This is a genomic window from Pseudoalteromonas sp. SCSIO 43201 (assembly GCF_023716725.1).
Lineage (GTDB): Bacteria > Pseudomonadota > Gammaproteobacteria > Enterobacterales > Alteromonadaceae > Pseudoalteromonas > Pseudoalteromonas peptidolytica.
Map to the genome: position 1 here is coordinate 380001 of NZ_CP072683.1, position 57671 is coordinate 437671.

The window sequence follows — 57671 nt, forward strand, 5'->3', positions numbered from 1 at the left end:
AAGTACTATCCGGGAGACACACGGCGGGTGCTAACGTCCGTCGTGGAGAGGGAAACAACCCAGACCGTCAGCTAAGGTCCCAAAGTGTATGTTAAGTGGGAAACGATGTGGGAAGGCTAAAACAGCTAGGAGGTTGGCTTAGAAGCAGCCACCCTTTAAAGAAAGCGTAATAGCTCACTAGTCGAGTCGGCCTGCGCGGAAGATGTAACGGGGCTAAACATACCACCGAAGCTACGGCTGCGTACGTAAGTATGCGGGGTAGGGGAGCGTTCTGTAAGTGGCTGAAGGTGTGCCGGGAGGCATGCTGGACATATCAGAAGTGCGAATGCTGACATGAGTAACGATAATGCGGGTGAAAAACCCGCACGCCGGAAGACCAAGGGTTCCTATCCCATGTTAATCAGGGTAGGGTGAGTCGACCCCTAAGGCGAGGCTGAAGAGCGTAGTCGATGGGAAACGGGTTAATATTCCCGTACTTGGTATGAATGCGATGGGGGGACGGAGCAGGCTAGGCAAGCATGGCGTTGGTTGTCCATGTGAAAGGCTGTAGGCTGGCGACTTAGGAAAATCCGGGTTGCTAAGGCTGAGAGTCGAGACGAGCCACTACGGTGGTGAAGTTGTTGATGCCCTACTTCCAGGAAAAGCCTCTAAGCTTCAGTTCATACTGAATCGTACCCTAAACCGACACAGGTGGTCAGGTAGAGAATACTAAGGCGCTTGAGAGAACTCGGGTGAAGGAACTAGGCAAAATTGTACCGTAACTTCGGGAGAAGGTACGCTCTTACTTGTGAAGACTTCGCGTCGTAAGCAGGCGAGAGCCGCAGTGACCAGGTGGCTGGGACTGTTTATTAAAAACACAGCACTGTGCAAAATCGTAAGATGACGTATACGGTGTGACACCTGCCCGGTGCCGGAAGGTTAATTGATGGGGTTAGCTTAGGCGAAGCTCTTGATCGAAGCCCCGGTAAACGGCGGCCGTAACTATAACGGTCCTAAGGTAGCGAAATTCCTTGTCGGGTAAGTTCCGACCTGCACGAATGGTGTAACCATGGCCACGCTGTCTCCACCCGAGACTCAGTGAAATTGAAATCGCAGTGAAGATGCTGTGTACCCGCGGCTAGACGGAAAGACCCCGTGAACCTTTACTACAGCTTGGCACTGAACATTGACCCTACATGTGTAGGATAGGTGGGAGGCTTTGAAGCGCAGACGCTAGTTTGTGTGGAGCCGACCTTGAAATACCACCCTTGTAGTGTTGATGTTCTAACTTAGGCCCCTGAATCGGGGTTGAGGACAGTGCCTGGTGGGTAGTTTGACTGGGGCGGTCTCCTCCCAAAGAGTAACGGAGGAGCACGAAGGTTTGCTAAGTACGGTCGGACATCGTACGGTTAGTGTAATGGTAGAAGCAAGCTTAACTGCGAGACAGACACGTCGAGCAGGTACGAAAGTAGGTCATAGTGATCCGGTGGTTCTGAATGGAAGGGCCATCGCTCAACGGATAAAAGGTACTCCGGGGATAACAGGCTGATACCGCCCAAGAGTTCATATCGACGGCGGTGTTTGGCACCTCGATGTCGGCTCATCACATCCTGGGGCTGAAGTCGGTCCCAAGGGTATGGCTGTTCGCCATTTAAAGTGGTACGCGAGCTGGGTTTAGAACGTCGTGAGACAGTTCGGTCCCTATCTGCCGTGGGCGTTTGAGAATTGAGAGGGGCTGCTCCTAGTACGAGAGGACCGGAGTGGACGAACCGCTGGTGTTCGGGTTGTGATGCCAATTGCATTGCCCGGTAGCTACGTTCGGAATCGATAACCGCTGAAAGCATCTAAGCGGGAAGCGAGCCTCGAGATGAGTTCTCACTTTGACTTAGAGTCAACTGAAGGGCCGTTGAAGACTACAACGTTGATAGGCGAGATGTGGAAGTGCTGTGAGGCATTAAGCTAACTCGTACTAATTACCCGTGAGGCTTAACCATACAACGCCAAAGTGGTTTAGCGACAGAAGTTAATAGACTGAAGTAGACAAAGAATTTAATAGCTTTTTCCAGATTTATATTAATGAAGGATACTTCATTAATGAACAGAATTTCCTGGTGACTATAGCGTTTTGGAACCACCTGACCCCATGCCGAACTCAGAAGTGAAACAAAACAGCGTCGATGATAGTGTGGGCTTCCCATGTGAAAGTAGAACATCGCCAGGGCCTTATTAGAGAAACCCGTTGCAGCAATGCGACGGGTTTTTTGCATTTGTAGTAAAGTACTTCCATGTAGTATTTCCCCTTCGCGTATCCATGCGCTCACTTCCTCGAACTGGAAGCGTTACTTCGGTTTCTTGTCACCCAAACTCAGAAGTGAAACAAAACAGCCGAAGGCGAGCCCCGCGAAGGGTCGGCCCCGGTCAATGATAGTGTGGGCTTCCCATGTGAAAGTAGAACATCCTACTTCGTAGCGAGCCAGGGACTTATTAGAGAAACCCGTTGCAGCAATGCGACGGGTTTTTTGCTATGTGGGATTTGAAAAGAAAATCTCACAAGATAATCAACACCTCGAAAAGCAATCAACACATTACAAAGCAATCAACACCTCGCGAGGTAAACTCGCTCCCACCACAACATCAACATAGTGCTGAACTGGTAGGAGGCGGTTTACCCGCCGAGCTGTTAGGTCTATCAAACAAAAAGAATAAAACATCCTACTTTGTAACATCACGAGGTAAACTCGCTCCCACCACAATATCAATAAAGTGCTGCACTGGTAGGAGGCGGTTTACCCGCCGAGGGTTTGAGAAAACTCCTTACTCAGTTTTGACGTTGCTCTACTTAAAACTTCTCTCTTCGACTTATCTATCAGCTTATAATTTACTTTCCTTAAGGAAAGTAAATTTAACTCTTTCTCTTTATTGGATTTTTTACATACCTTACTAAGGCTGTAAACTTAATTTATAAGAATAAACAAACATTGCGATTTTTTCTCAGCTGTATATACTTACAGTAAATATAATACTGTATGGAATACCAGTTGATGCGACCTTTAACTAAACGACAAGAGCAAGTCTTTGAACTGATTAAAGTATTCATTAAGGATACTGGCATGCCCCCGACTAGAGCTGAAATCGCTGATGCGTTAGGCTTTAAAAGTGCAAATGCAGCAGAGGAGCACCTTAAAGCACTTGCCAAGAAGGGGGTTATAGAAATGGTTCCTGGAGCTAGTCGAGGTATTAGGTTGGTTGAGGATGAACCAGAACAGTTAGGGTTGCCAATCATCGGCAGGGTAGCTGCTGGAGAACCCATTCTTGCAGAACAACACGTTGAAAGTCATTTCAATGTAGATGCTAGCTTCTTTAAGCCTCATGCGGACTATTTACTTAGGGTTAGTGGTATGAGCATGAAGAACATTGGGATCATGGATGGGGATTTGCTTGCTGTGCATAAGACTCAGGTAGCTGATAATGGTCAAGTAATAGTGGCGCGTGTAGAGGAAGACGTGACAGTTAAGCGCCTAGAGAAAAAAGGCAAAAAGATTTTACTTCATGCAGAAAATGAAGAGTTTCAAGCTATTGAGGTTGATCTTGAACATCAGAACTTTTCTATTGAAGGGCTTGCAGTGGGTGTCATCAGAAACGCCGACTGGATGTAACTTAAGTTGAGCGTAGCACTAATTAAATGGTGTTACGCTCTAGATAAACGCCTTTTTTATTGCTTATCTAAAGTATTGCTAATATTGCCCTCGGCTGGGGTCAAATATAGCTACTCTTAGGTTAGTTTACTACTTTGATAATTCTACATAATACTTTGCCTTCTTACATTTATTAGTTCATAGCTATAAAAACACTTCTAACTGGCATCTTTTCCTAAAATCTTGCGTTTTGTAAATTTCTTGACTATTTGGTTAAGAGTCGTGCAGTAAGTCTATGTACCAATAGACAATATGACAGTCATCCGATAATAACAAAAGGGGCTAAGCGCTGCCTTGAAGGAGACGTCAAATGAAAATTTGTCGATTAGTTGTAGCATTTGTCACCGTGCTAATCGTCATGCCATCACTTGCGAATAGTGATTACAATATGAGGCAGGGCGTAACAGACATTAGCCATCAAGTATATGAGCTCCACATGACTATTTTCCTTATATGTTGTGTGATAGGAGTTATAGTGTTTGGAGTGATGTTCTGGGCATTACTCAAGCACCGTAAATCAACAGGGGCTGTCGCAGCTCAATTTCACGAAAGTACTAAAGTTGAAATTCTTTGGACCACAATCCCCTTTCTGATACTGATAGGAATGGCTATCCCAGCTACGAAAACGCTTATTGCGATGGAAGATACAAGCAAAGCTGATCTAACTATTAAGGTAACAGGTTCACAGTGGAAGTGGCATTACGAGTATATGGGACATGATGTTGAATTTTACTCTTTACTATCTACACCAAGAGATGAAATCAATGATCTGCAAGATAAAAATGACAATTATCTTTTGGAAGTTGATAACCATTTAGTGATCCCAACTGATAGGAAAGTTCGCTTTTTAATGACGTCAGATGACGTTATTCACTCATGGTGGGTACCTGATTTTGCTGTTAAGAAAGACGCTAATCCGGGCTTTATCAATGAAGCATGGACCAAAGTTAATGAGGAAGGAATCTACAGAGGGCAATGCGCAGAGCTCTGTGGAAAAGATCACGGATTTATGCCTGTGGTGGTAGAAGCTGTAAGCCCTGAAAACTTTGAGGTGTGGCTCGATGATGCTAAAGCCGCCAAAGCAAAAGCTGCAGCAGAATCACAGGCGGTGGCAGAGCAAATTTTATCGAAAGAAGAGTTAATGGAGGTCGGCGAACAAACCTACATGGCATATTGTGCTGCTTGTCACCAGCCAACTGGGCTTGGCTTACCTGGCGTCTTCCCCGCTATGAAGGGGAGTGAAGTTGTCATAGGTGATCTTAAACCACACATTGACATCCTTCTGCTTGGTCGTCCTGGTACTGCTATGCAAGCATTTGCAAAGCAATTAACGATTAAACAAATTGCAGGAGTCATCACTTATAAAAGGAATAGCTGGGGTAATGACACAGGAGAGGTGATCCAGCCGAGTCAAATTCAGCAAGAAATTGATGCCTTAGAGGAGGCCAAGTAATGAGTGCTATAGTAGAAGAACATTCAAATCATGGAACTCCTAAAGGCCTAAAACGCTGGCTTTTTACAACCAATCATAAAGATATCGGCACGCTTTACCTATTATTCTCACTGACCATGTTTTTGATTGGTGGTGCAATGGCGATGGTGATACGGGCTGAACTATTTCAGCCAGGATTACAGTTAGTCGATCCGCATTTTTTTAACCAAATGACGACCATTCACGGCTTGATCATGGTATTTGGTGCAGTGATGCCGGCATTTACGGGGCTTGCCAATTGGATGATCCCGATGATGATCGGAGCTCCAGACATGGCGCTTCCAAGAATGAATAACTGGAGCTTCTGGATCTTACCTTTTGCGTTTGCCATTTTGCTCATGTCTTTGTTTCTAGAAGGAGGGGGGCCTGCTTTTGGATGGACTTTTTACGCACCACTATCTACAACCTACAGTAATGATAATACGGCGTTTTTTGTATTTTCAGTTCATATAATGGGGATAAGCTCAATAATGGGCGCTATTAATGTCATCGTTACTATAGTGAACCTTCGAGCGCCAGGTATGACATGGATGAAGCTACCACTATTTGTATGGACTTGGCTTATAACTGCATTTTTACTAATTGCAGTTATGCCTGTTTTGGCTGGTGCTGTCACCATGGTGTTAACTGATAAGTTCTTCGGTACGAGCTTTTTTGATGCCGCAGGTGGTGGTGATCCTGTTATGTTTCAACACATATTCTGGTTCTTTGGTCACCCTGAAGTATATATTATGATACTACCCGCCTTTGGGATTATCTCCACGATAGTGCCTACCTTTTCTAGAAAGAAACTATTTGGCTATGCTTCAATGGTATACGCCACAGCCTCGATTGCTTTACTTTCTTTTGTTGTGTGGGCTCATCATATGTTCACGACAGGAATGCCGCTAGCAGGTGAGCTTTTCTTTATGTATGCGACAATGTTGATTTCTGTACCTACAGGGGTAAAAGTATTTAATTGGGTCGCGACTATGTGGCGAGGGGCAATCAGCTTTGAAGTACCCATGCTCTTTTCTATCGCTTTTATTGTGCTATTCACGATAGGTGGCTTTTCCGGACTTATGTTAGCGATTACGCCTGCTGATTTTCAATATCACGATACCTACTTTGTCGTTGCACACTTCCATTATGTGCTAGTAACAGGTGCCGTGTTCTCTATTATGGCTGCTGCTTATTATTGGCTGCCGAAATGGACTGGCAACATGTTTGATATCAAACTAGCAAAACTGCACTTTTGGCTATCTCTTGTGAGTGTCAATGTATTGTTTTTTCCCATGCACTTTGTTGGCTTGGCAGGAATGCCTCGACGAATACCTGATTATGCACTTCAGTTCGCTGATTTTAATGCCATTATCAGCATTGGTGGCTTTGCTTTTGGTTTATCACAACTATTATTCGTGGCTGTTGTGTATAAGTGTGCCAAAGGAGGTGAGCAGGTGCCCGGTAAAGTGTGGGATGGAGCTGAAGGCCTTGAGTGGGAAGTACCATCACCTGCGCCATATCATACATTTTCTACTCCACCGGAGGTCAAGTAATGCAACATGGACGCCTCCTTAGAAAGCTTCTACTGCTGACTCTGGGCATGTTTGCTTTTGCTTTTGCATTAGTCCCACTTTACGACGTATTTTGTGATGTAACAGGACTCAATGGAAAACCTTCGATGAAAGTGGCAGAGCAAAGCGAGGCTATTATTGATAGCCGTCAAGTTGAGGTAAGTTTCACAACACATAGCCAGGGTCATGCACCATTTAAGGTTGATGCAGCTCAACACTTTGTCAGTGTGCAACCCGGAAAATTAACAGACGTGAAGTTTATTGCAAAGAATATCAGTGACAGTGATCGGATTTTACAAGCAATTCCCTCTGTATCTCCGGGGAAAGCTGCCAAGTATTTACATAAAATGGCCTGTTTTTGCTTCGACCAACAACCAATGAAGGGTAAAGAAGAGGTTGAGTTTGTATTGAGGTTTTATGTAGATACAGAACTGCCTGATGATGTGGAAGAACTAACGCTTTCATACACGTTATTTGATATTACAGAGCGAGTAAGCCAGACACAAAATGTGCAGTTGGGCCAGTTAGTCGCTCTAAAGGAGTTCTAACATGAACCATGAACAAGAAAAATACTACGTTCCAGAGCAAAGCCCTTGGCCTATTGTTGGCGCTTTTGCGCTCTTTTTTATCGCAGTGGGCTGCGCGCTTACAATCATTCAACTTGACTCCCCGAACAATAGTGGCGCAATCCTGTTACTTGTAGGTATCGCTACGCTGATCTATATGATTTTTGGTTGGTTTAGAAACGTAATTCAAGAATCCCAAGCTGGATTGTATTCAGAGCAAATGGATCGCTCGTTTAAACAAGGGATGGGTTGGTTTATTTTTTCCGAAATAATGTTTTTTGGTGCTTTCTTTGGCGCGCTGTTTTATGCACGCATGATAGCTGTTCCTTGGTTAGGTGGAGCAAGTAATAATGTGAGCACAAACGAAGTGCTATGGCCTCAGTTTGAAGCCGCGTGGCCACTATTAACAACGCCTGATGGAACGGTAACACAAGCCATGGGGTGGCAGGGCTTACCATTGATCAACACCATCATACTGCTCGCCTCTTCAATAACGTTAAGTTTGGCACATGTTGCCCTAGAAAAAGATCAAAGGGCAAAAGTAAAAGCCTTTTTAGGGTTAACGGTACTGCTTGGTATTGGCTTTTTAACTCTACAGGTTGAAGAGTATATTCATGCCTATCAAGAACTTGGTTTAACTCTTCAATCTGGAGTTTATGGCAACACCTTCTTTTTACTAACTGGATTTCATGGAGTTCATGTCACGCTTGGGGCGATAATTTTATTTGTGATATGGGTGAGAGTTCTGAAAGGGCACTTTAGTGCGAAAAATCACTTTGCGTTTCAGGCTGGTGCTTGGTATTGGCACTTTGTTGATGTGGTGTGGCTGTGTTTGTTTGTATTTGTTTATGTGTTGTAGAAATAGGCGACGAATGTAATTTGATTAAATCAAACTGAGCAGCCAGACAAATAATAAGAATCACAGCTATAGAGGCATATACTCGATTTAATAGCTGCTTTGCCATTGACCCTTGTTGCCCTGATTTGAGCATGACGAACATCGCTTTAAATAAACTAAGAAAAATAAATAGCAGAAGTACTACGATAATAATTTTAATCATAAGGAGTGTCCGTGAATTTAGGTGCACTTTTTAAAGGTAGATCAAAAACGCCTATATTGGCAGCGTTAATCGTGATGTTGTTATGTGTAGCTCTTTCATATTGGCAATGGCAACGTGCAGCCAAAAAGCATGCAATAAACCAACATATAGAGAAGCGACAAGACCAAAACCTTGCAAATAGAAATAATCCTGAAAGTAAAGTTCCTATCGAGCAAATTGATGGTGAAGTGCAACTAACTGGGCGCTTTGTTGCTGGCGCGGTATGGTATCTTGATAACCAAGTAGTAAAAGGCCGAGTAGGTTTTGACGTTATATCTGTTTTAGAAGTGAGTAAGACTGGTGAATATGTTGTGGTAAATTTGGGTTTTGTCCCACAGCAAGCAAGTCGAATTCCAACACTTACTTCTCTTTCCGAAACAAAGGTAACTTTCCCTGCATACATTAAAACAAACGTGAGTAAAGGCTTTACGTTGGCTGACTCTGCAGCGGAAAGTCAGCAGGCTCATTCGATAATTCAGTATATTGATCTCGCCTACCTATCTAAAGCCTCTAACCGCACTCTATTGCCTATCATTGCATACATGACACATGACGTACTTGGTAGTACTGAGCCACATTACCAACCAGTTGTAATGTCACCACAGAAGCATGAGGCTTATGCTGTTCAGTGGCTGCTGATTGCGTTTTCGGCACTAGTGATCGGATGGAAACTTTCAAAAAAGGAGAGTGGATATGTCTAAGACAGCGATATGGTTTGTCAGTTTGTTCATTATGCCATTACTACTAGCATTCGTTGCACTAAAGTTGGGTTGGCTTCCCAGTAGCACAACTAACCATGGTGAATTTCTACGTCAAGAGGTGAGACAGCCTGCAGTCGTCCAAGATACAGAGTGGAGTATTGTGTATCAGCGTCCAAAGTCATGTAATGAGCAATGCTCTTTGTTGCTTAACAGTCTTCCTAATTTGTATTTGGCACTTGGCAAGCATCAGCAGAAGGTAACTATCGTGGTGTTGCAGAATCAAGGCGAACCTCTTATTGAGCACGCAACTTCATTGCCGCTACAAATCTCCCAACTGCAAGATAACTATATTTATTTGGTAGATAAGACTGGTCTATTTGTTCTTCAGTACGCGCCTATATTAGATCAAAGAAAAACGAGAAGTATACAAAAAGGCTTGCTAAGTGACCTCAAAAAACTATTGAACTACTCTCGCTCAAGCTAGGAGGTTATATATGAATAGAATCAAGCTGGTAATATTTACCTGTTTTGTTACGCTTGCGGTTGTCACTCTTGGTGCTTTCACACGCTTGAGTGACGCAGGTCTTGGCTGCCCTGATTGGCCTGGGTGCTATGGCTTTTTGACTGTGCCCAATGAAGCTCATGAGTTAATCGCTGCAAAAGATCAGTTTCCGCATTTAGAAGTCGAAGCCGACAAAGCTTGGATCGAGATGATCCATCGTTACTTTGCTAGCTTTTTGGGGGCCATTATTCTCCTCCTGGCATGCTTACAATTCTTTAAAAAGCCACAGGTTGAAGGCCCTAATAAACATTACTATTTACTTCTGCTGTTAGTGTTGTTTCAAGGAGCTTTAGGAATGTGGACTGTAACAATGAATTTACAGCCGATAATAGTAATGGGGCATTTACTAGGAGGGTTCAGTATTCTGGCGTTGCTTGTTTTGCTTGCTTTACGACTGAAGCACCGTGACATTATCGCTGATGTCCCAAAACGCCTTGCTCTGATGTGTTATGTAGCGCTTTATATTTTGGTTATTCAAATTGCGCTTGGAGGTTGGCTAGCTGCCAACTATGCTGCGCCTCACTGTACAGGCTTACCGCTTTGTGACAACTTACAATTGTTTTCTTGGCAAAGTCTATTTACCCTGCCTGAGCCTTCAGCCACCTACGAGTTTGGTGTGCTCCCTTTTGAATCAAGGGTGTCTATCCATTTTACTCATAGAGTGTGGGCAATTATAACCGTATTCAGTTTACTTATAGCATGCTGGCCTTTATTAAAGCAGGCACAAAATCAGGTGATCAGAAATTCAGCTTATCTGGTATTAGTGCTGATTACTCTGCAAGTGGCCGTCGGCGCCGCTATCGTTCATTTCCAATTTCCATTGCTACTCACCTTATTTCATAACTTTATGGCAGCCATGGTATTACTAGCTATGGTGAGACTATGCTTTTTTGTGAATTTAGCGCAAAAAGTAGGAGATAAATATGCACCAGTTAACTAATACTTTTGAATATCAAAGAATAACATCGTTGCTAAAGGCCTATTTTGGCATGTGCAAGTTTAAAGTAGTTTGCATGCTGGTGATCACCGCGTGGGTTGGTCTGGCTTTAGCGCCACAAAGCGATAAAACGCTATTGTCTCAAATCATGAGTCTATTGGGAATCGGCTTGCTGTCGAGCAGTGCCGCAGCAATAAATCATGTGGTTGACAGAGAAATAGATAAAAAGATGGTCAGAACGCGTGACCGACCGCTCGCAACAGAGTCAGTCTCTGTTTCTTCAGCCATAATGTTTGCCAGTACTTTGGCTTTATTCGGCTATGTACTACTCTCCATTTTTGCAAACCAGCTGTGTGCTTTGTTAACTCTCGCTGCGTTAGTTGGATATGCCGTTGTGTATACGCTACTTTTGAAGCGAGCAACCCCCCAAAATATTGTGATTGGAGGGTTAGCTGGTGCTATGCCACCGCTGCTTGGGTGGGTTAGCGAGACAGGACAGCTGGGTGCTGAACCATGGTTATTAGTGATGATAATTTTTGCATGGACTCCACCACACTTTTGGGCTTTAGCCATAGCGCGAAAACGTGACTATGAGAAAGCTGAAATACCCATGCTACCTGTGACACACGGTGATGAATTTACCAAGCTTTGTGTATTATTTTACACCATATTACTGACCGTAATTTGCCTATTGCCTTATTTGGTCGGAATGTCGGGGTGGATTTATTTACTGTGCTCTGGGGCAGTTAATGTGGCCTTTATATATAAGGCCGCAAAGCTTATTAAAACGAAGAGTTTAGAGTATGCTATGCGTGTATTTTATTTTTCAATTTGGCATTTGCTAATTGTTTTCGTAGCACTTTTTGTGGATAAAGCATTTATATGAAAAAAATTCTTTTGATCGTTGTAGTGGCGATATTATCTGGTTGTAGCCCTGCGCCTGATGTGTCTGAAAAAGTAGTTTGGTACCGAAAACCAAAAGAAGTGCAGTCGTTTCAACTTCAAGACCAGTATGGTGAAGTGTTATCCAATCAAGACTTTGCAGGCAAGTGGAATTTACTTTTTCTTGGGTATACCAGCTGTCCTGACGTTTGTCCGATGACATTATTGAAACTGACTCATGTGTATCAATCAATGAAAGATAAGAGTAAATTACAAGTATGGTTCGTATCTGTTGATCCTCACAGAGACTCAAAGGAGCGACGACAAGCGTATATTAGGCACTTTGATCCAACCTTCAAAGCGGTCTCTGCAGAGCATTCGATATTGTTTCCTTTTGTCAGAGATCTTGGCTTGATCTATGCGATAAATCAAGAACAGCAAGAAGAATACTATGTTGATCACAGTGCATCAGTCGCACTAATCAATCCAAAGGGACAGCTGGAGGCTATTTTTAAACCCTCTCATGAAGTTGGAACTGTGCCGACGATCGATGAAAAACAGTTATTAAAAGACCTTAATAGCATAATAAACTAGCTCCATATCGCGTAGCCTGTGCCCTACGCGATTTTATTTCCTACCTCTAACGCTTTCATTATTTGCGGATTTTTATTTAATCTTTGTGGCAATTTTACGATCACAGTCTAAGCTAATTTTATTACTCACTTTTACAGGGATAGTCTTCAGCTCATGTTGAAACTTCCACCAGAAATGGCAATTAATCATGTGGAAAGCTTGTACCATCAAATTTTCCAGGACTCTTTGGAAACATCTGACATTTCTATCGACATTAGCGAAGTGCAAAAAGCAGACACTGCTTCTATCCAGTTACTATGCGCTGTGCAAAAGCACCTACATTCAATGGAGCACAAAATTGTTTGGCATGGTGAAAGTGAAGCGCTCGCACAAGCCGTAAATGAGCTCGGATTAACGCACTATTTATTCCATGGTATTGAAAACTAAGAGGTGATTATGAAAAAGATTTTAGCTGTGGATGATTCTGCCTCTATGCGTCAAATGGTTGGCTTTACATTGAAAAAAGCTGGCTTTGATGTGATAGAAGCAAAAGATGGCAGTGAGGCTCTATCTATTGCAAAACAGCAGGGCTTTGATGCTGTGATCTCAGATGTGAATATGCCAGTTATGGATGGCATAACTCTGATCAAAGAACTTCGTAGCCTGCCTAATTATAAGTTTACTCCTTTGTTGATGTTAACTACTGAATCAGGACTGGATAAGAAAACAGAAGGTAAGGCAGCAGGTGCTACCGGATGGATAGTTAAACCTTTTAACCCTGAACAACTGCTAGCTGTACTAAAGAAAGTCATCAGGTAGACATAAAGGGGCGTCGACATGAGTATTGATTTAAGCCAATTCTTTGATGTCTTTTTTGAAGAGAGCTTTGAGGGGCTGGATGTGATGGAAGCGGAGCTTCTAAACTTACAGCCAGGGCAAGAAGATTCGGAGACCATCAATACCATATTTCGTGCAGCGCACAGTATCAAAGGTGGAAGTGGAACATTTGGCTTTACATCCGTATCTAACTTCACCCACGTTTTAGAGACCTTGCTTGATCAAATCCGTGATGGTAGACGTCAACTAGCAGCTGAACATGTAAATCTTTTACTTCAGTCCGTCGATTGCTTAAGAGCTCTATTGACAAGCTTGCAAGCTGAAGAAGAGCCTGACCTTTCTGTGGCGAATACGTTACGAGAGAAGTTTGAAGGGATTTTAGGCGCTCAACAGTCGCAAGATGCTCAGACCTCACCAAGCCGAGAGGTAGCTCCTGAATTACAAACCTATCAAATTGACTTCAAACCGCTTACACACCTTTTTAAAACTGGCAATGAGCCTTTGTATATGTTGAGTGAGCTGTCCGAACTCGGGGATTTGGAAACGCACGCCTTTTGCGATGCAATTCCAGATATTGAAAGGTTTAACCCTGAAGACTGCTACCTAAGTTGGCGTTTATATTTAAACACTAGCCACTCTGAGTCAGCTATTAGAGAGGTTTTCGAGTGGGTTGAGGATGACGCCGAGATAGTGATCACGTTGTGTGGCGGCCTATTTGAAAATGATAGTGCTCCAGAAGTGAATATAGCGTCCAAAACAGATACTGAATCGCAAGTAGCGCAAAAAGAAACTCAGAACAATACTGAAACAACTCAGAAACCGACCGCCATGGCTAAGCCTAAATCTGAGGTGAATAAGAAGTCAGGCGAATCTACATCAATCAGAGTAGGTATAGATAAAGTCGACTCACTGATAAATATGGTGGGTGAATTAGTAATAACGCAAGCAATGTTAACTCAACTCGGCGAACAAGAGCCCACAGAGCATACATTGGCTGCAATGCAAGAGGGGTTGGCGCAGCTGGCTCACAACACCCGAGACTTGCAAGAAAACGTAATGCGGATAAGGATGTTACCTATTAGTTTCGTCTTTAGTCGCTTTCCACGCTTGGTTAGAGATACATCACAGAAGCTGGATAAACAAGTAGCGCTCAAGCTACTTGGCGAACAAACAGAGTTAGATAAAACAGTGATGGAAAAAATCTCTGATCCTATGGTGCATCTTGTAAGAAACTCGTTAGATCATGGATTAGAAACACCCGAGGAAAGAATTAAAGCAGGAAAGGATCCCGTTGGGACTGTGACGTTAAATGCTTTTCACCAAGGCGGAAATATCGTCATTGAGATTATGGATGATGGCAGAGGTCTCAATACAGAAAAAATCAAGAGTAAAGCCTTGGCGAATGGGTTGGTACAGGCAACAGATGAGCTTACTGTTGAGGAAGTAAATGAGCTTATTTTTAAGCCGGGGTTCTCTACTGCGGATGAAGTAAGTGATATTTCGGGTCGTGGTGTCGGGATGGATGTTGTACGCCGAAATATTCAAGCGCTTAATGGTAGTGTAGAGGTTACTTCGGCTAAGGGAGTTGGCTCAACATTTACGATTCGTCTACCGCTTACACTCGCTATTTTGGATGGTCAGCTAGTCAAAGTTGCGCAACATACCTATATCATCCCCCTTATTTCCATTGTGGAATCACTGCAGATCGATATTAAAAAAGTGAGTAGAGTCGGAAATGGTTTAGAGGTTTTGCGATTGAGAGACGAGTACATTCCAATCATCAGACTCTATCAGTTATTTAACCATGAAGGAGCAATCGAAGAACTCGACAAAACTCTGCTTGTTGTGGTTGAAAGCGACAACCATAAGGTTGGGCTGCTGGTGGATGACTTACTGGCACAGCAGCAAGTGGTGATAAAAAGCCTAGAAGCGAATTATCAAAAGGTCAATGGCATATCTGGCGCTACTATTCTCGGAGACGGCAGAGTGTCTTTGATTATAGATATCAGTGGCTTAATAAAACTAAGCGGCCTTAAGCGACCCGGAAGTCAAGAGCTGTTGGTAGAGCAGGAGCTAGAAGAGGTGATGACATGATCACTGAACGTGCAGCAGTTAATGAGCAAATTATGCTGGCTAATAAGGAAGGTGATAAGCAGTTTTTGACCTTTATGATGGCAGGAGAAGAATATGGCATGGATATCTTGGCTGTCCAAGAAATTAGGGGATGGGAAGAGGTCACAGCAATTCCTAATTCACCAAGGTATGTAAACGGTGCAATTAATCTACGTGGAACCATAGTACCTATCATTGATTTGCGGATCCGCTTTGGCTTACCTCAGATCGAATATGGTGCTTTAACAGTCGTTATTGTCGTGTCTGTGCTCATCAAAGGGATGCAGAAAATTATGGGACTAGTGGTAGATGCAGTCTCGGACGTGTACAGCATCAATGAAGAAACTGCTAAAGATGTACCTGATTTTCAGGACTCGGAAAATAGTCAGTTCGTACAAGGACTTGTCAATGTTGGTGAAAAAATGGTTGTACTTTTAAATTTAAAAAAAATTTTAGATCTTGAAGTAAAACATGATGAGCAATCGGTTGTCGGGGGATAACATGCGCGATCACGCACTAGTGAGTCAAGTCAATAGCAGAGTATTAGTTGCCAGTGCCATAATAGTTGTGGGTTTGGCAGTCAGTATTCAGATGTTAAACGTGAGTATGTCTACTCAAACTTACGTCGCGATAGTAATTGCGGGCGTAAGCGTTGCATTAGCGGTTTTGCTACTGAAGCAAAGTGTAAACACGCTGCTAGCTAGGTTACAGAGCGTTGAAAGTATTATATCGGCAATCGAAAATAACGATGCAAGCTTACTAAATAACCACTTCAAGGCAGAGCATCCGACGCTGTTCAGAGCAGTAGCTACTTTCTTAAATAATGATATAGCGAATGATAAAGAGCATAACCACAGCCTGTTATTAGCACTAAAAGTTTGTCAAGCAAACATAATGTTGGCTGATGCGTCTCTTAATATCGTTTATTTAAATGATTCCCTTACGAGTATGTTGCGAAAGAATCAGGCCAAACTACAGCAAGAATTACCAGGTTTTAATGTAGATAACTTAATTGGCGCTAACATCGACTCATTTCACCGTAACCCCAGCCATCAAAGAGGTATATTAGCTAATCTCTCTAGGCCCTATGTTGCCCAGATTATAGTCGCAGGACTTACCTTCGACCTTATTGCAACGCCAGTATTTGATGAAGAAGGTAAGCGCTTAGCCACCTTAGTGGAGTGGAAAGACTTAACAAGAGAGCTTGAGGTTGAAAAGAGGCAAGCTGAGTTGGCGAGTCACAATGCGAGAATTTCTAGTGCACTTGATGTCTGCCAAGCCAACGTCATGCTTGCGGACGATAAATTAAACATTGTTTATGTCAACGATTCTGTAGTGAGGATGCTAAGAGATAATCAGCCTCAGCTTAGGAAGTCTCTTCCAAATTTCGATGTTGATAAACTTGTTGGGCAATGTATTGATGTATTTCACGAAAACCCGAGTCATCAGAGACACATACTCGATAAGTTAAACGATGTATATCGTGCTGATATTGAGATTGCAGGGTTCACATTTGGATTAATTGCAACCCCTGTTTTTGATGATGGCGGTAAGCGTATTGGTACGGTGGTTGAGTGGGAAGACAAGACTGATAGGTTAAATCGGGAAGCTCTGGAAAAAGCCGCTGCAGCGGAAAATTTAAGAGTACGAAGAGCGCTGGATAATGTGTCGACTAATACCATGATCGCAAACGAAAAGTTTGAGATCGTATACTTAAACCGCGCCGTTAAAGAAATGATGAGAGGCGCAGAGAGTGATTTAAAACGTGACTTGCCAAACTTTGACAGCAGGCAGCTTATGGGGGCTAATATTGATGTTTTCCATAAAAATCCAAGTCATCAGCGTAGTATGCTCTCTCGTCTTGAATCTGAGTACAAAACTGAGATAGCCGTTGGCGGACGTACCTTTAGTTTGGTGGCAAATCCCATTTTTGATAGTAATAACGAACGTGTAGGAACCGTAGTTGAATGGAACGACAGAACCAAGGAAGTCCAGATTGAAAAAGAAGTCGCAGGACTAGTGCAATCAGCTAACAGTGGTAACTTAAGTGTTCGTTTATCTGATGAGGGTAAAGAAGGATTTTATTTGCGATTAGCACAAGGACTTAATAGTTTAGTTGCGACTGTCGATGAAACAGTTACTGACATGGGAGAAATGCTGGATTCGTTGGCTACGGGTAATTTAACCCAGCGGATAGAGGGAGATTATCGTGGTGCTTATGAAAAGCTGAAAAAGGACGCCAATACCACGGCTGAAAAATTGACCGAGGTGTTAGGTCGGATCCGCACTTCAGCAAACCTAGTCGCAAGTGGCGCAGAAGAAATATCACAAGGCAATGCTGACTTGAGTCAGCGGACTGAAGAACAGGCATCTTCCTTAGAAGAAACGGCTTCTAGTATGGAAGAAATGACCAGTACAGTTAGGCAAAATGCGGATAATGCAAAAGTCGCGAACCAACTGGCAGAAGAAACGTGTGATAAGGCAACTAAAGGTGGAGAGGTGGTGACTCGCGCGGTAGAAAGTATGTCAGAAATAAACAGCTCGAGTAAAAAAATAGCGGACATCATAGGGGTTATAGATGAAATTGCTTTCCAAACAAACTTACTGGCCTTAAACGCGGCTGTGGAAGCCGCGCGAGCAGGTGAACAAGGACGTGGATTTGCTGTTGTAGCTGGAGAGGTGAGAAACTTAGCGCAGCGCTCCGCGGCGGCGGCAAAAGAAATTAAAGATTTAATACGAGATAGTGTCAGCAAAGTCGAAGATGGCACATTATTGGTGAATGAATCAGGCGAAACCCTAAAAGGGATTGTGGAGTCGGTAAAGCGTGTAACAAACATGATCTCGGATATTGCTGAAGCCTCTGTTGAGCAAAGCTCTGGGATAGAGCAAGTGAATAAAGCCGTTTCCCAAATGGATGAGATGACCCAACAAAATGCCGCACTAGTTGAAGAGGCGTCTGCTGCTGGTGAGTCTATGGCTGAGCAAGCGAACGATATGAGAAGGCTTCTGAACTTTTTTACGCTAGACGACCTAGCTAGTCACAGCCACGATGTGAGCTCGTCAAAACGTCATTATGATATTCAAGAGAAACAACCACCCAAGCACACCATGATACCGAGCAAAACATCATTGCAAAACACAAAAAACAACCAGTTTGCTGATGATTCTGAAGAGTGGGAAGAGTTTTAGCATAAGGTGTGTTTAGCTGGTACAAAACCAGCGTGATGAGTAAGATTGAGGGAATATTGCGATGCGGGAGTTTTTGCTTACAGATAAGGACTTCTCTGAGGTTTCGGCTCGAGTATATGATGCTTGTGGCATAGTGCTTGGGCCACATAAAAAAGAAATGGTGTATTCGCGGTTAGCAAGACGCATACGTGCTAATGGCTTGAGTTCATTTGCTGAATATCTATCATTTTTAGAAAAAAATGAAGACGCAGAATTTAGTCACTTTATTAATTCTATAACTACAAATTTAACCTCTTTTTTTAGAGAAAATCATCACTTCGAATTTCTGGCAAAGACGGTGGTGCCAGAAATTACTACTCGGCATAAGCAGGACAAAAGGGTGAGGATATGGTCTGCGGGGTGCTCAACGGGTGAAGAGCCATACAGTATTGCAATGACAGTTGCTAACGCATTTCCTAATGATTGGGATGTAAAGGTACTGGCAACAGATTTAGATTCAAATGTATTAAGTAAGGCGAGTATCGGAGAGTACACCGCAAATAATGTCACAGGTTTGGACGAAGATAAATTGAAAAAATGGTTTCTGCGTAGCGCAGATGGCGGTACATATAGAGTCAAACCAAAATTACAGTCTTTCATTCATTTCAAGCGCTTGAATTTGCTGGAACCATGGCCAATGAAAGGGCCGTTTGATGCCATATTCTGTCGTAATGTTCTGATTTATTTTGATAAAAAAACAAAAGACAAACTTTTCGAGCAGTACCATCGGATGCTAGTACCGAATGGATATTTGCTAATTGGACACTCTGAAACCATGGGTAAGGAGCACTTGCAGTTCAAAAACTTAGGTAAAACCATTTATCAAAAAGGCCAGTTGAATGAGAGAATTTAAACCTGTTTTAAGGGGCTTTGAACACGTTAAACGGTTTTGGGACTCAGGACGAGCGATGGTTGTTGCAAAAGTATTGCCTGGAGAGTTTTATGTATCTAAACAAGATGAGCTAATTTCAACCGTACTTGGCTCGTGTATTGCCGCATGTGTGTATGATGAGAAGTTAGGGATCGGGGGGATGAATCACTTTATGCTACCCGGTGCAAAGTCCCTACGAGAGGTTCATGCTGATGATCTTAATTGTCGCTATGGTAACTGGGCGATGGAATATTTAATAAACGAAGTTGTAAAAAACGGCGCATCTAGAGCGAACTTAAAAATTAAATTGTTTGGTGGCGGTAAGATAATTAGTTCAATGACGGACATCGGTGAGGGGAATATCCGATTTGCCCAAGCTTATGTTGAGGAAGAGTGTTTGAAGCTAATTTCCCAGGATGTAGGTGGTCCATGGCCAAGGAAAGTTATTTTTCATCCTCAAAGTGGTAAAGCACAGGTAAAAAAACTGCGCACCATGCACAATAACACGATTGAGCAACGTGAGGTACGTTACCTACACGACATTGAAGCTCAAGACAACAAAACAGACATCGAGCTGTTTTAAGGGTGAAATATGGTCAAAGTTCTCATTGTCGATGATTCACCGCTAATACGCGGCTTATTAAAAGAAATATTAAATCAGGGGAATGGTATTGAGGTTGTAGGCGTCGCGGAGGATCCGTATCAAGCACGAGAGTTGATTAAATCAACCGCACCGGATGTGCTGACGCTAGATATTGAGATGCCAAGAATGAATGGTATCAGTTTTTTAAAAAACTTGATGCGTTTGAGGCCTATGCCAGTGGTGATGATATCAACGCTGACACAAGAAGGGTCACCTGCAACTATTGAGGCATTAGAACTAGGTGCCGTTGATTTTGTTTCTAAGCCGACCAGTCATGTTATAGAGCAACTGCAATCATATTCAGATATTCTGCAGAAAAAAGTAAAAGTCGCAGCCAAAGCCAGAGTGCGAACATTTAAAGCGCCAAAGTCAGAAAGACAATTAGAGGTAGGAACCTCCTTCACCTTTGCACACAATGCTATTCTTGCTATCGGCGCTTCAACAGGAGGGACGGAAGCTATACGTGAAGTATTAATGCGTCTACCTACTCATGCCCCGCCTGTGGTCATTACTCAGCACATTCCACCCGTATTCAGTACATCTTTCGCACAAAGAATGGACCGAACGTGTGCAGTTTCAGTGAAAGAGGCAGAAGATGGCGATATGTTGAAGCCCGGGCACGTGTTTATTGCCCCTGGTGATAAACACCTCAAAGTCGAGAGAGTATCTTCTGGGTACGTTTGTCGACTGGATGACGGCGAACCTGTGAATAGACATAAACCGTCCGTAGAGGTGTTATTTAATTCATTAGTGCCAATAGGAAAGCATGTTTGTGCAGTGATGCTGACCGGAATGGGCAGTGATGGAGCAAAAGCAATGTTGGCACTTAAAAAGAACGGAGCGAAGACATTCGCCCAGGATGAATTGAGTTCTGTGGTATGGGGAATGCCAAGAGCGGCTTATGAGTTAGGTGCAGTGCAATCTTTGGTGCCACTGAGTAAGGTAGCAGAAACAATGCTTGATGTAGTAAAAAAGTAACGGCGGATGAGCCTCAATAGAGCTGGTGCCAGTAGAGGATGAGTGTAAGCGAGTTTATGGCGAAGCTCGCTCTAATGCTAACTTAACCCACTGCTATCTCTTTCTAACGAATACAGCTTTGAAAGCACTTATACCAATTTGAAGGAGTAAATCTGACGCTAACCGCGTTAAAAATTTCTTATTTAGAACAACTAAATAGCAAAATTTTTGCCTGGTTATCGACAAGACTTTCTCGCCTCAAAATAGACCACTTAATTAAGAAAATTGGTATTATTATCAAATACTCAGGCTAACTACTGCTGCTCTACAATAACCCAAGGTTGAGAAAACCAATGGTAACGCCCCGGCTCTTGAATAGACGGTGCTGTACAGTTGTATCTTGATCTCCCCTTAGGTAATTCAGCAGGAGTTTGGATCCGAACACTATCTTTTGACTCCCAAACAAGCGTGGCTTGACCAACACCTGAAACGTAACAGGCAAACTGAGTATTGTGAAAGTCCTTAGTTTTGAAATGTAGAGTGATTTGTGGTTTTGTATTACTAGTAACACTATCTGCGTAGTGCATATTTTGTAATTGAAACGCTTTGGTGTCTAATTTCGTTTTGAGGGTCTCAAGGTTGCTGTATATGCCTGAGGCAGGGAACCGAGGGAGGCGCGTAAAATCAGATGTGAGCCCCACCGCACCAGAATGTTGACCAATACCAATTAGCCCTAACTCGCTTACAAGTTCTTGCAATTTACGATTAAATTCGCCGTAAGGGTAAGCTAAGTAGGGATAATCATGACCGATTTCTTCTTTAATACGCTGTTGTGACCAAGTGATATCTTGCTTGACTCGTGCTCGCCATTCGGCAATGGATTCATCATCAAGCTTTTGATGAAGGTAATCATGCTTGGCACTATGATTCGCTATCGTTGCCCCTCGTTTGGCCAATTTACGCAGTTCATGCCAAGTCATTACATAACTTTTTTGTTCATCGATAAGTTGAGGATTGACAAAAATAGTGTACGGAAAACCAAACTGCTCTAAAAGTGGGGCTGCGGCAGTGATATTGTTTTCATAGCCATCATCAAAAGTGATGGCTATGGTTTTTGCCGGTAGTGTCTGTTCGGATTGCAGTGCATTCAATAGCTTCGGCAGTGGCATCACGTTATAGCCATTGTTTTTAATATAACTCAAGTGTGACTTGAAAGTTTCTTCACTGACACTGGTTACCGCAGGAAGTTTTTCACTGACGTGATGATACTGTAAGATGACAGCACCCCAACTATGTGCCGAGAACAGGGCTAAACCAAGAATAATATGTTGTATCAATTTATTAAGTGTTATAAAGCGCAACATCTGAGCCTCTTACTGCTTGCAGGTCCGATGATATTATCAAATATTACGGTGCCACTGTTAGGATTAGTCGATACAGCGGTAATTGGTCATCTAGATAGTGCTCATTTTTTGGCAGGGATTGCGCTTGGGTCTAGCTCCATCTCAGTACTATTTTGGTTGGCTAGCTTTTTGAGAATGAGCACAACGGGCGTAATTGCGCAGTCAAGCGGCGAGCAGGATAACGAAAAGCTCGTGGGTTCACTTTACACTAGTGTGCTAATAGCAATCTGTTTTGCGTTGAGTCTAATTTTATTATCACCATTTTTACTGCAAGTAATCGCATCACTGTCAAATGCGTCTAATGAGGTATTTACACAAGCAAAGCTGTACTTTCAAATTCGTGTATTTAGTGCGCCTGCTGCCATGTTAAACCTAGTGCTACTTGGTTTTATGCTAGGCATGCACTATGGACGCGGGCCATTTTATCTGGTGCTTTTCACTAATGTCGTGAATATTGTTCTGGATGTGTTATTTGTTATCGGTTTTGAGTGGGGGGTCGCGGGGGCTGCGTGGGCATCTTTGATTGCGGACTACGCAGCACTGGGGTTATCAATATTACTGACCATCAATGTTGCTAATAAACATGGGCTTGAGCTAAAGTTCAGCTTTGTAGAACGGGCACACTGGCTGAGTTTGCTGACATTGAATAGGGATATTTTTGTTCGTTCATTGATCTTACAGTTGTGCTTTAGCTTTATGACCTTTTATGGTGCTCGATTGGGAGAAGTTACACTTGCGGCAAATGCTGTATTGCTCAATTTTCTGATGTTAGTTAGTTTTGCAATGGATGGAATTGCCTATGCCTCAGAGGCTAAAGTGGGTACGGCTAAAGGCCGAGCGGATCCTGTTCAATTGCAGTTATGGGTTAAAATAAGCCTGTTTTGGGGAGCGTTATTCGCATTACTTTACAGTATGGTCTTCTATTTTTTTGGTGACTGGATTATTGGCTCTCTTACTACTATACCAGAGGTTATAGCGGCTGCGAGTATTTACTTACCTTGGCTGGTGGCTTTACCTTTAGTGGCAATGAGTTGCTTTTTATTTGATGGAATATTTGTAGGGCTGACTCGGGCAAAGGAAATGCGAAACAGCATGTTGATCTCAGCACTTTTTGGCTTCTTTTTACCTTTTTGGCTTACATATTCACTTGGAAACCATGCGCTATGGCTGGCAATGAGTTGTTTTATGGGGTTACGAGGGCTGACATTGGCATATAAATATTACCAGTTGTCTCGTCAGGGAGCATTATTAGCCTAGGCAAAGGGGTCTTGGTTTCTCAGTGTTTGACGGCGTTTTTCTCGTGCTTCTATGACCTGAGAAAACCGATTGGCGAAAATACCGATGTAACCGTAAAAGGCACTACACAGACCAATTGGCAATATGAATAAGCCAGCTATCTGAAAACGGTGGTCTTGATAGTATCCAAGCGCAATCAGAATTGCGGCAAGAATAACATCGCATAAACCAAAGAGAAAAAACTTGAGACTTCGCTTAGGGTTAGACCCTAAGCGATAAATGAGAGCTTTGCTCATTAATAGTAAGAGTGCTCGCCGCGCGCATGCTCCGTGATGTCACGCACACCATTAATTTCGTCAAACTTTGCAACCATCTCTTTTTCGATGCCTTCTTTTAACGTGACATCAATCATTGAGCAACCATTACAGCCGCCGCCAAACTGAAGTACAGCAATACCATCTTCAGTAATTTCGACTAGACTAACTTGGCCACCATGGTTTGCTAATTGTGGATTCACCTCAGTGACCAACATATGCTCCACACGTTCAGCAAGGCTTGCGTCTTCGCGTAGTCGTTTTGCTTTTGCATTTGGTGCTTTGAGAGTTAGCTGGCTACCCATTTTATCGGTAACGAAGTCGATGTCGGCTTCGTCTAGAAATGGTGCACTTTCTTCATCAACAATAGCTTCAAATCCATTGAATGGTAGACGGATATCGCTGGATTCAACAGCGTCTGCTGGGCAATATGACACGCCACACTCAGCCTGAGACGTGCCTGGATTAACCACGAAAACTCGAATGTTGGTGCCTTCAGCTTGATCAGCTAATAGCTTTGCGAAATGGCTTTGTGCAGAATCTGAAATACGGATCATAATTCGCTCTATACTTGACTAAATTACTCGGTTAATACGTATCATACTCTCCTCATCGTATTGTCGCTAGTGTTCAGCGTAAAAATTTGGCAATCGACAGAGTGCTTGTTAGCTTGAAAAGTACACAGAACTAAAGGAAACCATCATGCGCTTAATAAGCTGTTTTATCTTGTTGCTGAGCTTCAGCTTGCAGGCAAAACCGGTTGCATATTATTTTGGTAACGACGTGGAGTTTGACTCAAGTATTACTACCCCAAAGCAGGCATTTGGTTATGAGGTGGGCCAGTGGCATTTACGCCATGATCAAATTGTCTACTACCTTCAGACACTCGCTAAAGAGAGTCCAAGGCTCAGCATTGAAACGATAGGCTACAGCCATCAAAAGCGACCACTATTATTATTAAAGGTAAGTTCGCCGAAAAACCAGCAGAACCTAGCCCGCATTCAACAAAATCACTTGGCCTCAATCGGTGATGACTCAAACCGTAGTGATAAACCTGTGGTGATGTGGATGGGATACAGTGTGCATGGCAATGAGTCGTCTGGCAGCAATGCGGCTGTTTTACTTGCTTATTATTTGGCCGCGGCGCAGGGGAAGTGGGTATCTCAACTATTGGATAATGCTATTATACTGCTAGACCCTGCTTTGAACCCTGATGGGCTTGCCCGTTTTGCAACGTGGGTTAACAGTAATAAAAGTAACTCTCCATCGACCGATCCTGCACATCGTGAACATTCGGAGGCTTGGCCTTCAAGTCGCACTAATCATTATTGGTTTGACTTAAACCGTGATTGGCTGCTGTTACAGCATCCGGAATCACGTGCGAGGATCAAAGCTTTTCATAATTGGAAGCCCAATATATTAACGGACTTTCATGAAATGGGCCCCAACAGTACCTATTTTTTTCAACCTGGGATCCCATCTAGAACGCATCCTATTACACCTGCGGAGAATACCCAGTTAACGAACTTGATTGGTAAATTTCATGCCAAAGCTTTAGATGCACAAGGTAAGCTATATTTCACTCAAGAAAGTTTTGATGACTTTTACTATGGTAAAGGATCAACTTATCCAGATGTGAATGGTGCAGTGGGAATTTTATTTGAACAGGCGAGCAGTCGAGGACACGCTCAAGAAACCCAATATGGTGTGCTCAGCTTTGCTGAAACGATTAAAAACCAAGTGACTACTAGTTTATCGACTTTTCAAGCTGGCATAACACATAGACGTACTTTACTGGAATATCAGCAACAATTTTACCAACAAGCAAAGGTGCTTGCGAGTAAAGATGATACTAAAGGGTATGTGGTTGCGCGTGGTCAAGATAGCTATCGCCTTGAAGCATTCATTCACTTATTAAAGCAGCACCAGATTGAGATAAAGTATTTATCAAAAGAAAAAGAAATTGACGACCAAGTATACCAACAAGGTGATTTATATATTCCACTGGAGCAGCCGCAATATCGATTGATCAAAGCATTGTTTAGCACGCAAACGCATTTCAATGACAACACATTTTATGATGTCTCTGGCTGGACAATGCCTTATGCTTACGATCTTGATTTTGTTGCATTGAAAAGTGAGTGGGGACTGAAGTTAAGTGATAACACGAATACTGAAAAACAAAAGCTTACACCAGTAGAAGATAGCTATGCGTATGCGATTAGTTGGCATCATTATTTGGCTCCACAGCTAGCTAATCGTTTGTTGCAAGGTGGGGTAAAAGTAGCAGCTGCTATGTCACCATTTTCGGCATCGACCACTTCTGGTAAACAACACTTTCAGCCTGGTACTTTGGTGATTGCTCGCGGAATTCAACAACATGATGATTGGTATGAGCAATTAAAAACGATCACAAGTGAATTAGGACTGCCGGTATATAGTGTCACCACAGGGTTGACTGAAAGCGGTATAGATTTAGGTTCAAGACAAATGCTGCAACTGCAAAAGCCAGAAGTACTTATTTTTGCAGGTGCAGGTATTAGTCAATATGAAGTAGGTGAGCTTTGGTATCACCTAGATAGGCACCTGATGCTGGCTCCTTCTATCGTAGAAAAGCAGATGATAGATAAGCTTGAACTTACACGCTATAGCCATATTTTGTTAGCGGATGGCAAGTACAATGATTTAAGTGATAAAGTAAAAGCCAAAATACATAGTTGGGTAGCAAAAGGAGGAGTGATTTGGGGCCACAAGCGTGGTGCACAATGGCTTATAGAACAGCAGCTCCTTGATGCAGAGATGACTTCTAGCAAAGAAATGCGCAGACAATTTGATACTAAAAATCTGACTTTTGCAGACAAAGACCGATTGTCCGCGAGACAGCGTATTGCCGGTGCTATTTTTGATACTCGACTTGACCTTAGCCACCCACTCTCTTTTGGTTTTGAGAATAAAGAGTTGCCAGTGTTTAAGAATAGTACTTGGGTTATGTATCGCAAAGATAAACCTTTTATTGAGTCGCTAGCCTATACTAGTGCTCCGCTATTGTCGGGCTACGCCGATACTACTAATGTTGAACAAATAGCAAGCTCTTCAGCTCTTATTGCATCAAAAGCTGGTCGTGGAGTTGTGGTCGGTATGGCTGATAACCCTGTCTTCCGCGGTTTTTGGTATGGTTCAAGCAGGCTATTAAACAATGCGTTGTTCTTCGCTCAAGGCGTGCGATAGTCTGAGGCAATAAACATGAAATAAAGCGAAAATAATAAACCCATTACCAGCTAACCTTCAAACGGTGTGAGGCTAATACTCATCGCCCACACCGACTTGGCTCCTTGCTGTTTGCAGGCTTTAGCTGCCGCATCCATTGTTGCTCCTGTTGTGATCACATCCTCTAGCAACAGAATGTTTTTTCCCTCAACAGGGGTTACGGTTGAAAACGCACCACGTAAATTTACTTTACGGCGAGCTTTACTAAGAGTGGATTGCGCCTGAGTTTTTTTGTTTCTTATTAAAACTGTTGGTTGTAATGGTAACCCCTGCCATATTTGCTCCACCTGATTGTAGCCTCTTTGAATGAAGCGAAAGCGGTGTAAAGGTAAGCAACACGCTACATCTAGGCAGAGGGGGGATGCTTTTTGAAATCGCTGCCAGAGTGTATGCGCCAAGATTCTTAGCGCACACTGGTGTACTTTATTGTGGTGAAACTTAATCCCTTGAAGCCAGTGTGAAATGGGTGGCCGATACCAGCTTACCGCACTTAATCCATCACAGTGATCAAGGCTTACCAAACGTTTGATATTAGGATAACTTAAGAGATTTATCTCCTTATCATCAAAATCTAAGCATGTTGGTAAACAATATTTGCACACAGGATCCGGTGCGCGTTGTCCGCAACTGGTACAAATTTGTGTGATTGCGCTTGTAAAGCACCTGTTGAGTTGGAGCATTGCTTTCCATCCTAGGTTAGCTATCATGGCTTCAAGTGTGGTTGAGAGAAGAAACAAATGCAAAATGAAGTCGTATTTCTTCACGGCTGGGGAATGAATAAGGCTGTGTGGCAATTATGTGAAGCCACATTACAAAGTGAAGTACCCTATACACTCAAAGCAATAAATCTTCCTGGATTTGGAGGTTCAAGTAGTGCCGCAGGTGGTTATATACTTGAAAAAAATGCAGAGCTAATCGCCGAGCAGTTGTCCTGTCAGAGTGTTGTTGTTGGTTGGTCGTTAGGTGGGCTATTTGCACTTTACTTGGCGAAACATTTTCCAGAAAAAGTGAGTAAAGTAATATTGGTCGCTTCCACTCCACTTTTTGCTGAAAAGTTTAATTGGCCGGGCATTGCTCCTAAAGTGTTAAATAACTTTGCGACACAACTGACAACGAATACAGGTAAAACCATTGAGCGCTTTTTGGCTATTCAAGCGATGGGAAGTGAACATGCTAGAGATGATATTAAACAGCTTAGAACCTTACTTGGGCAGCTTCCCCAAGCGGAGGATAAAGCGCTTTCTGGCGGACTTACGATATTAGAAACAGTGGATCTACGAGATATGTTTGTAGAAATTGAACAACCAATATCGGGTATTTTTGGCCGTTTAGATTCACTTGTACCGCATGCTGCGATAAATCAAATGCACCAATTGAACCCTAAATTTGAGAGTCATGTTCTGCCAAAAGCGTCTCATGCACCATTTATTTCGCACAAAGATACGTTTATATCATTACTAAAATCAATTATTTAAATAATTAAAATAATAAAGCGGCAAAAAATTGCCGCTTTTCCTTTCCTTTGTTGATTTTTTGCGCAATAATTAGTCAGTAAGAAAAGGTCTATTTAATAGGTGTGCTTATGCCAATAGGTGATGTGCTAAATAACGGGATTGATGGTTACAACCGTGCTGCTCAAGGCATCGCTCAGGCGAGTGCCGATATAAATAGAGCCGCAGCTGAAGAGCAAACGTCCACAGACCGTGCATTTGGGCGACAGTTACAAGGGGCGAGTACCGAAGAAGCGGTGACTGCGCCTGTTAGTGAGACCCCGAGTCTCACTGAGTCTGTTGTTGCCTTGAAAGTGGAAGAATTTAATGCGAAAGCCAATGTGCAAAGCATCCGCACAGCAGACGAAGCACTAGGTACGTTGATTGATATAAAAGTGTAATGAACATAGTAACGCCACCACCGGCGATGAACCTCAACACTGCCAACGTGTACACCGAATCGGTCGTACGCGACAACCAGCTACGTGAAGCGATCCCCAAGGCAACCCCTACTAACCCTTCATTTGCAGATAACCGTAATCTCTCTGATTCAGAAAAAGGCAGAGCGTCGGAGCCTGATGAAACCAAACTTTATGGCTCTGATGGAAAAACCGAGCAAGGTAAGAAAGTAGAAGGTAAAGGAGAGGAGCAGCAAGAGGAAGGCCAGGAAAAAGGTAAAAGTGAGCAAGAACAGCAGCAAGCTGAGCAGGAAGAACAAATTGTTCAAGAGTTAAAGGCTCGAGATAGAGAGGTTCGATTACACGAACAAGCTCATGCTAGGGTTGGGGGGCAGTATGCTGGCTCTCCAAGTTACGAATATCAGCGTGGCCCTGATGGTAATAATTACGCCATTGGTGGTCAGGTTATGATAGACGTCGCGCCGATCGAAGGAGATCCACAAGCGACGATCGAGAAAATGCAAACGGTGAGGGCCGCAGCATTGGCTCCTGCCGAGCCGTCTGGCGCTGATAGGGCTATTGCTGCAGATGCAACGCAAAAGTTGTCGGCGGCGCAAGCAGATCTTGCTAAGGCTGCTATTAGTGGTGAAGAACAAAACGACAGTCAGCGCGTGCAAAACATTCAAACAAGGCGTTTGAGTGGGGAACAGGCGAAAGCGGAATCTGAAGAAGAGCAAGCAAAGCTCAAACAAGATGCTGACCCTTATGCTGTAGCGATGCCGATAGAAGCTGATCCTGAAATACAAGCCAGATCGCTTCGGATCTCAGATTTTTACCAACATGTTGCAATACCAAACCAGCCAGCTTCGCTGTCTGTACAGATTTAACCCTAGATATTGGTCTTCTCCTCCGCGGATCAATGTAGTAATAGCGAGTTAATCCCCCAAAATCGAAAAGCGCGACTAAGGCCGCGCTTTTCTTTGTTAGCTCATCGAAGTGAGCATTACCCCTATCTTAAATAGTATTACTTTTTCAGCTTGGCAAATGCTTCTGCAAAGGCATTGCCCATGGCCGCATTACCAGCATCTCGTGATTTTGGTTTTGACGGCTTTTGTGTTGATTTGCCTTTGTGAGACTTGGTACTTTGTTTTTGTGCTGGGTGATGTGACACCTCATCGTTGAGGCGCATTGTAAAGCTAATTCGCTTACGAGGTACGTCAACTTCAATCACCTTAACTTTTACAATATCACCAGCTTTAACCACTTCACGTGGATCGGAGATAAATTTATCCGTGAGTGCAGAGATATGCACTAAGCCGTCTTGGTGAACACCAACATCAACGAAAGCGCCAAAGTTAGCAACGTTTGACACCACTCCCTCTAAAGTCATCCCGACTTTTAAGTCATTAATGGTCTCAACACCCGCTTTGAATTGTGCTGTTTTAAACTCAGGACGAGGATCTCGGCCTGGCTTATCTAATTCTTTAATAATATCAGTGACGGTAGGTACACCAAATTTCTCGTCTACGTAGTCGTTAGCAACCAAGCGATTTAAAATATCATGATTACCTATCAATGCGTCTACTTCTATATTTTGTTTTGTGCAAATAGCCTTAACGACAGGGTATGCCTCTGGGTGTACCGCTGAGGCATCTAATGGATCGTCACCGTTTGCGATGCGCAAAAAGCCAGCGGCCTGTTCAAAGGCTTTTGGCCCCAAGCGCTCAACTTTCTTGAGTGCTTTACGATTAGTGAAAGAGCCGTTTTCATCGCGATATTTGATGATATTGCTGGCTAAAGTTTTGTTTAACCCCGAGACTCTGGTTAATAATGGGATTGATGCGGTATTCACGTCTACCCCAACAGAGTTTACACAGTCTTCCACAACGGCTGTTAGTGTTTGTCCTAATTGGCTCTGCGAGACATCATGCTGGTATTGGCCAACACCGATTGATTTTGGCTCTATTTTTACCAGCTCTGCAAGCGGATCCTGTAGTCTCCGTGCGATAGAAACGGCCCCGCGCAGTGACACGTCAAGATCTGGAAATTCATTGGCTGCAAACTCAGATGCAGAGTAAACCGATGCACCTGCTTCACTCACCATGATTTTATTGAGCTTGAGTTCTGCGGCATTCTTTAACAGCTCTGCTGCAAGTTTATCGGTTTCTCGTGATGCCGTACCATTACCTATTGCAATGAGTTCAACTTTATATTGGCGACACATTTGCTCAAGTGTCTTGAGTGACTTTTCCCATTGGTTTTGAGGCGCATGTGGATGAATAGTGCTAGTAGCAATCAATTTTCCTGTTTTATCGACAATGGCAACTTTACATCCAGTGCGAAGGCCAGGATCGATACCCATAGTCGTTTTTGCACCGGCCGGCGCTGCCATTAACAGATCTTTTAGGTTTTTAGCAAATACTTCGATGGCATCGAGTTCAGCCTTTTCGCGCATAGCACCTAAAAATTCATTTTCCAAGTGTAATGATATTTTGATCTTCCAGGCCCATTGCACCACGCTCATCAGCCACTCGCTCGCTGGCGCGCCTGAAACCGCAAGAGTATAATGATCGGCAATGATCTGCGCACAAAATTGATTAGCGTCTTCGACACTTGGCTCAGGATTGATTGAAAGCTGCAGTACTCCTTCATTACGTGCTCTTAACATTGCCAAGGCACGGTGAGAAGGGATTTTATTTAATCGCTCATTGTGCTCAAAGTAATCGCGATATTTGTTGCCAGTCTCTTCTTTACCTGTGATGACCCTCGCTTCTATTTGCGCATGCTCTTTGAGATGGGCGCGAAGCTTAGCAAGTAATTTTGCATCTTCTGCAAAGCGCTCCATTAAGATAAATTTAGCACCATCTAGCGCAGACTTGCTGTCAGCGACTCCTTTATCTGAGTCAATAAAGGTTGCCGCTTGTTGCTCTGGGTTAAGGTTTGGATCGTTAAATAGCGCGTCAGCCAGCGGCTCAAGTCCCGCTTCAATGGCTATTTGCCCTTTCGTTCTGCGCTTTGGTTTGTAAGGAAGGTACAAATCCTCTAATACGGTTTTGCTGTCAGCCGCTTGGATTTCTGCATGTAGTTCAGGCGTGAGCTTGCCTTGTTCGTCAATGGTTTTGACGATAAACTCACGGCGCTCATCTAGCTCTCTTAGGTAGCTTAACCTTTGCTCAAGTAAGCGTAGTTGGGTGTCATCTAGGCCACCTGTTGCCTCTTTACGGTATCGTGCAATGAATGGTACGGTTGACCCTTCGTCTAGCAAAGTGATAGCAGCATTAACTTGCTGTTCTTTGGCGTTAAGCTCAGTTGCTAAACGTTGTGCGATATTGCTCATGCAAAATCCTTATACTCATCTTAATCAGTTTGTGCAGGCCCGATATAAAAGTGCGTTAAGTTGGGCAAGCAAAATTCAGTTCAATGTTATCATTGTTCCGTGTTATTACGATATTCGATTTGGTTGATAAACCAAAGTCTCTGACTGTGGGCTGTCTTGACCATGATTTCATCATCTACTTGTTTACCTAATAAAGCGCGAGCCATAGGTGCATCGATGGAAATATAGTCATTACGTTCGTATATTTCATCAGGCCCTACAACACGAAATACGCGCGTTTCTCCGTCTTCGCTCTCTACCTCTACCCATGCACCAAAATAGACTTTGCCGTTTTGTTCAGGGCTATACTCCACGACTTTAAGTTCAGGTAAGCGCTTGCGTAAAAAGCGTACTCGTCTGTCAATTTGTCTCAGTAGGCGTTTATTGAACGTGTAGTCAGCATTTTCTGAGCGATCGCCTAAGCTTGCGGCCCAATTAACTATTTTGGTAATTTCTGGACGTTTTTCAAACCACAGATGGTCATGTTCTTGCTGTAGCTTGCGGTATCCCTCGGGTGTGATTAAATTCGTTTTCATGTAGCTTAGGTCTGTTGAGTTAAAGCGTTGTAATGTTCGGTAACAATCTAGTATCAATGTATGGTGTCACAAAGCACTAAATTCAATTATATTTAAGCATAATAATACATAGTCCAGATTTACGATGAGCGTTGAATGAACAGGAATAGAAGTTGCGTGCGCAATACCGCAACTCGGTGAACGTTAGTAAATTGATAAATAGAAGAAATGAAAATGGGAAACGAAACCACCAAAGTTCTCGTCGTTGACGATGATATGCGCTTACGTAGTTTATTGGAGCGTTATTTAGTTGAGCAAGGGTTTATTGTACGAAGTGCTGCTAACTCAGAGCAAATGGATAGATTGCTAGAGCGAGAAAACTTCCACCTGATGGTATTAGATTTGATGCTTCCGGGAGAAGATGGTTTATCTATATGTCGCCGTTTGAGGCAAAAAGAAAACGAAATCCCGATCGTGATGTTGACGGCCAAGGGTGATGAAGTGGATCGGATTATTGGTCTTGAGCTTGGTGCAGATGATTATATTCCAAAACCATTCAATCCCAGAGAGTTGCTTGCCCGTATTAAAGCTATTTTACGCCGTCGTGCGAAAGAAGTGCCGGGGGCTCCTGCTGCTGAGGAAAACGAGGTTAGTTTTGGTGATTTTACACTTAATCTAGCTACTCGAGAAATGCAGCATGGAGAAAATACAATTTCACTGACCTCTGGTGAATTCGCAGTATTGAAGGCGCTAGTTAGCCACCCAAGAGAGCCTTTAAGCCGTGATAAGTTAATGAATCTTGCCAGAGGCCGAGATTATAGTGCGCTAGAGCGTAGTATAGATGTTCAGGTCTCTCGACTGCGTCGGATGATTGAAGATGATGCGTCAAATCCGCGTTATATCCAGACCGTATGGGGTCTAGGTTACGTGTTTGTGCCTGACGGCGTGAAGTAGCTGCGATGTTACCAAGAAGTGCTTTTGGGCAAACCGTTTTCTTTGTTGGTGCTTTGCTGCTGATAAATCAGGTTGTGTCATATATTACTGTCACCCTTTATGTGTTTAAACCGACATTTGAACAAGTCAATTTAATGTTAGCCAAGCAAGTCAAAACGGTCTTCATTGATTGGGAAGAGGGAGTTGAGGTTGGCAGTGAGTTATCTCAAAAATTTTTTGAGATAACGGGGATTGAAGTAATGACACAGCGCCAAGCATATGCCAACGGGCTTGGTCAGGCAAAAGAGTACACTTTGCTTTCACGTAGTATGTCTGAGCAGTTAAATGGCTCTGCACGTGTGAGGATAAGCCAAGGAGATCCGGTGGTTTATTGGGTAGAAGCACCTCAAGCCCCCGGTTATTGGGTGAGAGTTCCACTAAGCGGCCTGAGTGAAACTAAAATGGAATTTCTTGTTTTTTACTTATCCAGTATCGGCTTTTTGAGTGTTTTAGGTGGTTGGCTCTTTGCTCGTCATCTAAATAAGCCATTAAAGTCTCTACAAATTGCAGCCAGTCGAGTTGGTGTCGGAGACTTCTCTACACGACTAGTTGAAGAAGGTTCTACAGAAGTTATTGAGGTAACTCGTGCGTTCAACAAAATGTCCAAAGGTATCGCAGAGTTAGAAAGTGATAGAAGACTTCTTATGGCAGGCGTATCTCATGATTTAAGAACGCCCTTAACTCGAATTCGCCTAGCTACAGAAATGATGTCGGACGAAGAAGACTACCTGCGCGAAGGTATCATTGATGACATCGAAGATATGAATGCGATTATCGATCAGTTTATCGAATATCTACGTCACCACAATGGCGCTGAGATGTCGGCCGATGACATTAACACCGTGATTGAGGAAGTTGTGCATGCTGAGCAGCAGCATCAGCGCCCAATCCATTTACAAGCTGAGCAATATTTGCCGTCAGTTATGATGAATGCTGTTGCCTTGAAGCGAGTATTTACTAACATGATTGAAAATGCCATCCGCTACTCAGACAAAGATATTGAAGTTACAACCGAATATAGTCCAAAGCATCGTGCTGTGATTGTTAAAGTAATGGATAGAGGACCTGGGATCCCAGAGTCTGAACTCGAGTCTGTATTTGAGCCCTTTAAGCAGGGGGATCAAGCAAGAGGCAGTGAGGGAAGTGGTCTAGGACTTGCGATTATCAAGCGGATCGTGACTACGCATGGTGGTAAGGTGAAACTACGCAATCGTGATGGCGGGGGGTTGATCGCTGAGGTTTCTTTGCCAGCCTACCGTGGTAAGCTAGAAGAAAATAATAATTAATACCTTATATGGTATACCTTCAGGTTAGCTCGAATACTGTTTGGCTTCAGTTTTCAAAACTGTGCCTCCAGTAGAGCGTAAGGAAAGTAATTTGTGGCTATATTGTGGTACCCAGCACACTATTGAGCTTTACAAGAGATAATATTGCCAGCATTCAAATGGCGACACAGGGTGTAGATAACTAATGCTGCGTCATTCTATCAAGCTTACACATGCTGATTTGACATATCGAGACAGCGCACTTGATGATAAAAAAGTTTGTCAATTAAAGCATATTATTGCCAAGAGTTTTGCTGACATTGATGTCGACGCCTACTTTGAATATTATTTTGAACAAGATGCCAAAGTAAAGCGTAGGCTGAGATTATTTTTTATTGATCACAATATCGTAGGCTATTGCCTTTTAACATTTGATGATAGTCACCATCATTTTTGCTTAGTGGGGGCGTCAGCTGCATTTTTACCAGAACATAGAGGCCAAAATAGCACTTTTGCGTTTTCATTGTCTGAGGTGTTTAAGTACTACCTTCGTAACCCGTTACGCCGTGTATTATACGCGGACACCATGTTAAGCCCTGCCATGTTTAGAGCCATGGCGAAAAATATCGCACAGGTTTACCCCAACCAAGGGCCTCCCGATCGAGCTATTGCTGAACTATACAATGAGATTAACTCTGAAGGCTTAATTAGTGCGGAAAATGGCCTGCGCTGCCTAAAAGCCGTGGGGCGCAAAACTAACTATAGTAACGCGGAGATTGCGCGCTTTCGAGAAAGTCAAAAAGCAGAAATTGCGCTTTATTGTCGTGTTAACCCAAATTTTGACAAAGGGATTGCACTAGTCACTATCATTCCAATTACGTTCATACAGTTTGTGCTGACGTTGAAAAAAATGATCTGGCGCGCGGTTTTTCAAAAATGAGACAATAAAAAAACGCCCAACGAGGGGCGCTTTTGATAAAGGAATCTTTATCTATCGTGTTTAGCCACGAGGCCCTGCTGCTTTGATTGCCTCAGAAACATCGTATTTAGCAAAGTTCTCTTTAAAATCAGCTGCGAGCTTAGCTGCATATTCAGCATACTTAGCCTGATCTTGCCAAGTGTTCACAGGATTTAATAGTTTGCTATCTACGCCTTCAACAGCAACTGGTACATCTAGATTTAATGCTTCAATATGTTGTGTTTCAACACCTTCTAATGTGTTGTTCACAATGGCATCAATAACCGCACGAGTAGTCGGAATGTCGAAGCGTTTACCAATACCGTACGGACCACCAGTCCAACCTGTGTTTACTAGGTAAACTTTAGCGCCAAACTCACGCACGCGTTTCATTAGTAGCTCAGCGTACACGCCTGCTGGACGCGGGAAGAAAGGAGCACCAAAACAAGTTGAGAAAGTTGATTCGATATCAGAGGTTGAACCAATCTCAGTTGAGCCTACTTTCGCCGTGTAACCACTAAGGAAGTGATAAGCCGCAGCTTCTTCGCTCAGGATTGAAACTGGAGGTAATACACCGCTCACGTCACAAGTTAAGAATACAACTGCACGAGGCTCGCCCGCGCGGTTTTCCACTTTGCGTTTTTCAACGTGCTCTAGTGGATAGGCTGCACGAGTATTTTGGGTGAGGCTGGTATCCGCAAAATTTGGTACTTTATTTTCATCAAGTACAACATTTTCTAAAATAGTACCAAACTTAATTGCATTCCAGATCACAGGCTCATTTTTCTGTGAAAGGTCAATACACTTAGCGTAGCAGCCACCTTCGATATTAAATACGCTGCCTGGCGCCCAGCCGTGCTCGTCATCACCGATAAGGAAACGCTTAGGATCTGCCGACAGTGTTGTTTTACCGGTTCCCGATAATCCAAAGAACAAGGTGGTGTCGCCAGCTTCACCAACGTTCGCACTACAGTGCATAGGCAATACGCCTTTCGCAGGAAGAAGGAAGTTCTGTACTGAGAACATCGACTTTTTCATTTCACCGGCATAATGCATACCCGCGATAAGCACTTTGCGCTGAGCAAAATTAATGATAACGGTACCATCACTGTTTGTGCCATCACGTTCTGGATCACAAACAAAAGAAGGTACATTCATCACCTGCCATTCGGGTAAATCAGCTTTGTTATATGAAGTAGGTTCAATAAACATGTTCTTTGCGAATATGTGATGCCAAGCAGTTTCAGTAGTAACCACCACTGGTAAATAGTGCTCTGGATCTGCACCCACTTCTAAGTGAGAGACGAAGTGGTCATTTTCAAGAACGTGCGCTTCAACGCGAGTCCACAGCGCATCAAATTTAGCACTATCGAATGGGCGATTTACATTTCCCCACTGAATATCATTTTCTGTGCTTGATTCTTGTACGATGAAACGGTCATTAGGTGAACGTCCTGTACGACGACCTGTTTTTGCAACAAAAGCTCCATTTGCGGCTAAAGTGCCCTCGCCACGACGGATAGCGTGTTCGACAAGTTCAGCTGCGGTTAGATCGACAAAACGAGTAGCGCTTGAAGTCATGTTTATACCTAAAATGTGAGAGTTGAACGGGATAGCTCTGGGGTACTCTTGCCCTTAGCTAAATTTATAGTAACAGATGAAATTGAGATATTCGAGCCTTTGGAGGCCTTAAAATTACATAAAAACGTCAAAAAACTTGAATAATTTCAATGATACCGGTGTCATAACTTTTGCCAGTTTTATGACACCGGTATCACCATAGGGCCACAAAAAAACCGCCAAAAATGGCGGTTTCATTCTACAATAAAGTCCTACTATAAATTTAATTAAATAGTGACTTCACATCTTGTTCGCTAAAAACATAGTTCTTTAAGCAATAATGGCAGCTGATGTTGATTTCACCCTGCTTTTGTAAGTCTTCAAGTAAGGCTGCTTGCCCAACATTTACTAGCGCGTTTTCGGTTTTCTCACGGCTACAACCACACACAAACGAGATAGCTTGCGGCTCAAATAGCTGTGGATTATCTTCGTGATACAGTCGTGTTAATACAGTGTTGGCATCAAGATCCAGCATTTCCTCTTGCTTTATTGTATTACTCAATGCCTCAAGATGTTGGAAGTCAGCAATCGACTTTTCTTTATTTACAGGTAAAACTTGTAAGAACAAGCCCGCAGCTTTTACTTTTTCGTCCGTAACACTTGTTGCAAACCATAAGCGTGTTTTTAACTGTTCAGATTGTTCAAAGTAATCTTCAAGACATTCTGCAAGGGTATCCTTTGAGAGCGGTACAATACCTTGATAGCGTTCGCCTTTGATAGGGGTAATGGTGATAACCATATAGCCTTTACCAATCATCTCAGGGATAGATCCCCCCTTAATTTCTGATTGCAACCTGGCGATACCACGCATTTGTTGCTTGTGGTTTCCGTTGATCACTGCGTACTTCACCGGTCCATCACCTTGTAATTGGACGGCAATATCACCTTCAAACTTTAGTGTGGCAGTCAGCAAGCTGGTTGCAACTAATAGCTCACCAAGCAGATGTTGTACTGGCTCCGGGTAATTATGACCACTGATAATGTCAGTAAAAGTTTGTTCTATTTGTACAAGCTCTCCGCGCACGTCAAGTTTGTCAAAAATATAACGATGGAGTAAATCAGTCTGCATCAATGAAAATCCTAGTTTGATTTCAGTTTAAGTAATTCACGGCGTTGTTTCTTATCCGGCTTAGTTGCTGGACGTGGCGCAAACAAACTATTATTTTGGCGCGCCAACGCGTTTTGAGTTCGTTTCTCAATACTCGCTTCAGATTCTTCGTAAAGCGTTTGAGCGATAGGAGCAGCCTGGCGCTTCTCCATAATTTTGAGTATGGTTACTTCTTTTTCTTCATAGCCTTGAGCCAACTTGATAACCGCACCGACTTCAACCGTTTTACTAGGTTTACATCGTTGACCGTTATAGTGTACTTTGCCACCTTGAACCATATCGCGCGCAAGTGCTCTGGTTTTATAGAAGCGGGCAGCCCATAACCATTTATCAATTCGAACTTTCTGTTCAGATTGGTTGTTTTCCTGTTGGAGTTTTGTCACAATTCGTTAACTATTTGCAAGAGTGAAATTTAACCTAGTAAATTTAGCATAATTCGCTATGCAAACAAAGTGAACGGCAGGCACTAAACTTGTGAGTTAATCGCATTTTACCTAAAAAGTGAACAAATATGGGTGTCTATGTTCTAACGTTAAGTTTAGATTCAGTTAATTAGCTTACGGTGTACCTAATTAAATAAAAAGTTTAACAATTGCGCGCTTGTTGAAAAAATATCAAGGCGGTACACTGGGGCGTTAAATAGAATAAGAAAGTATTATATGGAATTACAGATACAACAGCTTCAGAAGCTCTGGCTTGGTTTGCCCCATGCAAAATTGAGTCGCATTATTGTTGTCCTGTCGGTTGTTTATGTTGCGTTTCTCTTCTCGCAACTGTTTTGGTTGTTATGGCCTGTGCCACAAACACAACCTTTACTGCCAGCTTCACAGTTATATAGCCAATCTGGTAAAAGCGTTACTAGTCAAGGGATCGTAGCACAAAACTTATTTGGAAAAGCCAATTCAGTAGCTGAAGTTAAACCGGAACCGATTGTCTCAGATGCGCCCGAAACGACATTAAATGTGAGATTAACTGGGATTGTTGCCGTCAGCCAAGATGATGGTGCAGGACTGGCGATTATTGAGTCACAAGGTCGCCAAGAAACGTACTCAGTAAATGCTGCGATTAAGGGGACTCGAGCAAAGTTGGCGCGTGTGCTTCCAGATCGTGTGATTTTGGATGTAAGCGGTCGTTTTGAAACTTTGATGTTAGACGGATTAGAATTTAGCCGTAATGTGGCAATGCCCACGAGAAACAAACAAATAGTAAATAATACCACTTCGCCTACCCCGACCCGCAATGAATTAGCAAATCGTCGTCAAGAGCTACTCAGCGATCCTGGAAAGCTATTTGACTATATAAAAATTTCACCCGAGCGACGCAGTGGTGAGTTAATCGGGTACCGCCTTTCACCCGGCAAAGATCCTGAACTATTCAAACAGGTAGGACTACAAGCGAATGATTTAGCAATCGCTATTAACGGGTTTCAACTCACGGATATGAAACAGGCTATGTCAGCAATTAACGAGCTGAGAACCAGTACAGATGCGAACATCACGATCGAGCGAGACGGTCAAGTGATGGATGTGCAGTTTAGCCTGTAAAGTTATTAATTTTGGAGTTTTAGAATAATGGGTAAAAAGCTACACCTCACAAAAACCAAAAAAGGGTTAGCTAAGTATGCAACACTCTTAATTGCTGCTGGTATTTCACTTTCTGTTTCTGCGGTTGAATATGCAGCGAACTTCAAAGGCACTGATATCAATGAGTTCATTAATATCGTTAGTGATAAGCTAAACAAAACCATCATTATCGATCCTAATGTGCGCGGTAACATTAACGTGCGCAGCTATGAGTTGATGGATGAAAAGCTATATTATCAGTTTTTCCTAAATGTGCTCGAAGTGTACGGCTATTCTGTTATTGAAATGGATACCGGTGTGCTTAAAGTTGTTCGTAGCTCCGATGGTAAGAAGTCAAATGTGCCACTGGTATCAGCTGAAGAACGCGGAAATGGCGATGTGATGGTTACGCGCGTGGTACGTGTGAAAAACGTGAGCGTACAGGAGCTCGGCCCTCTTATCCGTCAATTCAGTGACCAAAAAGATGGCGGTCACGTGACTAACCTTAACTCCGCCAATGTGATGATGCTGACAGGGCATGCTTCATCTGTAAATCGCCTTGTTGATATCATCAAAACGGTAGACCAAGCCGGTGATAAACGAGTAGATATTGTAAAGCTAAAGCATGCGACCGCAGACGATGTGGTAAAAGTGGTAGAGAAAATCTTCCAAGACTCGGGTAAAGGCGGCATGCCTGATTTTTTGATCCCCAAGATTGTATCAGACACCCGTACCAACAGCGTCATTGTGAGCGGAGAGTCTCAAGCTCGTAGCCGAGCAGCAGAACTGATCAAACGCTTAGATGACGAGCTGCAATCACAAGGCAATACTCAGGTTTTCTATCTGAATTATGCAAAAGCTGAAGACTTAGTGAAGGTACTGCAAGGGGTCAGCAAGTCAATCGAGGAAGAGCAAGCAGGTGGTCAAACAGCTAGAAAGCTAAACACTAAAAAACAAGATACCAGCATAGAAGCCCACGAAGATTCGAATTCATTGGTGATCACTGCACAACCTGACACAATGCGCTCGCTCAGCCAAGTGATTAAAAAACTTGATATTCGTCGGGCTCAAGTACTCGTTGAGGCAATTGTTGTTGAGGTTTCTGAAGCCGATGGTATTAACCTTGGCTTACAATGGATCTCTGAAAAAGGCGGGATGCTGCAATTTAATGATGGTACCACAGTCCCTGTGGGTTCTTTGGCCGTGGCAGCAGAACAAGCACGAGATAAAGAGATTAAAGGAACCATCATAGGAACTGATGATAATGATGTGTCTAATACAACAACCACTGAGCGTGGAGATTACAGCGGGTTAGCTGGGTTGCTTAAAAACATCAATGGTCTAGCAGCAGGTATCGTGAAAAATGATTGGGGTGCGATTATTCAAGCCGTCACCACAGACACCAATTCAAATATTTTGGCAACGCCATCGGTAACAACGATGGATAACGAAGAAGCCTCTATGATTGTCGGTGAAGAAGTGCCAATCGTAACAGGCTCGACTGCTAATGATAATAACTCTAACCCATTCCAAACGGTGGACCGTCAAGAAGTGGGTATCAAGTTAACCGTAACGCCACAGATCAATGACGGAAGTGCTGTTCAGCTGACTATTGAACAAGAAGTTTCTAGTGTTAAAGGTGCCACCTCTGTCGATATTAGAGTTGCGAAGCGGGCTATTAATACAACTGTTATTGCTGATGATGGTGGCATGGTTATTCTTGGTGGTCTAATTGATGAAACGGTACAAGAGAGTGTTTCTAAGGTTCCGTTACTCGGTGATATTCCAATTCTTGGACACTTATTCAGATCGACAGGTACCAAAAAAGAAAAGCGTAACCTATTGGTGTTCATTCGCCCAACTATCATTCGTGATAGTCGCAGTATGAATGAAATCAGTCATTCTAAATACAACTTCATTCGTGGTGAACAGCATAAACACAGGGAAGATGGGATTGAACTTATGCCCTTTGAGGATACGCCAATACTACCAAAGTGGGATGACAAGCTGACGTTACCACCGACGTATGAAGAGTTTTTAAAAGAGCAAAACCGTAAAGAGCGTGAAGATGATTAACGAAGAAGTCGCGCCGAGTTTAGATGCTGAAGCTGAGGAAATGGCGGCGCAGTTACAAAACGCCAGCTCAGCACCTAATGATATTGTTGCGGTAGCAGATACTTCTACGGTAGCACTTCGTTTGCCATTTTCTTATGCACGTCGAAAAGGTGTGTTACTCAGTCCAGATGGCGATCAGGTCAAGTTAATCCACAAAGGCACGCTTGACCGAGAAACCTTGATGGAAGTTCGTCGCGTCGCAGCTAAAGCACTTTATCTTGAGGAGCTGGATGAAGCTCGGTTTGAACACATGTTAGAAGCTGCCTATCAACGAGATAGCTCTGAGACTCAGCAGATGATGGAGGACATAGGCAACGAAATGGATCTATTTTCGTTGGCCGAAGAGCTTCCACAAACCGAAGATTTGCTCGCCGCAGATGATGATGCACCAATCATTAAGCTAATCAATGCGATGCTGAGCGAGGCGATTAAAGAAGGTGCGTCGGATATACACATCGAAACGTTTGAACAAGAGTTGGTGATCCGCTTTAGGGTTGACGGTGTGTTAAAAGAGGTTTTAAAGCCTAACCGTAAGTTGTCTTCGCTACTAGTATCGCGTATCAAAGTAATGGCAAAGTTAGATATTGCTGAGAAGCGTGTACCGCAAGATGGTAGGATCAGCCTTAGAATCGCAGGTCGAGCTGTGGATGTTAGGGTATCAACCATGCCTTCGAGCTTTGGTGAGCGAGTCGTATTACGTTTACTTGACAAAAACAACGCAAGGTTAGACCTAGAAGACCTTGGTATGACTCAAGCTAATCGAGATGCTTTTGCTGAGATCATCGCAAAACCTCATGGCATCATCTTGGTTACAGGCCCGACAGGTTCTGGTAAAAGTACTACTTTGTATGCAGGTATGACGCAAATCAACTCCAGAGATCGTAATATCTTAACGGTTGAAGATCCCATTGAATACGAGATCCCCGGCATAGGCCAAACTCAAGTTAACCCTAAAGTAGATATGACATTTGCTCGAGGGTTGCGTGCAATCCTGCGTCAAGACCCTGATGTTGTTATGGTTGGTGAGATCCGAGATTTAGAGACTGCACAAATCGGCGTGCAAGCCTCACTAACCGGTCACTTGGTGTTATCAACCCTACACACGAACACTGCCGCAGGTGCCATCACTCGTATGGAAGACATGGGAGTGGAACCATTCCTGTTAAGTTCGTCACTGTTAGGGGTGTTGTCGCAGCGTTTGGTCAGAACACTTTGTTCTAATTGTAAAGAAGCACATTTAGCCGATGAACGTGAATGTGAGTTACTGGGTGTAGCCAAAGACAGTAATACACAAATATATCGTGCTGTAGGGTGTGAGGAATGTAATTACAACGGCTATAAGGGTCGAACTGGTATCCATGAACTACTAATAGTGGACGAAGCAATCCGTGAGCTTATTCACAACGGCAAAGGTGAACAAGCCGTCGAAAAGTATATCCGTAAACGTACGCCAAGCATTAGGCAAGATGGTTGCTCGCGAGTACTTGCAGGCCAAACAACCTTGGAAGAAGTATTGCGTGTAACGCGTGAGGAAGGCTAATGGCAGCTTTTGAATATCGCGCCTTGGATGGTAAAGGTAAAGAAAAAAAAGGAATTTTAGAAGCTGATACCGCAAAGCAAGTTCGGCAGATGCTAAGAGAAAAGGCGTTAATGCCGCTTGAAGTGCTACCGGCTGCTGAGAAAGAAAAGAGTCAAAGTAACGCTGGATTTTCGCTATTTAAAGGGTACCGCCCTTCGGTTTCAGATATTGCGTTGATCACCCGTCAACTTGCTACCCTAATACAGTCTTCGTTGCCAGTAGAGGCGGCGGTTATGGCGGTAGCAGAGCAATGTGAAAAGCCAAGATTAAAGCGTATGCTGATGGCGGTACGCTCCAAAGTGGTCGAAGGTTATACGCTTGCTGATGGTATGTCAGAATTTCCGCATGTGTTTGATCACTTATATCGCTCAATGGTCGCGGCAGGTGAAAAATCAGGCCACTTGGATGAAGTACTGAACCGCTTGGCTGATTATACAGAGCAGCGCCAACATATGCGCAGTCAAATTACTCAGGCCATGGTATATCCAATTATTTTGGTTGTATTTGCCATTGCGATTGTCTCTATATTGCTCGGTACCGTAGTACCAAAAATTTTGAAAACGTTTGAAAAATCAAAGCAAGCGTTGCCATGGACAACTGAGTGGGTAATGGCAGCAAGTAATTTTGTGCAAAACTACTGGATGATCACGTTAGCTGTGTGTGTCATTGGTACCTATATATTTAAAAAAGCACTTCAAAAACCTAAATTTCGTTTTTGGTACGACAGCAAATTGCTGAGCTTACCGGGGCTGGGCAAGGTAACTCGTAGTGTTAATACTGCGCGCTTTGCTCGTACCCTTAGTATATTGTCATCAAGTTCGGTTCCGCTGCTTGAGGGAATGAAAATTTCAGGGCAAGTACTCGAAAACGAAAAAATAAAGGCTTCAGTCGCTGAGGCTGCCACTCGGGTGAGCGAGGGGGCAAGCCTTAGAGCTTCACTTCAACAAACCAAGATGTTCCCGCCAATGATGTTACATATGATAGCCAGCGGAGAAAAATCAGGTGAGTTGGAGCAAATGCTTGAGCGTGCAGCTAATAACCAAGAGCAAGAGTTTGAAAGTATGGTAAATGTCTCGCTGAAATTGCTAGAACCTGCAATGATAGCGACAATGGCGATTATCGTACTGTTTATTGTTATGGCAATTCTTCAGCCAATAATGGCGATGAACAAAGCCGTAGGATTATAGTCAAAAAGGAAAGGCCCTGTACCTGTTGTATTTGGCCGTTAATAACAGCATTGAGGTAAACATTGTGAAAAAGCAATCAGGTTTCTCACTACTAGAAGTGATGGTAGTACTAGTGATCATCGGTATGATTTTATCTATCGTTGCACCAAATGTGATGGGGCAGCAAGAAGAGGCTGCAAAAGATAAAGCGCGTATAGATATTCGTCAAATCGAAGATGCGATGAAAATGTATAAGTTAAAAAATAAGCGCTATCCAACGACAGAACAAGGTTTAGAAGCGCTTGTAACTCAAACCAGCATTGACCCTGTGCCAAAGCGCTTCCCTGAAGGTGGTTTTATTTCTGAGCTGCCAGAAGATCCTTGGGGAAATTCTTATCAGTTAGTTAGTCCTGGTGAGATGAACCAAATCGATATTTTCTCGATGGGGCCAGATGGAGAAGTGGGCACCGATGATGATATCGGTAACTGGGACTCAGAAGACGAACGTTAAGCGATGAAGTATCCTCTGCGTGGCAAAGTGGGTAGTAAACTCAAGGGCTTCAGCTTACTCGAAGTCCTCGTTGTTTTAGTGATCATTGCCTTTTCCGTTAACTTAATTACTTACACGGTTAGTGATAATAACGAAGAAGAGCTTGAACAAATGGCACTTCGCCTGCAGGGAACAGTGAATCTCGCTTCTGAATTTGCAGTGCTCAATCAGGTGGAGCTTGGCTTCCATCTAGATAAAGAAAAATTAGAGTTTTTGGTATTTGACAGTGAGAAATGGCGTCCTTTTGAAGCTGACGATATTTTCAAAGCTGTTGAATTTCCAGAGCAGTACAAGGTTGAATTGATCTTAGAAGATCTTCCTTGGTCACAGGATAACTTGCTTGAGCAAGCGAATTGGCGAGAGCTAATGGGAGGTGGCGATGATGATAATTTCCTTGAATTGAAAAAGCTTAAAATTCCTCAGGTACTGATTTTATCCTCTGGTGAAGTGAGTGCGTTTAGGCTCAGTATTGAAGACAAAGCGCTTCAAGAACCTATATTTTTCATTGAAGGGGAGTTTATGGCACCTGTTGCGCTTAAGCGGGAGCCGCAGCTATGAGTAGTCATAAGAGCTTAGGCTTTACCTTACTCGAAGTCATGGTTGCATTAAGTATTTGTGCTGTAGCAGGCATTGCTGCGATGCAAGCAACCAGTGAACATATCACTCATATAGGCTCACTTGAGGAGCAGACTTATGCGTCATGGGTTGCTGAAAATCGCTTAGTTTTCTTACGTGCTCAAGGGGAAAACTGGCACGGAAAGAGCGGAAATAAAGGCGAAGAGGAAATGGCTGGGGTAACTTGGTATTGGCAGCAGCAAATCCAAAAGACAGCAGATCCAAACTTTGTGAAACTGACCGTTCACGTCTTTCGCGAACCTGAACTTAAAAACTCGGTGTATGACATCACGACATTTATGTACCGAGGTAAGTAGTGAAAATAGATAAACATCGCGGCTTTACACTCATTGAGGTGTTATTAGCACTCGCTATATTGGCAGTAGTGGTAACTGCCACGCATCAAATCTTAGATTCAACATTAAAAGCGCAGGCTGCGTCAGAAGAGACGATTAAAGAAATAGAAGGGCTTCAAACGACTTTTCGTTTAATGGATCAGGATTTTAATCAGATCACTAAGCGCGAAGTTCGCAATGAAGCTGGCGACTTTAGTCCGACTTACATTATTCATGGTCGCTATGAGTTAGAGAGTCAATACGATGGTATTGCGTTTGTTCGTGATGGTTGGACTAACCCAATTAGTTTATTGCCTCGCTCTGAACTGCAAGCTTTAGGTTATCGTGTAGTCGATGACAACTTAGAACGTATTTACCGCGTGTATGTTGATCAGCTTGATGGTACAGAGCCTCGAGCTCAGGTTATTTTAGAGGATGTAGAGGAACTTAAATTTGAGTTTCTTGATGATAAATTAAAATGGCAAACTGATTGGAAGTCAAAATCACTCCCCAAAGCGGTTAAGGTTACGTTACAAAGAAAAGATTCTGAACCTATCAGCCGGTTGTTTCTAACTCCAGGTAGTGGAAAGGCTGATGATAAGGAGCAAAACCCATGAAGCAGCAGGGGGCAGCGCTAGTCATCGTGCTATTTATTGTCGCATTGGCTGCCACGATAGCAGCAGACATGGCTACCAGTTTGATGGTTCAGGTACAAAAGGCCTCAAACATTCAGACACAACAGCAAGCAAAGTGGTACAGCTATGGAGCGGAAGAGCTCGTAAAAAGGGCGCTAATTAAAGCTAAAAAAGATGACCCAGATTCGGTCAATTTAGATCAGCCTTGGGCGCGAGAAGAAGTTCCATACCCAGTTGATCATGGCACATTAAGTGGCAAAGTAACGGATTTACAAGCTTGTTTAAATCTTAACGCATTACGAGCCAAAGCACAGGTAAATGATGGCAATCAGCGTAGCCAGCAAGTTGGTGCTAAGAGCACCAACGTCGCTCATGGCGCGCTACTCGAACTGTTAAAAAATATCGAAGACCTGCCGAGTACGGAAAGTGAGGAAACGCTAGCTGACAGTGTTTACGATTGGCTTGATGAGGACAGTATTACATATCGCTCTGGCGCTGAAGAAGATGAATATATGTCAAATCAAACTCCTTATTTGGCTGCAAACAACTTGTTGGCATCAGTGAGTGAACTTCGAGTGATTAAAGGCTTTAACCCATTAGTCATGGAAAAGATAAAGCCATATGTTTGTGTTATCCCAGGTAGTGAAGAGCTGGCGGTTAACGTCAATACAGTGTTGCCAGAGCAAGCGCTTTTATTGAGTGCCTTAATTCCAGGTTTATCAAAGTCAGGTGCAGAAGCCATTATCTCTGCGAGACCCAAAAAAGGGTTTACAGATCTGAACGAGTTTTACACGGAAGTCGCAAATCAAGGGGTCAAAGAGCCTAACAAGACTTCCAAAATATTTACGATTAACAGCAACTATTTTCAGTTGCGAGCAACAGCTGTGTTTGATGAGCGGCGCTTTTCTCTCACATCAATTATAGAAACAAAAGATGGTAAAGCGTACGTGCTTGCTCGCAAATTTGGAGGCGTAGAGTGACAGAACAATTATTGATCCGAGTGGATCAGTCACACCAAGCGATAATAAACTGGATGGTTTGGTCAACCGAGCAGCAGCAAATTATTGCCAGTGGTGAGCTGGAAGGGAGTGAGCAACTCAGCAATCTTACTGAGAAAGCGCAAACAAGAAATGTGGTGTTACTACTGCCAGCAACGGCGGTACAATTGCGAACGCTTGAACTGCCAGCAAAATGGAATAGAAAATTAGAGCAAGCAATTCCCTTTATGTTGGAAGAGCAGGTCGCAACAGACATTGATGACTTATTTGTTGCAATCGGCAAGCCCGGAATGAAAGGCGATGTGCACACGATTGACGTGGCAATCTGTGACAGTGAGTGGCTTCAGGGTTGGTTCAATATCTGCGAAGATGCGGGGATCACTGTTTATAAAGCAATTCCTGATGCGCTGTGCCTCCCGCTAAAGAAGGGGATGCAAAGTGCTGTGCTGTTAGGAGCACAGTGGTTATTTAAGCACAGTGACTGGCAAGTTGGTGCAGCAGAAATAAACTGGGTTAATGACTATCTCAATATAGCCGGCACTGAACAAGTCGCGCATTTTAGCCCTGCGACCGGCTTCTCAAATGATGTCGTGCTTTCGGCACAGCAACAAGAATATGACCTGCCACTGGCAATTTTTGCAAAAACACTGCCCACGATTGACTTTAATTTACGTCAAGGGTGCTTTGCTGCAAAGAAAAAGCAACCACAGTGGTGGCGAGATTGGCGTAGTGGCTTGTTAGCTGCAAGTGTTGCGGTAGTGAGCTTTATTGCCATCAAAGGGACTCAGCTATATGTGGTGAGTCATCAAGCTGAGCAATTAGAGGGTCAAGCCGTTGCGCTTTACCAGCAGGCGTTTCCAAATAAAGTTGTTCGCCCACACTTGTTAAAAAAGCAAATCCAAAATGAGTTAAATGCTTTATCGGGTGCAGAGCAAGGTGGGCTATTAGAGCTCACCAACCACTTTATTGCTATCTATGATGAGGTTGAGGCCTTTACACCAGAAACGTTACGTTACGACAAGCGCAGAAATGAGCTAAGGATCAGAGCGCGAGCGAAAGAGTTCCAGGTTTTTGGTCAAGTGAAATCAATTTTGGAACAGCGAGGAGTGAGCGTCGAACAGGGGGCACTGAATAATGATGGTGACTTTGTGGTTGGTGAAATCCGCATAGGAGGTGCAGTATGAAGCAGCAGGTGATCAACTACTGGCAAGGCCTGAAAGAACAAGAGCAGAAGCTATTGATTTTTGCTGGTGCTGTCTTTGTCGTATTCGTATTGGTAATGGGGATCTTTAGACCATTAAACCAAGCGGTTAATGATGCTGAACTAAAATTACAGCGTAACCACGAATTGGTTAATTGGGTGGGGCAAAGTGTTAATAAGCTAAAAGCTAATAGCCCTACACGTGTGACTAGTAGTGGTAGCATTAGTCAGGTTGTAAATAGTACGCGGAGTCGTTTTAAAATCAATATTAGTAAAATGCAGCCAAATGGTGACGCATTAAGATTGACGATAGATAACGTTGAGTTCAATCAATTAATTGCTTGGGTCGATGAGCTAACCAATCGCCACGGAGTGAGAGTAGAAAACTTAGATTTAACACAAGGTAATACTCCAGGTTTTGTCCGTGTTAGTCGCTTGGTTTTAGAGAAATAATTATGAAAAATACACTAACTCTGCTAATCATTTTCTTATTTGCTTTCATTGTCTTTTGTACCTTCACTATGCCTGCTGCTGTATTGTTGCAGGTTTTTAAAGGGCAGTTACCGAATAATCTTCAATTGGGCGCAGTCAATGGCTCAGTATGGGATGGTCAAGTCAGTGGAGTAAGATTCAATAACATTCAGCTAAACCAAGTGAAGTGGGAGATTGAGCCTGCCGCTTTAATACTTGGAGAGCTTGCTGGCAATATCAAGTTTGGTAACCCAAGAGATACAAGTGAAATTTCGGGCAAAGCGAGTTTTTCTTCAAGTCTACTAAACCGCTCGGTATCTGTGAGTAACGCTTCGTTGCGCTTTAGTGTTGAACAAGCGATGGATCAGGTCACTTTACCGTTACCTGTTGACGCCAAAGGGCGCGTTATTGTGAATATCAAAAAGTATCAAAGCGGCGCACCTTATTGTAACGGGCTAAACGGTGAGATTAGTAGTCCAAATATCGATGTGAAAGGAATGAATGGATGGTTTAGCATCGGTGACTTAAGTGGTCAGCTTGACTGTAAATCTGGTGACATTGCAGTGGTTGTTGATCCTGAAAATCGTTTAGGACTGCAAGCCGATGCTACGTTGGCTGCAAACTTTCAGTTTCGAGTGGCCGGTAATATTAAACCTGAAGCTAGCTTGCCCAAAGAAGTGCATGATGCTGTGAAATTTCTTGGCCGCCCAGATGCGGATGGACGTTATCCTGTAAACCTTTAATAGCAATTAGCCTTAATACTTGCTCAATTTGAAGGAGTAAATCTGACGCTAACTGCGTTAAAAATTTCTTATTTAGAACAAGTAAGTAGCAAAATTTTTGCTTTGCCTACACGGATGTAGGTGCCTTGGCGATAGCAGGATGCGGTAGCGGGGTTATTGACAAGATGTTCTCGCCTCAAAATAGCAATCTTAATTAAGACAATTGATATAAAAAAACAGTGTACCAAGGTGCACTCATAGATTTAGATCTTTTTTCAAGGCGCAAAAAGGTGCGTCTTTGGTAAGGCAATATTATGCACAATTTCTCATTCACTCCAGCACAACAGCACTGTCTAGAAAACTATTTCTCAACGCGTAAGCTGTCAATTGATATCTCTTTTTTGCAAGGCTATTTATACGCAACCTGCATCGATCCTAACGGGATTGAAGCACAGCAGTGGCTTAAAGTTTTAACGAATGCGGATCCTGCATTGGATGAAAGTGTGGTATTTGCATTAATGGCACTCCATCATGAGATTTCAGAACAGGTGTATGAAACAGGATTTACTCTACCATGGCATGCGGACACCCCATTGGCTGAAAAAATAAATTGGGCCGAAGGGTTTTTGATGGCTGCTACGCCATTTTATGAGCAACTGATGTCAAGTCCATTGGCTGATGACATAAAGCAGGCGCTCCAAGTAAGTACTGAGCAGCTCGGGTTGTTTGCGTTAGGTGAACACCAGCTCACCTTGTATTGTGAAAAGATAGGTCAATCGCTAGAGGAATTTCAAGTAACGCAAGCTCAACTTGCCGATGAATTTGCAGGGTCTTATGCCGAATTGGTTGAAGTGGCAGCAGTAAAAAGTGGACTATTTGAATAGTCCTCTACATAAGGTCAAGCTCAATGAGTGTGCAGCCAGTTTGACAGCGTGCTATGGCGCTACGTTGGGCGTGTTGATTTAGCGTAAGTGAGATTGGTAACTCGCAGTGAGGGCAAATAACCGTTCTACCTTGGCTCAGTTTTTTAATTAACGCTTTTTGATCATTGAAAGATTTTGCACGTTGTTTGTTGAGTTGACTAAAGTCCATTATAACCCCTCAGCTTCTTGGATTGCTTGGCTGGCTATTTCACAAATAGTAATGAGGTCTGAACCGTAAAAGTACAGGTTATAGTCATTCTCTTTACAGTATTTGAGGTGAAAAAGTCGCACTTTCTCATCACTTGCAAGCGCCTCGTTGATATAAGCTTTCTCATCTTCTGTCATTGTGATTGCTTTAGCGACGTTTGCCCTGGCAATTCTTGCAGCTGTACTTCGCTGGATTTTGCTAGATTCACTGAGTGTGTTTACACCTTGTCCCAAAAGCCTTTCTCTGGGCTCTTTGATTAAAGGATGATCTACAGTGAATAACGCAACGACTATAATGGCTAATACTAAAAATTTTTTCATAATCTAGTGCAGACTTGATCTAGCTAACAAAAATATTGCACCTAGTGTAATAAACTTGTCAGTCAAGCCGCAACTAATCTCTCATCATTTATGATGGGTTTTAGCTCAACTTACTATTAATCATAGAGTTTCAAGGCGTATAATGGCAGTTGCTAAACAATGTCATGGGGCACATCGCAATAGTTTAGCGTTTATTATGTAATGCCAATTTGCTTAATTAAGAAATGTATTCTAGGACGAGAGGGTCGTCTCGATAACCAAACAAAACTTGTTATTTAGCTGTTCTAAATAAGAAAGTTTTAACGCAGTTAGCGTCTGATATACTCCCTTAATTGAGCTAGTATCAAGATAAAATGGTATAAGGTCACTGTAGCAAGTGCATCTCGTTCCAAAGCACTAAGGAGCTTCCATGGAGAACGATAGAATCAAGGTTAAAAACATACCGTCAGAAGTTAAAATTCAGCCACCGTCAAATGGCGCAGCAGGGAAGTCACTCAATAGCTCGACGCCGGATCGCTTCAATCCTCGAAATCGTATCTATGTACGCGCTGTATCGGGCTTACATCAGTTGCTGAGAAGGCGAATTGGTTTTATCGGCATGTTGGCGTTTATGGTATTACCTTGGCTAAACTTTAACGGCCATCAAGCTGTGTTGTTCGATATCTTTGAACAAAAGTTTAATATCTTTGGCATGACTTTATGGCCACAAGATCTGACAATTTTCGCCTTTATTCTAATGATTGCTGCCTTTGCGCTATTTCTGGTAACTACGTTTTACGGTCGAGTTTGGTGTGGCTACACTTGCCCACAAACAGTGTGGACTTTTATTTTTATCTGGTTTGAGGAAAAGTTTGAAGGCACTGCCAATCAACGCAAAAAGCTAGATCAAAGACCCATGGACTTTGATAAATTTTGGCGTAAAAGCGCTAAGCATGGCAGCTGGATTTTATTCTCGTTATACACCGCGATAACTTTTGTTGGCTACTTTACGCCAATACGTTCGCTGATCCCTGATCTGTTGGCTTTCTCAGCGGGATTCTATGCCGTGCTCAGTATCATTGTTTTTACAGTATGTACCTACGGCAATGCTGGTTGGATGAGGGAAATTATGTGCTTACATATTTGTCCATATGCACGTTTCCAATCAGCCATGTTCGATAAAGACACTTTTACCGTGAGTTATGATGCGACGCGCGGTGAAAGCCGAGGCCCTAGAAGTCGTAAGCAAGACCCCAAAGCACTCGGACTTGGCGACTGCATTGATTGTAATTTATGTGTTCAAGTGTGCCCGACAGGGATTGATATTCGTAATGGGTTGCAATATGAGTGTATAAACTGTGGTGCTTGTATCGATGCGTGTGATGGCGTGATGGATAAAATGAATTATCCTAAAGGACTAATCGCATACACGACAGAGCGCAATCTAGAGGTCTCTACTGAAAAAACCAAAGCAGTACGAGGCAAGCTAATTGGTTACTTAATGATTCTGCTCGTAATTACGGGAGCATTAGTGGCTAACATAGCGATGCGTATGCCGATGGATCTTGATATTATTCGCGATAGAAACCAGCTATACCGTGTTAATATCGAAGGGCTAATCGAGAATACTTATACCCTTAAGGTGATAAATAAAGCTCAAGTTGAGCAGAAATTTTCGATTGAGATCTCTGGTCTAGATAATTATCAAGTGTTAGGTAAGCAGCAAGTTCATTTAGCGGCTGGCAGCACGATGGATGTGCCATTGTCTGTGGTTATTGACCCGTACGACTTGAAAAAGCCAGTGACTGAGTTTGAGTTTGTTCTCATCAATCAAGATAACCCTGATGAGAGGCTAGCCCAGCCGACTAACTTCTTTAAGGGAAGATAAATTACTAAGGTAAAGAGCGAGGTAAGCCCTCGCTTTTTTAATAAATATGATGAATGATTTTAGTTTTAACGCACTGACACCTGATTTGATCCTCGACGCGATAGAGGCGCTAGAAGTGTACCCGACAACCGGATTGCTGCCATTAAACAGCTATGAAAATCGTGTTTATCAATTCGGTGCCGATGACGGCAAACGTTACGTTGTGAAGTTCTATCGTCCAGCACGATGGACAGATCCCCAAATACTTGAAGAGCACGAGTTTGCATTGCTTGCTAAAGATGCAGAAGTCCCTGTTGTCGCACCCTTGGCTATCCAAGGTAAAACGCTACACTGCTACCAAGGTTACCGATATACGCTTTTTCCCAGTGTTGGTGGGCGGCAGTTTGAACTAGATAACCTTGAGCATTTAGAAATATTAGGCCGTTATCTTGGACGTTTACATTGCTTATCTGCACAGCAGGCTTTTGAGCACAGGCCAATGTTAGATACACAGCGTTTCCTGTTTGATGCAAAAACATCACTTTTAAAAAGTGACTTAGTGCCTAGTCATTTGCATACTCCATTTGTTACTATTCTCGAGCAAGTTATTAACAAAGCGGCGCAGAAGTATAAGGTTCCAAAGACAATCAGGCTTCATGGTGATTGTCACGCGGGTAACCTACTGTGGTCCGCAGATCAGTTAATGTTAGTTGACCTCGATGATTGTCAGCAAGGTCCCGCGATACAAGATCTGTGGATGATGCTAAATGGCGATCGAAATGAAAAACTTGTACAACTAGATACCCTACTAATGGGATATGAAGAATTTATGCCTTTCGATGCTAACGAGTTGGCACTGATTGAGCCTTTACGCGCTATGCGAATGATCAACTATATGGCATGGTTGGCACAGCGTTGGCAAGATCCTGCATTCGAAAGGAACTTTTCTTGGTTCGCGACAGACAAATACTGGGAGCAACAGATCCTTGCACTAAAAGAGCAACTGGCAGCCCTTGATGAACCAAGTTTGAGCCTATTTCCTTGAAATTAGAGAGAGTAACATGCTAAAAAAATTAAAAGTTGCACTGATTGCGCTATTTTTGCCCGTTGTCGCAATGGCGTCAGACTTTGTTGATGGCAAACACTATTCGACATTGACAACAGCACAAAGTAAAGATCAAAAAGTGACAGAGTTCTTTTCCTTTTACTGCCCTCACTGTTTTCGCTTTGAACCGATTGCAAAGGCGATAGAGAAGAATTTACCTGATGGTGCGTACTTTGAGAAAAGCCATGTGAACTTTTTAGGTGGTATTCCTAAAGACACGCAAACGAACTTAAGTTATGCGTATATTATTGCTAAGCAAGCTGGTAAATCAGATCTTATCGCTGAGAAAATTTTTCACACGATCCATGTTGAACAAAACAGACTACTCGATATTAAAGACCTTAAAACACTCATGGAATTAAATGGGATCTCTGCCACACAGTTTGATCAAGCAGTGACAAGTATGCCTGTAATAAGTGCTGAAAATAACATGCTGACAGCACAAGAGAAGTTTTCAAAAGCTGGAGCGTTGACAGGCGTCCCAACTTTTATTGTTAATGACAAGTACAAAATCGAGATGAAAGGTATTGAAAGCCAAGAACAACTCGATAAATTGATTGCATATTTATTAAAGAAATAAGGACTGGAGAAAGCGAGTATGTTTAAGGTATTAAAAGGCTTAGCTGTTGCATTGATGCTACCACTCATGGCGCAAGCAGCACCATATGAAGAAGGTGTTCACTACGAGGTCATTGCTGAGCGTGGTACTAAAAAGCCAGAGCTTACGGAGTACTTCTCATTCTATTGCCCAGCTTGTAATGTAATGGAAAATTTGATTGTTGACGTTAAGCCAAAGCTAGACGAAGGGGTGAAGTTTAAAAAGAGCCATATTGACTTTGTTGGTCCTAGAGAGCCAGAAATCCAACAGGTTTTGGCACAAGCACTAGCGACAGCGGAAGTATTACCGCAAAAAGACAAAATCGTTGCAGCGATGTTCAACCATATTCATGGTAAACGTGCCAAAATTAACGAACTTGCAGACGTAAAAGATATTTTTGTGGCTCAAGGAGTTGATGGAGAGAAATTTGATAAGCTGTATGCCAGTTTCGCTGTTCGTACTAAAACATCGAAAATGCAGCGAATGCAGAAAACCCTTTCAGGTAAAGGTGCGCTAACTGGTGTGCCAACGTTTATTGTCAATGGCAAGTATAAATTGTTGTTACGTGAATCTGGTACTACCAAGCCTGAACAAATTGCAGCGCTGGTGAACTATTTAGCCAAGAAATAGTCGATAATTTGTATTAGACTAGCCTCGCCATAATTGCGGGGCTTTTTTATGTTTAAAATTTTAGTTTCAAGTTGTCTATTGGGTTATCCGGTGCGCTACGACGCATCATCGCAAAGTTTACAAGATAATACCTTGCAATATTGGCGGCAAAAAAACTGGGTGTTACCTTTGTGCCCCGAAGTATCAGGTGGGTTACCAACACCTCGCCCACCTGCAGAGTTAATAAAGGGTAGAGTGCTGAGTGAAGATGGTGATGATTTTACTGCATCGTTTGAGCTTGGTGCTAGAAAAGCGCTTGCGGCATGCCTTCAACACGATATAAAGTTTGCGTTATTAAAAGAGTCCAGTCCGTCATGCGGCAGCAATCTGATTTACGATGGTAGTCATACCGGTAAAAAAGTAGTGGGGCAGGGTCTGACGGCGTCTTTATTACAGCAATCCGGTATTCAAGTATTTAGCGAAACTCAGCTGCCAGCGCTTATCACAGCAATGGCAGCCAGTCGTTAAACGTTATAAATCACTTTCTTACTAAGTAAACGCCAGATTCAATATGATGGGTGTAAGGGAATTGATCGAAAATTGCCATACGTGCGATTTTATGTGTTTCACATAATAAGGCTAAATCACGTTCTAACGTATCTGGATTACATGAGATATAAATAATGTTGTCGTAGTTGCTGACTAAGCGACAGGTTAGCTCATCCATACCCGCTCGCGGCGGATCGACCAAAATGGTTTGGCAATCATAGGACTGTAAATCGATACCTTCTAATCGTGAAAACTTCTGCCCTTTCATGGCTTGCGTAAACTCTTCACTCGACATGCGGATAATATCAAGGTTGTCGACTTTGTTTGCTGCGATATTAAACTGTGCAGACTTTACCGATGATTTAGAAATTTCCGTAGCCAGCACTTTGTCGAATGAACCAGCTAATGCGATAGAAAAGTTACCGTTACCACAGTAAAGCTCAAGTAAATCATTGCTAAGCGGCTCGCTGATAGACTGCGCCCACGCTAGCATTTTTTGATTCACTTGGGCATTTGGCTGCGTAAAGCTGTTTTCAACTTGCTGATAAATATATTCTTTACCATTAACCGCGAGCTTTTCTGTGACATAATCATGACCAAATACGACCTTTTGTTTTCTAGCACGCCCTATAAAGTCCACTTTGTAAGTCTGTTGCAACTCAGATCGCAACTCCAGCATAGCAGTGTGCCACGCTTCATCAAGTTGCTTGTGATATAAAAGACTAATCAGTACTTCACCACTTAGGGTAGTAAGGTAATCAATTTGGAATAATTTTCGGCGTAAGACCTCATTGCCTTTAAGTTTGTCTATCATGACTTGCATCATTTCATTGACAAGCTCGGCACCCGGGTCAAAGCTATCAACACGAAGCTTTTCTTTACTTTGTTGATCAAACATGATGTGAAACAAGTCGTCGCCATCATGCCAGACTC

General features: G+C 43.0%; 57 protein-coding genes and 2 rRNA genes (2 of these 59 cut by a window edge). 46 read left to right on the forward strand and 13 right to left on the reverse strand.

Translation table 11 applies throughout. The features are described 5' to 3' along the window. From J8Z24_RS01610 to J8Z24_RS01640, 7 genes are all read left to right on the forward strand, one after another. A 23S ribosomal RNA gene (locus J8Z24_RS01610) occupies positions 1–1973 on the forward strand (it extends 912 nt beyond the left edge of the window). A 113-nt stretch (positions 1974–2086) separates the two neighbouring features. Further along, a 5S ribosomal RNA gene (rrf, locus tag J8Z24_RS01615) occupies positions 2087–2200 on the forward strand. Positions 2201–3020: 820 nt separating this feature from the next. Continuing rightward, positions 3021–3635, forward strand: a complete 615-nt coding sequence (gene lexA / locus J8Z24_RS01620; RefSeq protein ID WP_125253753.1) for a transcriptional repressor LexA — start codon at positions 3021–3023, stop codon at positions 3633–3635. A gap of 349 nt (positions 3636–3984) precedes the next feature. After that, positions 3985–5127 (forward strand): cytochrome c oxidase subunit II, encoded by a 1143-nt coding sequence (coxB, locus tag J8Z24_RS01625; RefSeq protein WP_125253752.1) that lies wholly within the window; start codon positions 3985–3987, stop codon positions 5125–5127. After that, a complete protein-coding gene (ctaD, locus tag J8Z24_RS01630; protein ID WP_252095155.1) occupies positions 5127–6701 on the forward strand; it encodes a cytochrome c oxidase subunit I in 1575 nt (524 codons plus the stop codon). Before coxB ends, ctaD begins: the two co-directional genes overlap by 1 nt. Continuing rightward, the gene (locus J8Z24_RS01635) at positions 6701–7267 is read left to right on the forward strand and encodes a cytochrome c oxidase assembly protein (protein ID WP_147390703.1); all 567 of its coding nucleotides are present in this window, start codon (positions 6701–6703) and stop codon (positions 7265–7267) included. Before ctaD ends, J8Z24_RS01635 begins: the two co-directional genes overlap by 1 nt. 1 nt (position 7268) lies before the next feature. Next, complete coding sequence (locus J8Z24_RS01640; protein WP_125253749.1) at positions 7269–8144, forward strand: cytochrome c oxidase subunit 3; 876 nt, start codon at positions 7269–7271, stop codon at positions 8142–8144. Here the strand turns inward: J8Z24_RS01640 and J8Z24_RS01645 are convergent. Then, positions 8044–8346, reverse strand: a complete 303-nt coding sequence (locus J8Z24_RS01645; RefSeq protein WP_125253748.1) for a DUF2909 family protein — start codon at positions 8344–8346, stop codon at positions 8044–8046. The two genes, J8Z24_RS01640 and J8Z24_RS01645, sit on opposite strands and share 101 nt — an antisense overlap. A gap of 11 nt (positions 8347–8357) precedes the next feature. On the opposite strand from J8Z24_RS01645, the gene J8Z24_RS01650 reads away from it, so the two are divergent. The 13 genes from J8Z24_RS01650 to J8Z24_RS01710 all read left to right on the forward strand — a co-directional run bounded on the left by J8Z24_RS01650 (position 8358) and on the right by J8Z24_RS01710 (position 20709). Then, positions 8358–9086, forward strand: coding sequence for an SURF1 family protein (locus tag J8Z24_RS01650; protein WP_252095156.1), 729 nt, complete (start codon positions 8358–8360; stop codon positions 9084–9086). Beyond that, positions 9079–9570, forward strand: a complete 492-nt coding sequence (locus J8Z24_RS01655) for a redox-active disulfide-containing membrane protein (protein ID WP_125253746.1) — start codon at positions 9079–9081, stop codon at positions 9568–9570. Before J8Z24_RS01650 ends, J8Z24_RS01655 begins: the two co-directional genes overlap by 8 nt. A 10-nt stretch (positions 9571–9580) precedes the next feature. Continuing rightward, a complete protein-coding gene (locus J8Z24_RS01660; RefSeq protein WP_125253745.1) occupies positions 9581–10588 on the forward strand; it encodes a COX15/CtaA family protein in 1008 nt (335 codons plus the stop codon). Continuing rightward, entirely contained in the window at positions 10572–11471 is a 900-nt protein-coding gene (gene cyoE / locus J8Z24_RS01665) for a heme o synthase (protein WP_125253744.1), read from the forward strand. Before J8Z24_RS01660 ends, cyoE begins: the two co-directional genes overlap by 17 nt. Then, positions 11468–12061, forward strand: coding sequence for an SCO family protein (locus J8Z24_RS01670; protein ID WP_252095157.1), 594 nt, complete (start codon positions 11468–11470; stop codon positions 12059–12061). The genes cyoE and J8Z24_RS01670 overlap by 4 nt, the downstream gene beginning before the upstream one ends. Positions 12062–12214: 153 nt before the next feature. Next, a complete protein-coding gene (locus J8Z24_RS01675; RefSeq protein WP_125253742.1) occupies positions 12215–12487 on the forward strand; it encodes an STAS domain-containing protein in 273 nt (90 codons plus the stop codon). A gap of 9 nt (positions 12488–12496) precedes the next feature. Beyond that, entirely contained in the window at positions 12497–12859 is a 363-nt protein-coding gene (locus J8Z24_RS01680) for a response regulator (protein ID WP_099643757.1), read from the forward strand. An 18-nt stretch (positions 12860–12877) separates the two neighbouring features. Then, the gene (locus J8Z24_RS01685) at positions 12878–14971 is read left to right on the forward strand and encodes a chemotaxis protein CheA (RefSeq protein WP_252095158.1); all 2094 of its coding nucleotides are present in this window, start codon (positions 12878–12880) and stop codon (positions 14969–14971) included. Next, positions 14968–15489, forward strand: coding sequence for a chemotaxis protein CheW (locus J8Z24_RS01690; RefSeq protein ID WP_147390706.1), 522 nt, complete (start codon positions 14968–14970; stop codon positions 15487–15489). The genes J8Z24_RS01685 and J8Z24_RS01690 overlap by 4 nt, the downstream gene beginning before the upstream one ends. 1 nt (position 15490) lies before the next feature. Next, positions 15491–18178 (forward strand): methyl-accepting chemotaxis protein, encoded by a 2688-nt coding sequence (locus tag J8Z24_RS01695; RefSeq protein ID WP_176033773.1) that lies wholly within the window; start codon positions 15491–15493, stop codon positions 18176–18178. Positions 18179–18239: 61 nt separating this feature from the next. Then, positions 18240–19070, forward strand: a complete 831-nt coding sequence (locus J8Z24_RS01700) for a CheR family methyltransferase (RefSeq protein WP_125253738.1) — start codon at positions 18240–18242, stop codon at positions 19068–19070. Then, on the forward strand, positions 19057–19671 hold the full coding sequence (gene cheD, locus J8Z24_RS01705; RefSeq protein WP_125253737.1) for a chemoreceptor glutamine deamidase CheD: 615 nt from the start codon (positions 19057–19059) through the stop codon (positions 19669–19671). The genes J8Z24_RS01700 and cheD overlap by 14 nt, the downstream gene beginning before the upstream one ends. 9 nt (positions 19672–19680) lie before the next feature. Next, on the forward strand, positions 19681–20709 hold the full coding sequence (locus J8Z24_RS01710) for a protein-glutamate methylesterase/protein-glutamine glutaminase (protein WP_125253736.1): 1029 nt from the start codon (positions 19681–19683) through the stop codon (positions 20707–20709). A gap of 293 nt (positions 20710–21002) precedes the next feature. On the opposite strand, the gene J8Z24_RS01715 is transcribed toward J8Z24_RS01710, so the two are convergent. Next, the gene (locus J8Z24_RS01715; protein WP_176033774.1) at positions 21003–22052 is read right to left on the reverse strand and encodes a polysaccharide deacetylase family protein; all 1050 of its coding nucleotides are present in this window, start codon (positions 22050–22052) and stop codon (positions 21003–21005) included. Positions 22053–22079: 27 nt separating this feature from the next. On the opposite strand from J8Z24_RS01715, the gene J8Z24_RS01720 reads away from it, so the two are divergent. Further along, complete coding sequence (locus J8Z24_RS01720) at positions 22080–23348, forward strand: MATE family efflux transporter (protein ID WP_176033775.1); 1269 nt, start codon at positions 22080–22082, stop codon at positions 23346–23348. Here the strand turns inward: J8Z24_RS01720 and J8Z24_RS01725 are convergent. Next, a complete protein-coding gene (locus J8Z24_RS01725; RefSeq protein WP_176033776.1) occupies positions 23345–23623 on the reverse strand; it encodes a hypothetical protein in 279 nt (92 codons plus the stop codon). The two genes, J8Z24_RS01720 and J8Z24_RS01725, sit on opposite strands and share 4 nt — an antisense overlap. Beyond that, positions 23623–24198: a Fe-S biogenesis protein NfuA gene (gene nfuA / locus J8Z24_RS01730; protein WP_176033777.1), complete on the reverse strand. Its 576-nt coding sequence runs from the start codon at positions 24196–24198 to the stop codon at positions 23623–23625. Before nfuA ends, J8Z24_RS01725 begins: the two co-directional genes overlap by 1 nt. Positions 24199–24343: 145 nt before the next feature. Between nfuA and J8Z24_RS01735 the strand changes: the two genes are divergently transcribed. Beyond that, positions 24344–26869 carry a M14 metallopeptidase family protein gene (locus J8Z24_RS01735; RefSeq protein WP_252095159.1) on the forward strand — a complete coding sequence of 842 codons (2526 nt, stop codon included), beginning with the start codon at positions 24344–24346 and terminating at the stop codon, positions 26867–26869. A gap of 50 nt (positions 26870–26919) precedes the next feature. Here J8Z24_RS01735 and J8Z24_RS01740 read toward each other — a convergent pair whose 3' ends face one another. Then, complete coding sequence (locus tag J8Z24_RS01740; RefSeq protein ID WP_176033779.1) at positions 26920–27588, reverse strand: ComF family protein; 669 nt, start codon at positions 27586–27588, stop codon at positions 26920–26922. Positions 27589–27645: 57 nt separating this feature from the next. Here J8Z24_RS01740 and bioH point away from each other — a divergent pair, with 57 nt between their 5' ends. The 3 genes from bioH to J8Z24_RS01755 all read left to right on the forward strand — a co-directional run bounded on the left by bioH (position 27646) and on the right by J8Z24_RS01755 (position 29683). Continuing rightward, positions 27646–28383, forward strand: a complete 738-nt coding sequence (bioH, locus tag J8Z24_RS01745) for a pimeloyl-ACP methyl ester esterase BioH (RefSeq protein ID WP_176033780.1) — start codon at positions 27646–27648, stop codon at positions 28381–28383. Between the two features lie 107 nt (positions 28384–28490). Then, positions 28491–28799 (forward strand): hypothetical protein, encoded by a 309-nt coding sequence (locus J8Z24_RS01750; RefSeq protein WP_125253728.1) that lies wholly within the window; start codon positions 28491–28493, stop codon positions 28797–28799. Then, on the forward strand, positions 28799–29683 hold the full coding sequence (locus J8Z24_RS01755) for a putative metalloprotease CJM1_0395 family protein (protein ID WP_252095160.1): 885 nt from the start codon (positions 28799–28801) through the stop codon (positions 29681–29683). Before J8Z24_RS01750 ends, J8Z24_RS01755 begins: the two co-directional genes overlap by 1 nt. 137 nt (positions 29684–29820) lie before the next feature. Here J8Z24_RS01755 and J8Z24_RS01760 read toward each other — a convergent pair whose 3' ends face one another. Continuing rightward, entirely contained in the window at positions 29821–32133 is a 2313-nt protein-coding gene (locus J8Z24_RS01760) for a Tex family protein (RefSeq protein ID WP_252095161.1), read from the reverse strand. An 89-nt stretch (positions 32134–32222) separates the two neighbouring features. Beyond that, on the reverse strand, positions 32223–32708 hold the full coding sequence (gene greB, locus J8Z24_RS01765; protein WP_125253725.1) for a transcription elongation factor GreB: 486 nt from the start codon (positions 32706–32708) through the stop codon (positions 32223–32225). 213 nt (positions 32709–32921) lie between these two features. Between greB and ompR the strand changes: the two genes are divergently transcribed. The 3 genes from ompR (at position 32922) to J8Z24_RS01780 (ending at position 35885) form a co-directional block, all read left to right on the forward strand. Next, positions 32922–33641 carry an osmolarity response regulator transcription factor OmpR gene (gene ompR / locus J8Z24_RS01770; protein ID WP_125253724.1) on the forward strand — a complete coding sequence of 240 codons (720 nt, stop codon included), beginning with the start codon at positions 32922–32924 and terminating at the stop codon, positions 33639–33641. Between the two features lie 5 nt (positions 33642–33646). Beyond that, on the forward strand, positions 33647–34966 hold the full coding sequence (envZ, locus tag J8Z24_RS01775; protein WP_176033783.1) for a two-component system sensor histidine kinase EnvZ: 1320 nt from the start codon (positions 33647–33649) through the stop codon (positions 34964–34966). 184 nt (positions 34967–35150) lie between these two features. Continuing rightward, positions 35151–35885, forward strand: coding sequence for a hypothetical protein (locus J8Z24_RS01780; protein ID WP_217704719.1), 735 nt, complete (start codon positions 35151–35153; stop codon positions 35883–35885). A gap of 60 nt (positions 35886–35945) precedes the next feature. Here the strand turns inward: J8Z24_RS01780 and J8Z24_RS01785 are convergent, their stop codons facing one another. The 3 genes from J8Z24_RS01785 to hslR form a co-directional block, all read right to left on the reverse strand. Continuing rightward, positions 35946–37484, reverse strand: a complete 1539-nt coding sequence (locus tag J8Z24_RS01785) for a phosphoenolpyruvate carboxykinase (protein ID WP_252095162.1) — start codon at positions 37482–37484, stop codon at positions 35946–35948. Positions 37485–37746: 262 nt separating this feature from the next. Then, on the reverse strand, positions 37747–38592 hold the full coding sequence (gene hslO, locus J8Z24_RS01790) for an Hsp33 family molecular chaperone HslO (protein ID WP_128731153.1): 846 nt from the start codon (positions 38590–38592) through the stop codon (positions 37747–37749). A gap of 11 nt (positions 38593–38603) precedes the next feature. Beyond that, the gene (gene hslR, locus J8Z24_RS01795) at positions 38604–39014 is read right to left on the reverse strand and encodes a ribosome-associated heat shock protein Hsp15 (protein WP_125253718.1); all 411 of its coding nucleotides are present in this window, start codon (positions 39012–39014) and stop codon (positions 38604–38606) included. 276 nt (positions 39015–39290) lie between these two features. On the opposite strand from hslR, the gene gspC reads away from it, so the two are divergent. The 13 genes from gspC (at position 39291) to J8Z24_RS01860 (ending at position 51464) form a co-directional block, all read left to right on the forward strand. Next, positions 39291–40175, forward strand: coding sequence for a type II secretion system protein GspC (gene gspC / locus J8Z24_RS01800; protein WP_252095163.1), 885 nt, complete (start codon positions 39291–39293; stop codon positions 40173–40175). Positions 40176–40202: 27 nt separating this feature from the next. Further along, positions 40203–42269 carry a type II secretion system secretin GspD gene (gene gspD / locus J8Z24_RS01805; RefSeq protein ID WP_128731151.1) on the forward strand — a complete coding sequence of 689 codons (2067 nt, stop codon included), beginning with the start codon at positions 40203–40205 and terminating at the stop codon, positions 42267–42269. Then, positions 42262–43848 (forward strand): type II secretion system ATPase GspE, encoded by a 1587-nt coding sequence (gene gspE, locus J8Z24_RS01810; protein ID WP_252095164.1) that lies wholly within the window; start codon positions 42262–42264, stop codon positions 43846–43848. The genes gspD and gspE overlap by 8 nt, the downstream gene beginning before the upstream one ends. Next, positions 43848–45074, forward strand: a complete 1227-nt coding sequence (gene gspF / locus J8Z24_RS01815) for a type II secretion system inner membrane protein GspF (protein ID WP_125253714.1) — start codon at positions 43848–43850, stop codon at positions 45072–45074. Before gspE ends, gspF begins: the two co-directional genes overlap by 1 nt. A gap of 64 nt (positions 45075–45138) precedes the next feature. After that, the gene (gspG, locus tag J8Z24_RS01820) at positions 45139–45564 is read left to right on the forward strand and encodes a type II secretion system major pseudopilin GspG (RefSeq protein ID WP_167508268.1); all 426 of its coding nucleotides are present in this window, start codon (positions 45139–45141) and stop codon (positions 45562–45564) included. A 3-nt stretch (positions 45565–45567) separates the two neighbouring features. Continuing rightward, complete coding sequence (gene gspH, locus J8Z24_RS01825) at positions 45568–46161, forward strand: type II secretion system minor pseudopilin GspH (RefSeq protein ID WP_252095165.1); 594 nt, start codon at positions 45568–45570, stop codon at positions 46159–46161. Beyond that, positions 46158–46535: a type II secretion system minor pseudopilin GspI gene (gene gspI, locus J8Z24_RS01830; RefSeq protein ID WP_128731149.1), complete on the forward strand. Its 378-nt coding sequence runs from the start codon at positions 46158–46160 to the stop codon at positions 46533–46535. Before gspH ends, gspI begins: the two co-directional genes overlap by 4 nt. Further along, entirely contained in the window at positions 46535–47170 is a 636-nt protein-coding gene (gene gspJ / locus J8Z24_RS01835) for a type II secretion system minor pseudopilin GspJ (protein ID WP_252095166.1), read from the forward strand. The genes gspI and gspJ overlap by 1 nt, the downstream gene beginning before the upstream one ends. Further along, positions 47167–48168 (forward strand): type II secretion system minor pseudopilin GspK, encoded by a 1002-nt coding sequence (gene gspK / locus J8Z24_RS01840; RefSeq protein WP_128731147.1) that lies wholly within the window; start codon positions 47167–47169, stop codon positions 48166–48168. Before gspJ ends, gspK begins: the two co-directional genes overlap by 4 nt. Then, a complete protein-coding gene (gene gspL / locus J8Z24_RS01845; protein WP_252095167.1) occupies positions 48165–49370 on the forward strand; it encodes a type II secretion system protein GspL in 1206 nt (401 codons plus the stop codon). The genes gspK and gspL overlap by 4 nt, the downstream gene beginning before the upstream one ends. Continuing rightward, positions 49367–49840, forward strand: coding sequence for a type II secretion system protein M (locus tag J8Z24_RS01850; protein ID WP_147390069.1), 474 nt, complete (start codon positions 49367–49369; stop codon positions 49838–49840). The genes gspL and J8Z24_RS01850 overlap by 4 nt, the downstream gene beginning before the upstream one ends. 2 nt (positions 49841–49842) lie before the next feature. After that, positions 49843–50601, forward strand: a complete 759-nt coding sequence (locus tag J8Z24_RS01855) for a type II secretion system protein N (RefSeq protein ID WP_125253707.1) — start codon at positions 49843–49845, stop codon at positions 50599–50601. A 293-nt stretch (positions 50602–50894) separates the two neighbouring features. Next, on the forward strand, positions 50895–51464 hold the full coding sequence (locus tag J8Z24_RS01860; RefSeq protein ID WP_147391160.1) for a UPF0149 family protein: 570 nt from the start codon (positions 50895–50897) through the stop codon (positions 51462–51464). A 4-nt stretch (positions 51465–51468) separates the two neighbouring features. Here J8Z24_RS01860 and J8Z24_RS01865 read toward each other — a convergent pair whose 3' ends face one another. Both J8Z24_RS01865 and J8Z24_RS01870 read right to left on the reverse strand, forming a co-directional pair. Then, positions 51469–51672, reverse strand: a complete 204-nt coding sequence (locus J8Z24_RS01865; protein ID WP_125253705.1) for a hypothetical protein — start codon at positions 51670–51672, stop codon at positions 51469–51471. After that, positions 51672–52031 carry a hypothetical protein gene (locus J8Z24_RS01870; protein ID WP_125253704.1) on the reverse strand — a complete coding sequence of 120 codons (360 nt, stop codon included), beginning with the start codon at positions 52029–52031 and terminating at the stop codon, positions 51672–51674. The genes J8Z24_RS01865 and J8Z24_RS01870 overlap by 1 nt, the downstream gene beginning before the upstream one ends. 409 nt (positions 52032–52440) lie before the next feature. On the opposite strand from J8Z24_RS01870, the gene ccoG reads away from it, so the two are divergent. From ccoG to J8Z24_RS01895, 5 genes are read left to right on the forward strand one after another with little or no spacing between them, the layout of a single operon-like run. Then, a complete protein-coding gene (gene ccoG, locus J8Z24_RS01875) occupies positions 52441–53898 on the forward strand; it encodes a cytochrome c oxidase accessory protein CcoG (RefSeq protein ID WP_128732253.1) in 1458 nt (485 codons plus the stop codon). A gap of 49 nt (positions 53899–53947) precedes the next feature. Further along, positions 53948–54922, forward strand: coding sequence for a serine/threonine protein kinase (locus tag J8Z24_RS01880; RefSeq protein ID WP_128732258.1), 975 nt, complete (start codon positions 53948–53950; stop codon positions 54920–54922). A 16-nt stretch (positions 54923–54938) separates the two neighbouring features. After that, entirely contained in the window at positions 54939–55562 is a 624-nt protein-coding gene (locus J8Z24_RS01885; protein ID WP_125253702.1) for a thiol:disulfide interchange protein DsbA/DsbL, read from the forward strand. 18 nt (positions 55563–55580) lie between these two features. Continuing rightward, a complete protein-coding gene (locus tag J8Z24_RS01890; protein ID WP_125253701.1) occupies positions 55581–56210 on the forward strand; it encodes a thiol:disulfide interchange protein DsbA/DsbL in 630 nt (209 codons plus the stop codon). A 48-nt stretch (positions 56211–56258) separates the two neighbouring features. Then, a complete protein-coding gene (locus J8Z24_RS01895; protein ID WP_128732254.1) occupies positions 56259–56717 on the forward strand; it encodes a 2-thiouracil desulfurase family protein in 459 nt (152 codons plus the stop codon). Between the two features lie 10 nt (positions 56718–56727). Here the strand turns inward: J8Z24_RS01895 and trmA are convergent, their stop codons facing one another. Then, positions 56728–57671, reverse strand: partial view of a tRNA (uridine(54)-C5)-methyltransferase TrmA gene (trmA, locus tag J8Z24_RS01900; protein ID WP_128732255.1) — the 3' portion only. The gene runs 151 nt beyond the window's last position; 944 of the gene's 1095 nt are visible here — the last part of the coding sequence; the start codon falls outside the window, past its right edge; it ends in the stop codon at positions 56728–56730.

Coding starts and splice junctions, on each gene's coding strand:
- lexA (WP_125253753.1), top strand. CDS start 3,021: ATGCGACCTTTAACTAAACGACAAGAGCAAGTCTTTGAACTGATTAAA.
- coxB (WP_125253752.1), top strand. CDS start 3,985: ATGAAAATTTGTCGATTAGTTGTAGCATTTGTCACCGTGCTAATCGTC.
- ctaD (WP_252095155.1), top strand. CDS start 5,127: ATGAGTGCTATAGTAGAAGAACATTCAAATCATGGAACTCCTAAAGGC.
- J8Z24_RS01635 (WP_147390703.1), top strand. CDS start 6,701: ATGCAACATGGACGCCTCCTTAGAAAGCTTCTACTGCTGACTCTGGGC.
- J8Z24_RS01640 (WP_125253749.1), top strand. CDS start 7,269: ATGAACCATGAACAAGAAAAATACTACGTTCCAGAGCAAAGCCCTTGG.
- J8Z24_RS01645 (WP_125253748.1), bottom strand. CDS start 8,346: ATGATTAAAATTATTATCGTAGTACTTCTGCTATTTATTTTTCTTAGT.
- J8Z24_RS01655 (WP_125253746.1), top strand. CDS start 9,079: ATGTCTAAGACAGCGATATGGTTTGTCAGTTTGTTCATTATGCCATTA.
- J8Z24_RS01660 (WP_125253745.1), top strand. CDS start 9,581: ATGAATAGAATCAAGCTGGTAATATTTACCTGTTTTGTTACGCTTGCG.
- cyoE (WP_125253744.1), top strand. CDS start 10,572: ATGCACCAGTTAACTAATACTTTTGAATATCAAAGAATAACATCGTTG.
- J8Z24_RS01670 (WP_252095157.1), top strand. CDS start 11,468: ATGAAAAAAATTCTTTTGATCGTTGTAGTGGCGATATTATCTGGTTGT.
- J8Z24_RS01675 (WP_125253742.1), top strand. CDS start 12,215: ATGTTGAAACTTCCACCAGAAATGGCAATTAATCATGTGGAAAGCTTG.
- J8Z24_RS01680 (WP_099643757.1), top strand. CDS start 12,497: ATGAAAAAGATTTTAGCTGTGGATGATTCTGCCTCTATGCGTCAAATG.
- J8Z24_RS01685 (WP_252095158.1), top strand. CDS start 12,878: ATGAGTATTGATTTAAGCCAATTCTTTGATGTCTTTTTTGAAGAGAGC.
- J8Z24_RS01690 (WP_147390706.1), top strand. CDS start 14,968: ATGATCACTGAACGTGCAGCAGTTAATGAGCAAATTATGCTGGCTAAT.
- J8Z24_RS01695 (WP_176033773.1), top strand. CDS start 15,491: ATGCGCGATCACGCACTAGTGAGTCAAGTCAATAGCAGAGTATTAGTT.
- J8Z24_RS01700 (WP_125253738.1), top strand. CDS start 18,240: ATGCGGGAGTTTTTGCTTACAGATAAGGACTTCTCTGAGGTTTCGGCT.
- cheD (WP_125253737.1), top strand. CDS start 19,057: ATGAGAGAATTTAAACCTGTTTTAAGGGGCTTTGAACACGTTAAACGG.
- J8Z24_RS01710 (WP_125253736.1), top strand. CDS start 19,681: ATGGTCAAAGTTCTCATTGTCGATGATTCACCGCTAATACGCGGCTTA.
- J8Z24_RS01715 (WP_176033774.1), bottom strand. CDS start 22,052: ATGTTGCGCTTTATAACACTTAATAAATTGATACAACATATTATTCTT.
- J8Z24_RS01720 (WP_176033775.1), top strand. CDS start 22,080: ATGATATTATCAAATATTACGGTGCCACTGTTAGGATTAGTCGATACA.
- J8Z24_RS01725 (WP_176033776.1), bottom strand. CDS start 23,623: ATGAGCAAAGCTCTCATTTATCGCTTAGGGTCTAACCCTAAGCGAAGT.
- nfuA (WP_176033777.1), bottom strand. CDS start 24,198: ATGATCCGTATTTCAGATTCTGCACAAAGCCATTTCGCAAAGCTATTA.
- J8Z24_RS01735 (WP_252095159.1), top strand. CDS start 24,344: ATGCGCTTAATAAGCTGTTTTATCTTGTTGCTGAGCTTCAGCTTGCAG.
- J8Z24_RS01740 (WP_176033779.1), bottom strand. CDS start 27,588: ATGCTCCAACTCAACAGGTGCTTTACAAGCGCAATCACACAAATTTGT.
- bioH (WP_176033780.1), top strand. CDS start 27,646: ATGCAAAATGAAGTCGTATTTCTTCACGGCTGGGGAATGAATAAGGCT.
- J8Z24_RS01750 (WP_125253728.1), top strand. CDS start 28,491: ATGCCAATAGGTGATGTGCTAAATAACGGGATTGATGGTTACAACCGT.
- J8Z24_RS01755 (WP_252095160.1), top strand. CDS start 28,799: ATGAACATAGTAACGCCACCACCGGCGATGAACCTCAACACTGCCAAC.
- J8Z24_RS01760 (WP_252095161.1), bottom strand. CDS start 32,133: ATGAGCAATATCGCACAACGTTTAGCAACTGAGCTTAACGCCAAAGAA.
- greB (WP_125253725.1), bottom strand. CDS start 32,708: ATGAAAACGAATTTAATCACACCCGAGGGATACCGCAAGCTACAGCAA.
- ompR (WP_125253724.1), top strand. CDS start 32,922: ATGGGAAACGAAACCACCAAAGTTCTCGTCGTTGACGATGATATGCGC.
- envZ (WP_176033783.1), top strand. CDS start 33,647: ATGTTACCAAGAAGTGCTTTTGGGCAAACCGTTTTCTTTGTTGGTGCT.
- J8Z24_RS01780 (WP_217704719.1), top strand. CDS start 35,151: ATGCTGCGTCATTCTATCAAGCTTACACATGCTGATTTGACATATCGA.
- J8Z24_RS01785 (WP_252095162.1), bottom strand. CDS start 37,484: ATGACTTCAAGCGCTACTCGTTTTGTCGATCTAACCGCAGCTGAACTT.
- hslO (WP_128731153.1), bottom strand. CDS start 38,592: ATGCAGACTGATTTACTCCATCGTTATATTTTTGACAAACTTGACGTG.
- gspC (WP_252095163.1), top strand. CDS start 39,291: ATGGAATTACAGATACAACAGCTTCAGAAGCTCTGGCTTGGTTTGCCC.
- gspD (WP_128731151.1), top strand. CDS start 40,203: ATGGGTAAAAAGCTACACCTCACAAAAACCAAAAAAGGGTTAGCTAAG.
- gspE (WP_252095164.1), top strand. CDS start 42,262: ATGATTAACGAAGAAGTCGCGCCGAGTTTAGATGCTGAAGCTGAGGAA.
- gspF (WP_125253714.1), top strand. CDS start 43,848: ATGGCAGCTTTTGAATATCGCGCCTTGGATGGTAAAGGTAAAGAAAAA.
- gspH (WP_252095165.1), top strand. CDS start 45,568: ATGAAGTATCCTCTGCGTGGCAAAGTGGGTAGTAAACTCAAGGGCTTC.
- gspI (WP_128731149.1), top strand. CDS start 46,158: ATGAGTAGTCATAAGAGCTTAGGCTTTACCTTACTCGAAGTCATGGTT.
- gspK (WP_128731147.1), top strand. CDS start 47,167: ATGAAGCAGCAGGGGGCAGCGCTAGTCATCGTGCTATTTATTGTCGCA.
- J8Z24_RS01850 (WP_147390069.1), top strand. CDS start 49,367: ATGAAGCAGCAGGTGATCAACTACTGGCAAGGCCTGAAAGAACAAGAG.
- J8Z24_RS01855 (WP_125253707.1), top strand. CDS start 49,843: ATGAAAAATACACTAACTCTGCTAATCATTTTCTTATTTGCTTTCATT.
- J8Z24_RS01860 (WP_147391160.1), top strand. CDS start 50,895: ATGCACAATTTCTCATTCACTCCAGCACAACAGCACTGTCTAGAAAAC.
- J8Z24_RS01865 (WP_125253705.1), bottom strand. CDS start 51,672: ATGGACTTTAGTCAACTCAACAAACAACGTGCAAAATCTTTCAATGAT.
- J8Z24_RS01870 (WP_125253704.1), bottom strand. CDS start 52,031: ATGAAAAAATTTTTAGTATTAGCCATTATAGTCGTTGCGTTATTCACT.
- ccoG (WP_128732253.1), top strand. CDS start 52,441: ATGGAGAACGATAGAATCAAGGTTAAAAACATACCGTCAGAAGTTAAA.
- J8Z24_RS01880 (WP_128732258.1), top strand. CDS start 53,948: ATGAATGATTTTAGTTTTAACGCACTGACACCTGATTTGATCCTCGAC.
- J8Z24_RS01885 (WP_125253702.1), top strand. CDS start 54,939: ATGCTAAAAAAATTAAAAGTTGCACTGATTGCGCTATTTTTGCCCGTT.
- J8Z24_RS01890 (WP_125253701.1), top strand. CDS start 55,581: ATGTTTAAGGTATTAAAAGGCTTAGCTGTTGCATTGATGCTACCACTC.
- J8Z24_RS01895 (WP_128732254.1), top strand. CDS start 56,259: ATGTTTAAAATTTTAGTTTCAAGTTGTCTATTGGGTTATCCGGTGCGC.